The organism is uncultured Tenacibaculum sp. (assembly GCF_947499065.1).
Lineage (GTDB): Bacteria > Bacteroidota > Bacteroidia > Flavobacteriales > Flavobacteriaceae > Polaribacter.
Genome location: NZ_CANMMT010000011.1, coordinates 1 through 57671 on the forward strand (window position 1 = coordinate 1; position 57671 = coordinate 57671).

50 protein-coding genes (1 of these 50 running past the window's edge) are annotated in these 57671 nt (G+C 30.5%); 20 read left to right on the forward strand and 30 right to left on the reverse strand.

Annotation, left to right across the window (positions count from 1 at the left end; all coding sequences use genetic code 11):
- From Q0958_RS16635 to Q0958_RS16650, 4 genes are all read left to right on the forward strand, one after another.
- Positions 1-2148, forward strand: a 2148-nt coding sequence (locus Q0958_RS16635; RefSeq protein WP_299125098.1) for a hypothetical protein, incomplete at its 5' end; no start/stop codon positions are given.
- 7 nt (positions 2149-2155) lie between these two features.
- Positions 2156-4993 carry an FG-GAP-like repeat-containing protein gene (locus Q0958_RS16640; protein WP_299125101.1) on the forward strand — a complete coding sequence of 946 codons (2838 nt, stop codon included), beginning with the start codon at positions 2156-2158 and terminating at the stop codon, positions 4991-4993.
- 214 nt (positions 4994-5207) lie between these two features.
- A complete protein-coding gene (locus Q0958_RS16645; RefSeq protein ID WP_235273523.1) occupies positions 5208-5654 on the forward strand; it encodes a protein-disulfide reductase DsbD domain-containing protein in 447 nt (148 codons plus the stop codon).
- A 26-nt stretch (positions 5655-5680) separates the two neighbouring features.
- On the forward strand, positions 5681-7660 hold the full coding sequence (locus Q0958_RS16650) for a cytochrome c biogenesis protein CcdA (RefSeq protein ID WP_299125104.1): 1980 nt from the start codon (positions 5681-5683) through the stop codon (positions 7658-7660).
- Between the two features lie 67 nt (positions 7661-7727).
- Here Q0958_RS16650 and Q0958_RS16655 read toward each other — a convergent pair whose 3' ends face one another.
- The gene (locus tag Q0958_RS16655; protein ID WP_299125107.1) at positions 7728-9035 is read right to left on the reverse strand and encodes a S28 family serine protease; all 1308 of its coding nucleotides are present in this window, start codon (positions 9033-9035) and stop codon (positions 7728-7730) included.
- 120 nt (positions 9036-9155) lie between these two features.
- Between Q0958_RS16655 and Q0958_RS16660 the strand changes: the two genes are divergently transcribed.
- Together Q0958_RS16660 and Q0958_RS16665 are read left to right on the forward strand one after the other, a co-directional pair.
- Positions 9156-10130: an ornithine cyclodeaminase family protein gene (locus tag Q0958_RS16660; protein WP_299125109.1), complete on the forward strand. Its 975-nt coding sequence runs from the start codon at positions 9156-9158 to the stop codon at positions 10128-10130.
- On the forward strand, positions 10123-11190 hold the full coding sequence (locus tag Q0958_RS16665; protein WP_299125112.1) for a proline racemase family protein: 1068 nt from the start codon (positions 10123-10125) through the stop codon (positions 11188-11190). The genes Q0958_RS16660 and Q0958_RS16665 overlap by 8 nt, the downstream gene beginning before the upstream one ends.
- Here the strand turns inward: Q0958_RS16665 and Q0958_RS16670 are convergent.
- From Q0958_RS16670 to Q0958_RS16690, 5 genes are all read right to left on the reverse strand, one after another.
- Complete coding sequence (locus tag Q0958_RS16670) at positions 11182-12975, reverse strand: aminopeptidase P family protein (protein ID WP_299125114.1); 1794 nt, start codon at positions 12973-12975, stop codon at positions 11182-11184. The two genes, Q0958_RS16665 and Q0958_RS16670, sit on opposite strands and share 9 nt — an antisense overlap.
- A 30-nt stretch (positions 12976-13005) precedes the next feature.
- Positions 13006-14253, reverse strand: a complete 1248-nt coding sequence (locus Q0958_RS16675; RefSeq protein WP_299125116.1) for an FAD-dependent oxidoreductase — start codon at positions 14251-14253, stop codon at positions 13006-13008.
- 1 nt (position 14254) lies between these two features.
- Positions 14255-15262 (reverse strand): 4-hydroxyproline epimerase, encoded by a 1008-nt coding sequence (locus Q0958_RS16680; protein ID WP_299125118.1) that lies wholly within the window; start codon positions 15260-15262, stop codon positions 14255-14257.
- Between the two features lie 153 nt (positions 15263-15415).
- Positions 15416-17002, reverse strand: coding sequence for an aldehyde dehydrogenase (NADP(+)) (locus Q0958_RS16685; protein ID WP_299125120.1), 1587 nt, complete (start codon positions 17000-17002; stop codon positions 15416-15418).
- Position 17003: 1 nt separating this feature from the next.
- The gene (locus Q0958_RS16690; protein ID WP_299125264.1) at positions 17004-17918 is read right to left on the reverse strand and encodes a dihydrodipicolinate synthase family protein; all 915 of its coding nucleotides are present in this window, start codon (positions 17916-17918) and stop codon (positions 17004-17006) included.
- Positions 17919-18060: 142 nt separating this feature from the next.
- Here Q0958_RS16690 and Q0958_RS16695 point away from each other — a divergent pair, with 142 nt between their 5' ends.
- Positions 18061-18900, forward strand: a complete 840-nt coding sequence (locus Q0958_RS16695) for an AraC family transcriptional regulator (protein WP_299125122.1) — start codon at positions 18061-18063, stop codon at positions 18898-18900.
- A 99-nt stretch (positions 18901-18999) separates the two neighbouring features.
- The gene (locus Q0958_RS16700; protein ID WP_299125125.1) at positions 19000-19965 is read left to right on the forward strand and encodes a type IX secretion system membrane protein PorP/SprF; all 966 of its coding nucleotides are present in this window, start codon (positions 19000-19002) and stop codon (positions 19963-19965) included.
- On the opposite strand, the gene murI is transcribed toward Q0958_RS16700, so the two are convergent.
- The 8 genes from murI to Q0958_RS16740 all read right to left on the reverse strand — a co-directional run bounded on the left by murI (position 19962) and on the right by Q0958_RS16740 (position 27929).
- Positions 19962-20759, reverse strand: a complete 798-nt coding sequence (gene murI, locus Q0958_RS16705; RefSeq protein ID WP_299125127.1) for a glutamate racemase — start codon at positions 20757-20759, stop codon at positions 19962-19964. The genes Q0958_RS16700 and murI overlap by 4 nt on opposite strands.
- Positions 20760-20824: 65 nt before the next feature.
- Complete coding sequence (locus tag Q0958_RS16710; protein WP_299125129.1) at positions 20825-21334, reverse strand: OmpH family outer membrane protein; 510 nt, start codon at positions 21332-21334, stop codon at positions 20825-20827.
- Between the two features lie 40 nt (positions 21335-21374).
- A complete protein-coding gene (locus tag Q0958_RS16715) occupies positions 21375-22199 on the reverse strand; it encodes an OmpH family outer membrane protein (RefSeq protein ID WP_299125132.1) in 825 nt (274 codons plus the stop codon).
- A 61-nt stretch (positions 22200-22260) separates the two neighbouring features.
- Positions 22261-24837 carry an outer membrane protein assembly factor BamA gene (gene bamA, locus Q0958_RS16720; protein WP_299125134.1) on the reverse strand — a complete coding sequence of 859 codons (2577 nt, stop codon included), beginning with the start codon at positions 24835-24837 and terminating at the stop codon, positions 22261-22263.
- Positions 24800-25552, reverse strand: a complete 753-nt coding sequence (locus tag Q0958_RS16725) for an isoprenyl transferase (protein ID WP_299125137.1) — start codon at positions 25550-25552, stop codon at positions 24800-24802. The genes bamA and Q0958_RS16725 overlap by 38 nt, the downstream gene beginning before the upstream one ends.
- 2 nt (positions 25553-25554) lie before the next feature.
- Complete coding sequence (locus Q0958_RS16730) at positions 25555-26247, reverse strand: DUF6089 family protein (RefSeq protein ID WP_299125139.1); 693 nt, start codon at positions 26245-26247, stop codon at positions 25555-25557.
- Positions 26248-26353: 106 nt separating this feature from the next.
- Complete coding sequence (locus tag Q0958_RS16735; protein ID WP_299125141.1) at positions 26354-27250, reverse strand: NAD kinase; 897 nt, start codon at positions 27248-27250, stop codon at positions 26354-26356.
- A gap of 19 nt (positions 27251-27269) precedes the next feature.
- A complete protein-coding gene (locus Q0958_RS16740; protein ID WP_272151704.1) occupies positions 27270-27929 on the reverse strand; it encodes a CBS domain-containing protein in 660 nt (219 codons plus the stop codon).
- A 59-nt stretch (positions 27930-27988) separates the two neighbouring features.
- On the opposite strand from Q0958_RS16740, the gene Q0958_RS16745 reads away from it, so the two are divergent.
- Both Q0958_RS16745 and Q0958_RS16750 read left to right on the forward strand, forming a co-directional pair.
- Positions 27989-28702 carry a pyridoxine 5'-phosphate synthase gene (locus Q0958_RS16745; RefSeq protein ID WP_299125146.1) on the forward strand — a complete coding sequence of 238 codons (714 nt, stop codon included), beginning with the start codon at positions 27989-27991 and terminating at the stop codon, positions 28700-28702.
- 1 nt (position 28703) lies between these two features.
- A complete protein-coding gene (locus tag Q0958_RS16750) occupies positions 28704-29468 on the forward strand; it encodes an alpha/beta fold hydrolase (protein ID WP_299125149.1) in 765 nt (254 codons plus the stop codon).
- Between the two features lie 424 nt (positions 29469-29892).
- Here Q0958_RS16750 and Q0958_RS16755 read toward each other — a convergent pair whose 3' ends face one another.
- Both Q0958_RS16755 and Q0958_RS16760 read right to left on the reverse strand, forming a co-directional pair.
- The gene (locus tag Q0958_RS16755) at positions 29893-30513 is read right to left on the reverse strand and encodes a hypothetical protein (protein ID WP_299125152.1); all 621 of its coding nucleotides are present in this window, start codon (positions 30511-30513) and stop codon (positions 29893-29895) included.
- A gap of 291 nt (positions 30514-30804) precedes the next feature.
- A complete protein-coding gene (locus Q0958_RS16760) occupies positions 30805-31056 on the reverse strand; it encodes a hypothetical protein (RefSeq protein WP_299125155.1) in 252 nt (83 codons plus the stop codon).
- Positions 31057-31200: 144 nt separating this feature from the next.
- Between Q0958_RS16760 and Q0958_RS16765 the strand changes: the two genes are divergently transcribed.
- Positions 31201-31587 (forward strand): hypothetical protein, encoded by a 387-nt coding sequence (locus tag Q0958_RS16765; RefSeq protein ID WP_299125158.1) that lies wholly within the window; start codon positions 31201-31203, stop codon positions 31585-31587.
- A gap of 60 nt (positions 31588-31647) precedes the next feature.
- Here the strand turns inward: Q0958_RS16765 and Q0958_RS16770 are convergent, their stop codons facing one another.
- Both Q0958_RS16770 and Q0958_RS16775 read right to left on the reverse strand, forming a co-directional pair.
- Entirely contained in the window at positions 31648-32355 is a 708-nt protein-coding gene (locus tag Q0958_RS16770; protein WP_299125161.1) for a hypothetical protein, read from the reverse strand.
- Positions 32356-32418: 63 nt separating this feature from the next.
- Positions 32419-32952 (reverse strand): hypothetical protein, encoded by a 534-nt coding sequence (locus Q0958_RS16775; RefSeq protein WP_299125164.1) that lies wholly within the window; start codon positions 32950-32952, stop codon positions 32419-32421.
- A 125-nt stretch (positions 32953-33077) separates the two neighbouring features.
- Here Q0958_RS16775 and Q0958_RS16780 point away from each other — a divergent pair, with 125 nt between their 5' ends.
- The 4 genes from Q0958_RS16780 to clpX all read left to right on the forward strand — a co-directional run bounded on the left by Q0958_RS16780 (position 33078) and on the right by clpX (position 36956).
- The gene (locus Q0958_RS16780; RefSeq protein ID WP_299125166.1) at positions 33078-33425 is read left to right on the forward strand and encodes a phage holin family protein; all 348 of its coding nucleotides are present in this window, start codon (positions 33078-33080) and stop codon (positions 33423-33425) included.
- Between the two features lie 140 nt (positions 33426-33565).
- Complete coding sequence (gene tig / locus Q0958_RS16785) at positions 33566-34888, forward strand: trigger factor (RefSeq protein WP_299125169.1); 1323 nt, start codon at positions 33566-33568, stop codon at positions 34886-34888.
- Positions 34889-35015: 127 nt separating this feature from the next.
- A complete protein-coding gene (gene clpP, locus Q0958_RS16790) occupies positions 35016-35675 on the forward strand; it encodes an ATP-dependent Clp endopeptidase proteolytic subunit ClpP (RefSeq protein WP_150900004.1) in 660 nt (219 codons plus the stop codon).
- Between the two features lie 42 nt (positions 35676-35717).
- Positions 35718-36956 carry an ATP-dependent Clp protease ATP-binding subunit ClpX gene (gene clpX / locus Q0958_RS16795; RefSeq protein WP_299125172.1) on the forward strand — a complete coding sequence of 413 codons (1239 nt, stop codon included), beginning with the start codon at positions 35718-35720 and terminating at the stop codon, positions 36954-36956.
- 76 nt (positions 36957-37032) lie between these two features.
- Here clpX and Q0958_RS16800 read toward each other — a convergent pair whose 3' ends face one another.
- Together Q0958_RS16800 and Q0958_RS16805 are read right to left on the reverse strand one after the other, a co-directional pair.
- Positions 37033-38367, reverse strand: coding sequence for a hypothetical protein (locus Q0958_RS16800; protein WP_299125175.1), 1335 nt, complete (start codon positions 38365-38367; stop codon positions 37033-37035).
- Positions 38368-38488: 121 nt separating this feature from the next.
- Positions 38489-40006, reverse strand: a complete 1518-nt coding sequence (locus tag Q0958_RS16805) for a M43 family zinc metalloprotease (RefSeq protein WP_299125178.1) — start codon at positions 40004-40006, stop codon at positions 38489-38491.
- Between the two features lie 106 nt (positions 40007-40112).
- Between Q0958_RS16805 and dnaG the strand changes: the two genes are divergently transcribed.
- Positions 40113-42113, forward strand: coding sequence for a DNA primase (gene dnaG / locus Q0958_RS16810; RefSeq protein WP_299125180.1), 2001 nt, complete (start codon positions 40113-40115; stop codon positions 42111-42113).
- A gap of 216 nt (positions 42114-42329) precedes the next feature.
- On the opposite strand, the gene nadE is transcribed toward dnaG, so the two are convergent.
- Positions 42330-43118, reverse strand: coding sequence for an NAD(+) synthase (gene nadE, locus Q0958_RS16815; RefSeq protein ID WP_299125182.1), 789 nt, complete (start codon positions 43116-43118; stop codon positions 42330-42332).
- A gap of 96 nt (positions 43119-43214) precedes the next feature.
- On the opposite strand from nadE, the gene gldB reads away from it, so the two are divergent.
- Together gldB and gldC are read left to right on the forward strand one after the other, a co-directional pair.
- Positions 43215-44180, forward strand: coding sequence for a gliding motility lipoprotein GldB (gene gldB / locus Q0958_RS16820; RefSeq protein ID WP_299125183.1), 966 nt, complete (start codon positions 43215-43217; stop codon positions 44178-44180).
- Positions 44180-44518: a gliding motility protein GldC gene (gene gldC, locus Q0958_RS16825; protein ID WP_299125186.1), complete on the forward strand. Its 339-nt coding sequence runs from the start codon at positions 44180-44182 to the stop codon at positions 44516-44518. The genes gldB and gldC overlap by 1 nt, the downstream gene beginning before the upstream one ends.
- 25 nt (positions 44519-44543) lie before the next feature.
- Here the strand turns inward: gldC and folK are convergent, their stop codons facing one another.
- The 6 genes from folK to Q0958_RS16855 all read right to left on the reverse strand — a co-directional run bounded on the left by folK (position 44544) and on the right by Q0958_RS16855 (position 53392).
- Positions 44544-45674: a 2-amino-4-hydroxy-6-hydroxymethyldihydropteridine diphosphokinase gene (gene folK, locus Q0958_RS16830; RefSeq protein WP_299125189.1), complete on the reverse strand. Its 1131-nt coding sequence runs from the start codon at positions 45672-45674 to the stop codon at positions 44544-44546.
- A 274-nt stretch (positions 45675-45948) separates the two neighbouring features.
- Entirely contained in the window at positions 45949-48177 is a 2229-nt protein-coding gene (locus Q0958_RS16835; RefSeq protein ID WP_299125191.1) for a polyribonucleotide nucleotidyltransferase, read from the reverse strand.
- A gap of 181 nt (positions 48178-48358) precedes the next feature.
- Positions 48359-48628, reverse strand: a complete 270-nt coding sequence (gene rpsO, locus Q0958_RS16840) for a 30S ribosomal protein S15 (protein WP_272151684.1) — start codon at positions 48626-48628, stop codon at positions 48359-48361.
- 128 nt (positions 48629-48756) lie between these two features.
- Positions 48757-49614, reverse strand: coding sequence for an acetyl-CoA carboxylase, carboxyltransferase subunit beta (accD, locus tag Q0958_RS16845; protein ID WP_272151683.1), 858 nt, complete (start codon positions 49612-49614; stop codon positions 48757-48759).
- Between the two features lie 158 nt (positions 49615-49772).
- On the reverse strand, positions 49773-50840 hold the full coding sequence (gene fbaA / locus Q0958_RS16850) for a class II fructose-bisphosphate aldolase (RefSeq protein WP_299125198.1): 1068 nt from the start codon (positions 50838-50840) through the stop codon (positions 49773-49775).
- 98 nt (positions 50841-50938) lie between these two features.
- Positions 50939-53392, reverse strand: coding sequence for a BamA/TamA family outer membrane protein (locus Q0958_RS16855; RefSeq protein WP_299125200.1), 2454 nt, complete (start codon positions 53390-53392; stop codon positions 50939-50941).
- 72 nt (positions 53393-53464) lie between these two features.
- On the opposite strand from Q0958_RS16855, the gene Q0958_RS16860 reads away from it, so the two are divergent.
- Positions 53465-54202: an RNA methyltransferase gene (locus tag Q0958_RS16860; protein WP_299125202.1), complete on the forward strand. Its 738-nt coding sequence runs from the start codon at positions 53465-53467 to the stop codon at positions 54200-54202.
- On the opposite strand, the gene Q0958_RS16865 is transcribed toward Q0958_RS16860, so the two are convergent.
- The 3 genes from Q0958_RS16865 to Q0958_RS16875 are packed head-to-tail and all read right to left on the reverse strand — an operon-like array spanning position 54199 to position 57137.
- Positions 54199-54813 carry a deoxynucleoside kinase gene (locus Q0958_RS16865; RefSeq protein ID WP_150900022.1) on the reverse strand — a complete coding sequence of 205 codons (615 nt, stop codon included), beginning with the start codon at positions 54811-54813 and terminating at the stop codon, positions 54199-54201. The two genes, Q0958_RS16860 and Q0958_RS16865, sit on opposite strands and share 4 nt — an antisense overlap.
- A gap of 55 nt (positions 54814-54868) precedes the next feature.
- A complete protein-coding gene (locus Q0958_RS16870; protein ID WP_299125206.1) occupies positions 54869-55549 on the reverse strand; it encodes a response regulator transcription factor in 681 nt (226 codons plus the stop codon).
- Positions 55542-57137, reverse strand: a complete 1596-nt coding sequence (locus tag Q0958_RS16875; protein WP_299125208.1) for a HAMP domain-containing sensor histidine kinase — start codon at positions 57135-57137, stop codon at positions 55542-55544. Before Q0958_RS16875 ends, Q0958_RS16870 begins: the two co-directional genes overlap by 8 nt.
- A 122-nt stretch (positions 57138-57259) precedes the next feature.
- Here Q0958_RS16875 and Q0958_RS16880 point away from each other — a divergent pair, with 122 nt between their 5' ends.
- A protein-coding gene (locus tag Q0958_RS16880) for a GLPGLI family protein (protein WP_299125210.1) crosses the window boundary here: on the forward strand, positions 57260-57671 show its 5' end (the start). Its footprint extends 422 nt past the window's final position; 412 of the gene's 834 nt are visible here — the first part of the coding sequence; it begins with the start codon at positions 57260-57262; its stop codon lies beyond the right edge, outside the window.

Genomic DNA, 57671 nt, shown 5'->3' on the forward strand with positions numbered 1-57671 from the left:
GATATTAATACGAATACAACTAACGTAAGTTTAGTAAAAGACGGAACGAACTTAAAATTAACAGATTCAGCAGGAAACGCAGTAACAGTTGCTTTATCAGATATTGATACTAATACAACCAATACAAGTTTAACCAAGGATGGAAATAATTTAAAGTTAACAGATTCAGCGGGTAATTCGGTAACTGTTGCAATTGCGGATATCAATACAACTAACGTAAGTTTAGTAAAAGATGGTACGAACTTAAAGTTAACAGATTCAGCAGGAAATGCAGTAACAGTTGCTTTATCAGATATTGATACTAATACAACCAATACAAGTTTAACCAAGGATGGAAATAATTTAAAGTTAACAGATTCAGCGGGTAATTCGGTAACTGTTCCAATTGCAGATATTAATACGAATACAACTAACGTAAGTTTAGTAAAAGATGGAACGAACTTAAAGCTAACAGATTCAGCGGGTAATGCAGTAACAGTTGCTTTATCAGATATTGATACCAATACAACGAATACAAGTTTAACCAAGGATGGAACAAACTTAAAATTAACAGATTCAGCGGGTAATTCGGTAACTGTTCCAATTGCAGATATTAATACGAATACAACTAACGTAAGTTTAGTAAAAGATGGAACGAACTTAAAGCTAACAGATTCAGCGGGTAATGCAGTAACAGTTGCTTTATCAGATATTGATACCAATACAACGAATACAAGTTTAACCAAGGATGGAACAAACTTAAAATTAACAGATTCAGCGGGTAATTCGGTAACAGTTCCAATTGCAGATATTAATACGAATACAACAAATGTAAGTTTAGTAAAAGACGGAACGAACTTAAAGTTAACAGATTCAGCGGGTAATGCAGTAACTGTTGCTATAGCTGATATTGATACCAATACAACTAATGCAAGTTTAACGAAAGATGGAACTAATTTAAAGTTAACAGATTCAGCGGGTAATTCGGTAACTGTAGCTATAGCTGATATTGATACCAATACAACCAATGCAAGTTTAACAAAAGACGGAACTAATCTAAAGTTAACGGATTCAGCTGGGAATAGTGTAAGTATCCCTTTAACAGATATTACAGGAGGAGTTGTAGATACTAATACGACGAATGTGAGTTTAGCAAAAGATGGAACGAATTTAAAGCTAACAGATTCAGCAGGTAATTCGGTAAGTGTTCCAATTGCAGATATTAATACGAATACAACAAATGTAAGTTTAGTAAAAGACGGAACGAACTTAAAATTAACAGATTCAGCGGGTAATGCAGTAACAGTTGCTTTATCAGATATTGATACCAATACAACCAATACAAGTTTAACGAAGGACGGAACTAATTTAAAGTTAACAGATTCAGCAGGTAATAGCGTAACAATTCCATTGTCGGAATTAGATAACATAACAGGAAAAGCATTAACTTCTACAGATTTAGTTGTGTCAACAGATGGAGCGACTGCTTTATTAAAGGATGTAACGATTGATATAAAAGCAAATGCAGTTACTTCTAATAAGATTTTGAATGAAACGATTTTGTCTGAGGATATTAAAAATGGAGAAGTAAAAACTGATGATATAGCAGATAAAAATGTAACAGTTGCTAAAATTGCTAACGGAACAGCAAATCAAGTATTAATGACAAATGCTGCAGGAACTGATGTAGAATGGAGAACTGTTAATAATACTGTAAAAGAAGTGTTAAGCGCTGAATACGCTGGAGCTACATTGTATGCAGATGGAACAAATAATTTAGGAGTAATGACTTCTGATAATACTGGAGCTACAGGTAATTATATGAACTTCTATGAATGGTCAAGTGGTGAAGCAACAGCTCAAGATTATGATGTAGTGGTTAGATTTACATTACCAAATGATTTTACTTCATGGGACACAAACCCTATTGTAATTGATTATCAAGCTGAAGGTGCTGCAACATTTAGTGCAACAATGTTTTTAGAAAACGGAACAGCTTTAGGTACCATCGCAGCGGCTTCTTCTGCAACATGGACTACAGCAAACTTAAATCCAGGAGCAATGACAGCAGGAAATACAGCCGTTATTTTACTAAAACTAACTAGTGCTGCTGGTGATGCTACTAAAAAAGTAAGAGTAGGTGATATTACACTTAACTATAAAAAATAATAGGATTATGAAGCATATAAAATATATAATTCTATTAGGTATACTGCTCTTTATGGGCGGTATACACAATAGTTATTCGCAAGATACGGACGGGGATGGTGTTATAGATAGTCAAGATATAGATGATGACAATGATGGTATTTTAGATGTGGTAGAAAGTCCTCTTGATGTAGTTTGGATTTCTGATCAATTTGATCAAACTATTTTTTACAGAGGAGATAACTCCAACGGAACCTTTGAAACAGGAGTAATACAAAATATAACTGTGCCAAATATTGGGCTTAACAATTTTGAAGATACATTTATAGGAGATGTAAATAATGACCATTTATTGGATATAATATTTATTTCAGAGCTTGAAAATAGAACTATTTGTTTTAAAGGAAAAGGAGATGGAACTTTTGAAAATGCTTTAATAACTAATATGAATGTTCCTAACATGGGAAGTGCAGGAGGTGAAATAGCATTTTTAAAAGATGCAGACGGCGATGGTTTTTTAGATATATTTTGGATGATAGATTTTAATTGGAGTGTATTTTATAAAGGAAATGGCGATGGAACTTTTCAAAATGCAATAACAACAACGCTTAATGTACCAGAAGTAGGATATGATAATACAAAAGCTTCATTCGCTGGCGATTTAGATAATGATGGTAAAGTGGATATATACACAGTATCGGAAAGTAATCGAAGTATTTTTTATAAAGGGAATGGTAATGGATCTTTTCAAGCTGGAGTTATATCGCTTATAACTATGCCTAATGTAGGTGGGATGAATGATATAGCTGATGCTACATTATCAGGTGATTTAGATAATGATGGTAATCTAGATTTAGTTTGGATATCAGAAACTAATCAAAGTATTTTTTACAAAGGAAACGGAAATGGAACCTTTCAAGGAGGAGTAGCAACATTTGTTAATGTTCATGATGTAGGGCATAGTAATGCTCAAAATACATTTATAGGCGATGTAGATGCTGATGGTAATTTAGATATAGCTTTTTTAACAGAAGCCTTTAATCAAACAATATTTTATAAAGGGAATGGAAATGGGACTTTTCAAGATGGTGTAATAACAAGTCAAGTTATACAAAATATTGGTACAAGTGATAAAGAAATTGCTTTTATGGGAAGTTTTAATTTGGATCCAGATGGTGATAATATTCCAAACCATTTAGATTTAGATTCAGATAATGATGGTATTCCTGACAACGTAGAAGCACAGACTACAGCAGGTTATGTAGCTCCAAATGCTGATACACCAGCTATGTATATTGCTAATAGAGGATTAAATTCTGCATATTTAACGGGAGGTTTAAGGCCTGTAAATACTGATGGAACAGATACTCCAGATTTTACTGATACAGATTCCGATAATCAAGAAGAAGGTGATAGTGTAGAAGGAGGGGTAACTGCAAATCCAACTTATGCAGATGTAAACGGTAGTATCGACAATCCTACAACATTACCTAATTCTGACGGTATCGATGATGTGGATTATAGAGATATTGTTGCACCTGGAGGTGTAAAAATAGGTTTAGGATTTTGGTTGAAAGCAAATGTAGGTACAGTAGGTAGTCCAACTCTTACAGAATGGAAAGATCAATCAACTTTTAAAAGAGATGCTAGTGTAGTTACAGGAGATCCTTCATTTTTTCAATTTAATCTAAGTTATAATCCTGCAATTAGATTTGATGGGAACGATTATTTTACTTTGAATACTGAGCATAAGTTTTTCCCAACTAATTATACAGCTGCTGAAGCTTTTAGTGTAGCGAAAAGTAATTCTTCAGGGACGGATAATGGTCATCCGTATGATTTTGGAGGGGCAAACTCTGCTAGAGGATATTATTATCCAGACCAACAAGGTGTACTTTATCAAGGGTCTTTTACAACAGATCGTTTAGCTTTTAATACAACAACTAATGCGATAATTGATTCAAAAGCAGGTGCACTTGTAACTGGAGATCCTTTAAATTTAGCTAATTGGAATATTTATGGTACGCATAGTGCAGCTAATAATTGGGGAATTCAGTTTAACGGACAGGCTAAAACATCAACAACAGTAAATATTACTGATTTTTCTTTTCCAACAACTAATGGAGTTTATATAGGGGCTGCACAGAATACAAATTTTACAGGAGATATTAGTGAGATAATATTGTATAGTAGAGTGCTTTCTAATGCGGAAAGGCATCGAGTAAATAGTTATAATGCAGTAAAATATGGGATAACTTTAAATCAAACAACTCCAACAAATTATGTTGCAAGTGATGGAACAGTTATATGGGATACATCTGTAAATTCATCATATGCTCATGATATCGCGGGTATTGGTAGAGATGAGGCTTCAGCTTTACATCAAAAACAATCCAAATCAGTAAATGTAGATGCTTTGGTTTCTATAGGTTTAGGAAATGTTGTTGCATCCAATGCTGCGAACACAAATACTTTTACAAATAATAAAAATTTCTTGGTATGGGCAAATAATAATGCAAGTACAACCATGGTTAATTCGGGAATAGCTGTTGCTTTTGCACAAAAAATTAACCGTAATTGGCTGGTAAAAGAAACAGGAACAGTTGAAGAGGTTTTATTACAAATTCCAGATGCTTTAGGAACTGCATTATTTGGTAGTACAGATAATTTAACATTATTCGTAGCAGATGATGAGAATTTTACCACCAATTTGGTAACTGTACCTTTTGTGAAAAATGGTGTTTTTCAGGAGGCAAAAATAAATTTTAACGGAACTAAATATTTTTCTTTTGGAATTCCTAGAACTAGCTTTATGCGTCATGGAAAAACGTTTAAAAATCTTAAAGAAACTAGAATGGAATGGTAAGGATGTGTAAAATATAACGTCTTTAGTAAAGTGAAAGTTAGTAGTTTTTTAAGGTGAAAAGACTAACAAAGTCTATTAAATACTAACAATTAAGAGTAACCAGAAATGGTTGCTCTTTTTTACTATAAACAAACTTTATTTGCTGAAATCGTGTTATTAAAAATAAAGATGCTATTTTTACCGAAATTTTTATAAACCTACTAACTGTATAAAAATGAGGAAATTAATAGTAGTATTGTTATTCTTAACAAGTATCGTGTCGTACGGACAAATCCACAATCCTGTAAAATGGACTACATCTGTAAAGAAAATTTCAGAAAAAGAAGCTGAATTAGTAGCTACGGCAAGTTTAGAAAACGATTGGCATATTTACTCGCAAAATATACCAAAAGGAGGTCCAATCCCTACATTATTTTCTTTTGTTGGTGACCAACGTTACTTAAAAAAGGGAAATACAAAAGAAGGAGAAGGACATGAAGTTGATGATAAGTTGTTTGACATGCGTGTTAAATACTTTGATAAGAAAGCTGTTTTTACACAACGAGTAAGATTAAAAACTACAGAGAAGTTTGTAATTAAAGGAACAGTAGAATACATGGTATGTTCTGGTACAAATTGTTTACCTCCTAAAGAAGTAGATTTATCTTTTTCAGTAAATTAAAAAATTATCCCCTTAATAAAGTTTAAATGAAGAACCTTTTTGCATTCTTGCTCCTTTTTACGATTAGTTTTGGCGTAAAAGGGCAAATTTTCAATCCTATAAAATGGAAAACTAAAGTAGAAAAAACGTCAGAATCAAAGTACAAATTAAAAGCCGAAGCCATAATTGAGCAAGGTTGGACTTTGTATTCTCAGGAAGTTCCACAAGGTGGTCCAATCCCTACTACTTTTACGTATGATGATGAAGGAGGTAAAATTAAATTACTAGGAAATACATCAGAACCTAAAGGAAAATTAAAGTTTACAAAGCTTTTTAATGAAGAAGGAATGAGTATTAAATCCTTCGCTATTAAAGCAGTTTTTGAGCAAGATATAAAATTAGTAGATAGCCAAATAAAAAAGGTAAATGCTTTTGTAGAATTTATTGCTTGTACTGATGAGCAATGTTTACCTCCTAAAGAAGTAGACTTAGTTTTCGATTTAGAGAAAGCTACTGTGGCTACAAAAAAAGGAGAAGCAAATAAAGCAGCTACTAAAGACGGAAAAGCTAAAGAAAAGAAAGGTTTAGTAAGTATTTTTATTATTGCCTTTTTATCTGGTTTTGCAGCATTGTTAACACCATGTGTATTTCCAATGATTCCAATGACGGTTAGCTTTTTTACAAAACAAAGTAAGAGTAAATCGAAAGGAATTAGAAATGCTATTATCTATGGATTATCTATTATAGCAATTTATGTATTGTTAGGATATGTAGTAACTGGAATTTTTGGAGCCGATGCATTAAATGCATTGTCAACTAATGTATGGTTTAACATAGCGTTCTTTTTAATATTAATCATTTTTGCTGTATCATTCCTTGGAGCATTTGAAATTACATTGCCAAGTTCATGGGCAACAAAAGTAGATTCACAAGCAGATAGAGGAGGATTGATAGGAATCTTTTTCATGGCATTAGCCTTAGCAATTGTATCGTTTTCATGTACAGGACCAATTGTTGGAACTTTATTAGTAGAAGCTGCTACTAAAGGAGGAATAGCACCTGTGGTAGGAATGTTAGGATTCTCATCGGCAATTGCTTTACCATTTGCTTTATTTGCAGCATTCCCAGGTTGGTTAAATTCATTACCAAAATCGGGAGGTTGGTTAAATACAGTAAAAGTTGTTTTAGGATTCTTAGAATTAGCATTAGCATTTAAATTCTTATCAAATGCAGATTTAGTATTACAACTGCACTTATTAGAAAGAGAAGTGTTTATTGCTATTTGGATTGCAATTTTTGGAGCATTAGCATTTTATTTATTCGGAAAAATACAATTACCTCACGATAGTCCACAAAGTCATATTTCTGTAGGAAGATTAAGCCTAGGTTTAATAGCTTTATCATTTACTATATATATGATACCAGGTTTATGGGGAGCACCTTTAAATTTAATTAGTGCTTTTCCACCACCACAACATTATAGTGAATCGCCATATGGAGTTGGATTTACAAAACAAGCAACAGTGAGTGTTGCTAACCAACAAAATGATGATCATGGAGGATTGCCAGAAGGAGCACACTTAATGCCTCCTCATGATATTGTGGCTTTTCACGATTATGATAAAGGATTAGCGTATGCTAAAAAAGTTGGAAAACCAGTTATGATCGATTTTACAGGACATGCTTGTGTTAACTGTCGTAAAATGGAACAAAACGTATGGGTAAAACCTAAAGTTTTAGATGTTTTAAAGAATAAAGTAGTATTAATTTCTCTTTATGTAGATGACAAACGACCTTTAGAAGAGAATGAAGTTGTAGATTCTAAGTTAAATCCAGGAAAGAAATTAAAGTATATTGGTCAAAAGTGGAGTGAATTACAGACTATTAAGTATAAGGCTAATTCACAACCATTTTATGTATTAATGGCACATGATGAATCTAACTTAATAGATCCAGTGGCATATACACCTGATGCAGATGAATATTTTAATTGGCTAGAAAAAGGAATAGCGAATTATAAAAAATAAGTAAATAAAAAAAACACTTTAGAATTTTCTAAAGTGTTTTTTTTGAACTAAAAATAAGAGTACCAAACTATTTTACAGGATATAGTTTCACATCTTTTCCTAGCCAAGCCTGTAGTTTGTTGTAAATTTTTTCTTGATCTTCTTTAGAAAAGTGTTTGATTCTTGTACCATGATCAGCATCAGCCAATACCATTTTTAAAGCATCTACATTAGGCTTTGGATTTGGAGCACAAGCACCCCAAGGGTCGTATGCACCATAAATATACAATATGTTGTTTCCTTTGTTTTCAACAAAATCTCTTACCTCTTTGATATAGTTTTCATTGTATGATAAGTCAACATTTTTAGGAGCAAACCTCATGTTAGATGGAGAGCTAACAACTTTTAATAAGTCTTTTACAGGTTCTAAATCAAAACCGTAATATCCTAATTCTTTAATGTGTTGGTAAAAAGAAGGAAGGTAATAATCAAATCCCCAATCGCTATATAAAGAAAAGCCAGATACTTTTACCAAATAGTCAAATAGTTCTTTAGAATTAGCTTTGTCAGAAGGGATTTCATTGCATTTTCCACCCCACTGCCAAAATGAAAAAGGAAATTCTAAAACAGAGTATTCTAAAGCTTCCTCTTGAGAAAGTTCAGTAAAATTCATTTTCTTTTCTTCAGCATAAGAAGTTAAATGATTAAGTATTTCGACTCTGTTTTTTAGAACAGCTCTTTGAAAGTTTTTAATAGCGTTTCTACATTCTTCACTGCCTACTGAATTAATTAAGTTTGTAGTTCTTTCATCTTCCAAACCATTAATTAATGGAGCTACATACGGAACAGCTACATCAACATCATTAGGATATTTAGATTTATAAATTAATGTAGTTTCACCTCCCTTACTAATTCCTGAAGACAACCATTTTCCTTTGTATAAGGTTTTTAATTTGCTTACAATAGCATGATAATCTTCAATAGCATTATCGTTGGTTAAATATTTCCAAGGAATAGAGTCGGGTCTAGATTTTCCATACATTCTATATTCAACAATAACTTGATTTCCTTTTAAAAGCTTACTTAATTCAGTAGTTCTATTTCTTGAAGCATAACCATCAGTAATAATTACTGTTGGGTTTTTATAATCGGCATGAGAAACATACATATAATGTTTAAAAGTTCCTTCTGATGGATTTTTAGGATTTAAATTTTGTTCCAAAACAACTTGATAGGCATCAGTAAAGTGATCGTTAACTTTAATAGAGTCTATTTGAGCTTTAGGAAATAAGTTTTGTAGTTGGGTTTTAAATGTGATTTCCTTTTTCTCTTTTGTTTCTTTACAAGAAATAAGAGTTATTAGAAAAAGAAAAGGTAAAAATTTAAATAGTTTCATAATCAAATATTTATTGGTTAAAATTAAAGGCTTTAGAAAACTCGATATGATACTATTTTATCTATATTAATGTAAATATTGATGTGTATTAGGGTAAGATATTCTTAAAAACTAAAAAACATGTACTTTTATCCTATGAACCCTATTATTCAAATAAGTAGCGATTTTATTGAAGGAAATACGAGTTTTCCTAAGCTAATAGCTGAATTAAAAAAAAGCTTTTCAAAAAAAGATGTGATTGTTCCTATGAGGCATCATCACGATTTTCCTAATCCAGAGGTTGAATCAGATTCTACATTATTGTTAATGCCAGCTTGGGAACCCAATAAAAATGCAGGAGTAAAAATAGTAACAGTAAGTCCGGAGAATGGTCAATTTAATTTACCTTCTATAAATGGGACATACATATACTTAGATGCTTTAAAAGGTACTATTAAAGCTATTTTAGAAGCAAAAAGTTTAACAGTAAAAAGAACGGCTGCTGCTTCAGCTTTGGCATCCACATTTTTATCAAAAGAAAATTCGAGTTCTTTATTAATGATTGGTACAGGAGCTTTATCAGTTAATCTTATTAAAGCGCATGCTTCAGTTAGACCTATAAAAGAAGTGTTTGTTTGGGGAAGGAACTTTAAAAAAGCTGTTAATATAGTTAATAGTTTACAAGTAGAAAACTTCTCTATAACGGCCATTCAAACTATTGAAGAGAAAATAGGAGAGGTAGATATTATTTCCTGCGCAACATTATCAGCAACACCTTTAGTTTTAGGTAAGTTGATAAGAGAAGGACAACATATAGACTTAGTAGGAGCGTATAAAAAGAATATGCGAGAAGCTGACGATGATGTGATAACGAAAGCAACGGTATTTGTAGATACTTTTCAAGGAGGTTTAAAAGAAAGCGGAGATATAGTAATACCATTGGAAAATGGAACGCTTAAAGAGGAGGAAATCAAAGCAGATTTATTTGAATTAAGTTCAGATCAGAAAAAAGGAAGAATTTCAGAAACAGAAATAACAGTTTTTAAATCGGTAGGGCATGCTCTTGAAGATTTAGCAGCTGCAAATTATTATTACAATCAATATACCAATGAGTAAAACATACCAAAATATACTTTCAAAAACAGAGTTCAATCCGTCTGAAGATTGGTTGCAAATCAAAACTATTGATATGCATACTGGGGGAGAACCTTTACGTGTTATTGTAGACGGGTTTCCAGAATTAAAAGGAAATTCGGTATTAGAATATCGTAGATATTGTAAAGAAAATTATGATCATTTAAGAACAGCATTAATGTTTGAACCACGTGGTCATGCAGATATGTATGGTTGTATTTTATTACCACCTAATGATGATGAAGGTGATTTTGGAATTCTGTTTTTACATAACGAAGGGTATTCTACAATGTGCGGGCATGCCATTATAGCTATTTCTACGTTGGCAATAGAAATGAATTGGGTAAATGTAAAAGAGGGTGATAATATTTTAAAAATTGATGCGCCTTGTGGTAGAATTACATCATATGCAAATGTAAAAGATGGAAAAGTAACAGGAGTTCGTTTTCATTGTGTACCTAGCTTTGTTGTAGGTTTAGACAGAAAGGTAAATGTAGATGGAGTAGGAGAGGTAGTGTATGATTTAGCTTATGGAGGTGCTTTTTATGCATATGTTGATATGGCTAAAAATAATTTAGATTTTGATTTAACTCCTAATTCTTACCGAAAATTAATAAGCAAGGGAATGGATATTAAACATGCGGTAATGAATGAAGATAAAGAAGTGAAACATCCATATGAAGAAGATTTAAGCTTTTTATATGGAACTATTTTTATCGATAATACAAAACAAGAGTCAGGTAATGATAGTAGAAATGTATGCATTTTTGCTGAAGGTGAAGTAGATCGTTGTCCTACCGGATCAGGAGTGTCAGGAAGAATGGCAATACATAAGGCTAGAAAAGAAATAGACCTTGGAGAAACTATGACTATAGAAAGTATAACAGGTTCTGTATTTAAAGGGTCCGTAGTTTCAGAAGACCAATATGGTTCGTTTACATCAGTAATACCACAAGTAGAAGGAACTGCTTATATTACAGGAAAACAAACTTTTATAATAGATCCTGATGACCCAATGAAAGACGGATTTATACTAAGATAATTTTATAGGTTTACATTTGTTTTGTAACCAACTCACTTCATTATTATTTAATAAAGGAGTGAGTTTTTTTATGACTTCTTGATGATAAGAATTTAACCATTCAATTTCTTTATTGGTTAACATAGTAACATTGATTAGTAGTGTGTCTATGTAACAAAGAGTTAAAGGTCTAAAGCCTAAAAATATACCAAATTCAGTTTCTTGGACTACTTCAGAAAGAACAATGTTTTCAATACGAATTCCAAATTCATTGGTAACATAACAACCAGGTTCTATGGTTGTAAATTGATTGGCTAAGTGAGGAGTTGTACCTCTAGCAGTTGTGGGTCCAGTAGCAAAGCCTTGAGCAGGCTCATGTACCATACCAAAACTTCCAATACCATGTCCAGTTCCATGAGGGTAGTTTAAACCGTTTTGCCATAAATGCATACGAGCAAAAGCATCAATTTGAGTTCCTGTAGTTCCTAAAGGAAATTGTTGTTGTTCTAAAGAAATATATCCTTTTAAAACTGATGTGTATGCTGTTTTAATTTTTTCAGAAGGAGTACCTCCTAACCATATAGTTCGTGTAATATCTGTAGTACCGTCTTTATATTGAGCGCCACTATCTAATAATAAAACACCTTCATTTTTTATGATAGAAGAACCTTGTTCTGGTGCTGTATAGTGAATAATAGCGCCATTTTTTTTATACCCAACAATGGCAGCAAAAGATTCACCAACATAATACTCTTGTTGTTGTCTAAAACTTTCTAGTTTTTTTCCTAATTCGTATTCAGAAATTGATTTTTTTTCTAATTCTTTTTCCAGCCAAATAAAGAATTTTGTTAATGCTACACCGTCTTTTAGCATACAGTTTTCTTCACCTTGTATTTCAACAGTGTTTTTTATGGCTTTTAACTCTTTAACTATTGAGTTTTGATACTGGAATTTACCATTTACGGCATCAAATACAGCATAATTTAAAGAAGAAGAATCAGTAATAATATTTTTATCATTGGTTAATGAAGGTAAAATAGTTGCAATTGAATCGTAAGAAACTATTTCAATATGTAGTTTTTCAAAAGCAGTAATAGCAGATTGAGAAAATCTATTTTTATTACAGAATAAAAGAGTTTTTTCTTTTCCTACTAAAGCATATGCAGTAACCAGGGGGGTAAAATCAACATCACGAGAACGAATGTTAAACAACCAAGCTATTTCATCTAATGAAGAAAAGAAATAAAAATCGGCGTTTTGTTTTTGAATTTCTTCTTGAACTTTTGAAAGTTTTGAAGCAGTAGTTTCTCCGCTAAATTCAAAAGGATGTATATCTATTTCAAAATTTGGAAGACTTGGTCTGTCTGTCCAAATATGTTTCGCAAAATGAGGCTCGTTTTGTAGTTGAATTTGCTTTTCATTGGTAAAACTCAATATATAATCTACTTGCGATTTAGAGAATTGACGGTAATCTATTCCTATAACCGAATTGTTTTTTAGCAAATTACAAAGCCATTTTACATGTTCTGGTGCGTGAGGTATAGATTGTTTGTGAAGTTTAACTTCAGTATTTCCACATTCGTCATCAAACTGTAAAAAGTAACGAGAATCTGTCCATAGTGCAGTTGTATCTTGTGTAACAACTAATGTTCCAGCTGAACCAGTAAACCCAGAAAAGTATTCACGTAATTTCCAATAATCAGCTACATATTCTGATTGATGTAAATCTGTTGAAGGAATAATAAATGCATCTATTTTTTTTAGAAGCATTTCTTTTCTTAAGGCTGCTAGTTTTTCTGAAATCATTCGATAAAATTAATAAATTTAAAAATGCTTTTAAGCAAATCGTTCTACATTAAAAGGAGCTAAGTTTAAACTAGGTTTTTCATCAGAAATAATTTCTGAAACTAGTTTTCCAGTTGCAGGTCCTAAACTCCATCCCATCATTGCATGACCAGTTGCTACGGTAACATTTTTAACTTTAGATAAGCGCCCAATATATGGTAAGCCGTCAGGAGAACAAGGTCGTAAACCACAATCGGCATTATCAATGTCTTCTTGTTTTATTTTTAAACCAGAATAATATTGTTCGCCAGCATTGGCTATTGTTTTAACACGTGCTGGGTTTATTTTATGATTAATACCTCCAATTTCCATGGTTCCTGCAAATCGAGTAAAACCATTCATTGGAGTAACGGCAACTTTTGCTTCCATAAGGATTGCTGGAATTGAAATGCCAGTTTCTTCTTTTACATTAATTCGATAACCTTTACCCGCTTGTACAGGAATATTTATTTGTAATTTCTTAGCTAAATCTTGTGTCCAAGAGCCTGTTGCTAAAACATATTCATCTGCCAATATGTTTTGTTTATTGGTATCGATTGAGGTTACTTCATTCTTAGAAATATTAATTTTTAAGACTTCTTCATTTGATAAAAAAGTAACGCCGTTTTTTTCTAAATGTAATTTTAATTGTGGAATAAATTCATTTGGAGTCATATGTGCATCTGAATGATAGTACACAGCTCCTTTAATATCTAAGTTGCTATTAGGTTCTAGTTTTTGAACTTCTTCCTTGGTTAAGTTTTCAACTTTTAACCCTTCTTTAATAGCTTGTTTTCCCACATTCCATTCTTCTTCACCTGCTTTATCCGTTTTATAGTACATTAGTAAGCCTTTGTCTTGATAAAAGAAGTCAAAGTCATTAGAAGCTTTTATATTTTCATATAATTCTTTGCTAAACAAATTAATGTCTTTGATAACAGGAATTGATTGCTGTACTTTTTTATGAGTAGAAGCTTTTTTAAAAAGTAAAGACCATTTAAAAAAGTCAAGATCTAATCGAGGTTTAATAGATAAAGGACTTGTAGAACTAAACATCCATTTTATTCCTTTGTTAATCATACCAGGAGCAGCCAAAGAAATAATATGACTAGGTGTAATAATACCTGCATTTACATGAGAAGCTCCAGATGAAAAGTCTGATTTATCAATAATTGTTACTTCATGCCCAGCTTTTTGTAAATAATAAGCTGAAGATAAACCTATAATTCCACCACCAATAATTACTACTTTTTTACTCATTTTATATTACTTGGAATCCATGTGCATATGGATCATCTTGATCGTCAATAATAATGTTGTTATATCCGTATACTTTAGCCCAACCTTGTATACTTGGAATAATGGCTGGTTTCCCTGCTAAAGTTGTTTCTTTTTCTACTCTTCCAATAAATTTACTTCCAATAAAACTTTCGTGAATAAACTCTTCTCCAGTTTTAAGTTTTCCTTTAGCATGTAATTGAGCTAAACGAGCTGATGTACCGGTTCCACAAGGACTTCTGTCAATAGCTTTGTCGCCATAAAAAACAGCATTACGTCCTGAAGAAGTCGGATCTAAAGGATTACCCGTCCAAAGCATATGGGTTACATCTCTTATGGTATCATTTTCTGGATGAATAAATAAGTTTGGATATTTCTCATTAATTCTATCTCTTACTACCTGAGAATATTGAATAATTTTTGAAGCGGTAAAATCATGAACTCCACTAAAGTTTTTTTGTGGATCAACAATAGCGTAGTAGTTTCCTCCATAAGAAACATCAAAAGTGATTTCTCCTAATTCAGGGCAATCAACCGTTAAATTTTCAGCTGCTAAATAACTTTTAACATTGGTTAGTCTAACCCAATCTACTTTTTTACCTGTTTGTTGATATGCTATTTCAACCAAACCAGCTGGAGCTTCCATTTTAATTTTGCCAGGCATTTTAGGAGTAACTAAGCCTTCTTCTATAGCAATAGTAATAGTTCCTATAGTACCATGTCCACACATAGGTAAGCAACCAGATGTTTCAATAAATAATATGGCAAAATCATTTTCTGGATTATGAGGAGGGAATAGGATAGAACCACTCATCATATCATGTCCTCTAGGTTCAAACATTAAACCTTTACGAATCCAATCGTATTCTTTTAAAAAATGTTGGCGTTTTTCACTCATGTTTGCGCCAATTAGATTAGGCCCTCCACCAGCAACAACTCTTACTGGATTACCACAAGTATGCGCATCGACGCAAAAAAAAGTCTTTCTCATCTTTAATTGAAGCGCCAGCTTGTATTCTCTCTTAGAAAAAACCCTTCAAAAATTCCTCTATTATAAAAATAAAGCTGGCATTGTTTCAATCTCTAGACAGGACAAAAGTAAGGTTTGATTTTTTGTACTATCTAAAGAAATTCTTAAAATTTACTATTTGACAACGTTTTTTGTTAACATACCGTTAACCGAACGTGAAATTTGCAATGGGTTCTCATTTTTCAGTTCATCTGGCAATAATTCATTTGGCCAATCTTGATAACTAAAAGGACGTACCCAACGTTTTATTGATCCAATTCCAACTGCTGTAAATCGACTATCAGTAGATGCTGGATATGGACCTCCATGTACCATAGATGGACAAACTTCTACACCTGTAGGAACTCCATTGAATATAATACGTCCAACTCTGTTTTGTAAGGCTGAAACAATAGATCCATATTGAGCTACTTCATTTTCATCAGAAATAACAGTTCCTGTTAATTGTCCTTCCAATTGAGAAATAATTTCTTCTAATTGAGCTGCATTTTCACATTGTACTACCATCGAGAAAGGACCAAACACCTCTTGATGTAATGTTGTGTTTTCTAAAAATGTAGCTCCTTCTACAGTAGTAATAATCTGTGTTGCATAATTAGATTGTACTTCGTTTTCATATTTACCAACGACAACTAATCCACTTTGTGCTAATGCTTTTTCCTTATTACTTTCATAAGCAGCAACAATATTTGGATGTAACATTAATGAAGGAGATATTTCTACAATTTTAGAAGCTAAATCATTTGTGAAATTTGTTAGTTCTTCACCTTTAATTCCTAAAATTAATCCCGGATTTGTACAGAATTGCCCAGTACCTAAAGTAATTGAACCAGCATAAGTACTTGCTAAGGATTCACCTCTGTTTTGTAATGCTTTTGGTAATATAACTACAGGATTAATACTTCCCATTTCTGCAAATACAGGAATAGGCTCCTCTCTTTTAGCTGCTAAATCTAATAAAGCTCTTCCACCTCGTATACTTCCTGTAAAACCAACTGCTTTTACTTCTGGGTGTGATACTAATTGTTGTCCAACTTCAATTCCGCTTGAATTTAGGTTTGAAAATACACCTTTTGGCATATTAGTTTTTTCAGCTGCTTTTATTATAGCAGAGGCAACTAGTTCACCAGTACCAGCATGCATAGGATGCGATTTAACAATAACTGGACAACCTGCTGCTAATGCAGCTGCTGTATCACCACCAGCCGTTGAATAAGCAAGTGGGAAATTACTAGCTCCAAAAACAACCACAGGTCCTAAAGGGATATTTATTTTTCTTATGTCTGATTTAGGTAAAGGTTCTCTTGTTGGAATAGCAGTATCTATAGTAGCTTCTACCCACGAAGCTTCTGCTACTAAGTCAGCAAAAGAACGTAATTGAAATACGGTTCTTCCTCTTTCTCCTTTTGCACGACCTTCTGGTAATCCAGTTTCTGAACAATAAGTTTTGACTAACTCATCATCTAAAGCTAATATTTCATCAGCAATGGCGTTTAAAAAAGCTGCTTTTTGTTTTCCAGAAACATTTCTATACTCTTTAAAAGCTTTTGATGCTAAAGAAACAGCTTCGTTAATTTCTTCTTGAGTTGCTTCAGTGTAAACAACTTCATTTTCTTTGTTTAACTCTGGGTTAAACGTTGTATATGTTTTGTTTCCTGTTGCTGATATTGTATCTCCTATATAATTTTTTCCTGTTATCATTCTATAAGTTTTTGTAATCAGGCAAAGTAGGTCTGTTCTTTAATCCAGTTTCTATAACATTTAATACATGTTTACGTTCTTCTCCAATTAAAGGTAAACGTGGCGCACGAACATTCTCTGTTCCTATACCTGTTGCTACTTCTGCTAATTTGATATTTTGTACTAATTTAGAATTTATATCTAATTCTAACAAAGGTAAAAACCAACGGTATATTTCTAATGCCTCCTGTATTCTTCCTGCTTTTTGTAATTCGTAAATAGCTACTGTTTCTTTTGGAAAAGCACATACTAAACCAGCAATCCAACCATCAGCACCCATTAATAAACTTTCAAGAGCTAAAGTATCAACACCAGTCATTATTTTTAAACGATCACCAAAACGGTTTTTAATCCTCGTAACGTTAGAAATATCTCTAGTTGATTCTTTTACTGCTTCTATATTTTTACATTCCAATAAATCTTCAAACATATCTAATGTAACTTCCACTTTATAATCTACAGGGTTATTGTAAACCATAATAGGTAACGAAGTATTGTTTGCTACAGCTTTGAAGTATTCAACTGTTTCTCTATCTCCTGATTTATAACGCATAGGAGGTAACATCATAAGCCCTTTAGCACCATCTTCTTCAGCTCGTTGTGCAGCTTCAATAGCTCCTTTTGTAGTTTGTTCAGCTACATTCATTAATACAGGAACTTTACCAGCTACAATATCAACTGTAGTTTTGGTTAATTCTCTTTTTTCTTCAGTAGATAATGTACTAGCCTCTCCTAATGTACCACCTAAAACAATTCCATGAACTTGAGCATCTAATTGTGCTTTAATATTCACTTCAAACATATTTAAATCTAAGGTGTCCTCGTTTGTAAACTTTGTTGTTACAGCAGGCATCACGCCTTTCCAATTTATACTCATTTTGTTTTTTATTGCAAATCTATATATGATTGCTAAAGGCATGTGTTTGTTTTTTAGCTATTACATATACTATATTACCTATCTATTGTTAATTTAGTATTATATTGGTTAATATGTTATAGATTAGCGTAAAATATTAGTCATGAAAGTTCTACCGTTTGAAATACCAAAAACAAAAAACTTAGGTTTAATATACCAAGAAGATAAAGGCAATGCTTTTTATGATAAGCTTCATCAGCATAAAGAAATACAAATATGTTATATAGTGAAAGGTGAAGGGACGTTGATTATTGGAGATACGGTTAATGATTATGAATCTGAAGATATTTTTGTTATTGGTGGTAATCAACCTCATGTTTTTAAAAGTGATACTTCTAGGATAAAAAAATCATTCATGATATCGCTTTTTTTTACAAAAGAATCTTTTGGTAAAGATTTTTTTGAATTAGATGATTTTAAAGAGTTAACTAGCTTTTTTGTCAATTCTCAAAACAGTTTCAGAGTAAAAACAAACAAAGAAAAATTAAAAAAATATTTTTTAAAGCTACAAAAAAGTAGGGATTTAGTAAAGTTCATTGTTTTTATAAAGATGATTAATGTTATCATAAAATCTGAAATAGAACCTCTCTCGTCTTTTTTTTATAAAAAGAAGTATTCGGATAATGAAGGTAAACGAATGGGAGACGTTATGGATTATACACTAAATAACTTTAATAAAAAGATAGAATTAGAGGATATATCTGAGGTAGCCAATATGACTACTAATGCCTTTTGTAGATATTTTAAGCAACGAACAAATAAAACGTATTTTACTTTTTTAAATGAGCTTAGAATAGAAAAGGCATGTAAATTATTGCAAAATAAAGATTATTCAATAATTGAAGTGTCTGAAAAATCAGGTTTTAAAAACATATCTAATTTTAATAGAAAGTTCAAAGAACTTAAAGGAAGAACACCATCGGCCTACAGATTAGGTCATTAATATGTTAAAAACATGAGCTATATTTATACTTTTTTAAAAAATAAGCAATTTTCTTATTTCTCTTGGCTATATTTGACGGCTATTTATCAATTAAAGTATATGAAAAAAATTGTTGTTTTGTTATTAATCGTTTTTGTGTCAAAAATATCGGCACAAGAAACATTACCTATTTATTCAGATTATTTATCTGATAATGTCTACTTATTACATCCAGCTGCAGCTGGAGTTGGAGACTGTGGTAAGTTAAGATTAACTGCTCGACAACAATGGATAGGTGTTAAAGATGCTCCTGCTTTACAAACTGCAAGTTTTCACGCAAAATTTAATGAAAATTCTAATGCAGGATATGGATTAATTTTATTTAATGATAAAAATGGTTACCATTCTCAGAAAGGTCTTCAGGGTACTTATGCTTACCATTTAGATATGGGGAATGAGAATTTATTTAATCAATTATCATTTGGTCTTTCAATGTCTATAGTACAAAATGAAGTAGATCAGAGAAGGTTTGTTAATGATCCAGTAGTAAGCCAAGTTATTGAAAGTAATTTCTATTTTAATGCAGATTTTGGTATGGCTTATCACTACAAAGGTTTTGCTTCATATTTTACAGTAAAAAATATATTATTATCTGCTAAGAATAATTTAAATTCAAATTTTGAATCACTGAATTTAAGAAATTATATCTTAGGAGGAAGTTACTTTTTTGGTGATAAAGAAAAATTGCAATTTGAACCATCTGTAATGATTCAATATAAAGAGCAAACAGGTGAAAAAATAGCGGATTTAAACTTTAAAGTTTACAAGAGCTTTACTAACACTCAATTATGGGCAGCTCTATCTTATAGAAGAAGTTTTGATAGTAGTGTTTTTGGTGATGCTCATTACGTAACTCCAATTTTAGGATTGAATTATAAAAACATGATGTTTGCTTATACGTACACTCAGCAAACGGGTGATGTTGTTTTTGCTAATGGAGGTTTTCACCAACTTTCTTTTGGTATAGATGTTTTATGTAGAAAGAGAAGAGCTTCTGCTTGTCCAAATATTAATGGAAGTTTCTAAAAATCAGAATATTTTATTGTAATATTTTTATATTCTTTCAAAATATCTTGTAGGACAATTTCTTCTTTATTTGAAAAAAATATGTTTGAAGGTTTATTCTTCATAGTATAAAGAATATTGTTTTTCTGTAAGATGTTTTTTGTTTGCATAGCTACCGCTTCCCCTGAATCGATAATGTTTACATTTGGGCCAACAATAGCTCTAATTTGAGGTATTAAAAATGGGTAATGAGTACAACCTAATACTATAGAATCACATTTTTCTTTGAGCATTGGATTTATGTATGCTTTTAAGAGTTCTGTCATTTCTGTAGAATGCATTTTACCATTTTCAATAAGTTCAACTAAGCCTTCACCAATTTGTTCTATAATTGTAATATTATCATCAATTTTAGATGAGGTTTTTTCAAATAAACTACTATTCAGCGTTCCTTTAGTTGCTAAAATACCTATAACACCTGTTTTTGTTTGAATTGAGGCAGGTTTAATAGCTGGTTCTATTCCTATAAAAGGAATGTTGTAATTAGCTCTTAAATGCTTAATTGCATTCGTTGTAGCAGTGTTGCAAGCAACTACTATAATCTTACAACCTTTGTTTATTAAATATTCTGTATTTTTTATTGATAGCTGAATGATTTCTTCCCTTGTTTTTTGACCATAAGGAGCATTTTTATTGTCAGATAAATATATAGTATTTTCATATGGAAGTAATTTGTTTATTTCTTTCCAAATTGAGACCCCTCCTATACCAGAATCAAAAATACCTATGGGATGTTTAAAATTAGTAGTTATCATATGTAACAAAATTAAAAATCCTGCTGTATACAGCAGGATTTTTATAAAATATTTTTAAGGTTTTATTAGAAACCTAATTTAGCTTTTACAGCTCCGTAAATATCTTCACCTTTATCGTAAACGATTAATCCTTTTCCAGGAGTAGCATCGAATACATAGATAATTCCTTTTTCAGCAGCTACAGCTTTAATTGCATCTTCAGCTTTCTTTAAAATAGGAAGTGTTTTTTCTTGATATTTCTTTTGCATTTCTTGACCTGCAGATTGTTCAGCTTGAGCAATTCTTTGTCTATCTTGTTGAACTTCTACAGCTCTTTTTTGGTTAACTTCTTGAGTTTGGCTTTTTCCCTCTGCTTCATATTTCTTAATCTTAGCCTCTAACTTTTTATACATAGCTTCAATATCATCACGGTAAGTTTTGTTTAACTTTTCTAATTCCGTTTTCATAGCCTTAGTAGCAGGCATTTCAGCTAATAATTTATCAGTGTTAATATGTGCAGTTTTCTGTGCATTTGCCACCCCACCTAATCCAATCGTAAAAATTGCAACTAATAATAACGTTTTTAAATGTTTCATCTCTGTTGTTTTAATTTAATTTTTGTTCTTTATTCTTGATTTATTTGTTTTCGTCGGTTTGTTGACTTTCTTTATTTTTCTTTTCTTCTTCTTGTTTTTTTGCTTCTTCTTGTGCTTTTCTTAAAGCTTTTTTCTTTTCTAATAACAATCTTCTTTTTTCATCCCTAGCTTTCAGTTTAGCTTGTCTCTTTTCTTCGATTAATTTAATTCTAGCTAACCTGTCTGCTTGTTTTTTCTTTTTTAATTCTTCTTTTTTAGCAGCTCTTTGTTTTTGCGCTTCACTTAAACCTTCTCCTTTAAGTAATTCTTTTTTAGCAGCTATTTTATCTCTTTTTTCTTGTTTTCTTTGATCAATGTTAATCATTTTTACAACAAGATCGCTAATATCGTGTTTTTTGTTTGAATACAGCATAACTAACTCGCTAGATTTATCAAAAACAAAATCGTATTTTTTTCTAGATGCAATAGTTTGAACTGAATTGTATACTTGATCTTGTATTGGTTTAATCAATTGCCTTCTTAAATTATACATATCACCTTTAGGACCAAAGTATAACGATTCTAATCTGCGTAAAGATTCATGCTTTATTTTGATATCCTCTTCACGTTCTTCAATCAAATCCTTAGTTAAGATAGCTTTTTCGTTAGCTAAGTCTGTTTTTAACACTTCAATGGCACGAGCTTCTTTATCTAATCGAGTCTTCCATTTTTCAACTTTTGCATCTAAAGAATTCTGAGCTTCTAAATATTCAGGAATATTTTGAAGTATGTATTCCATATCAATGTATGCAATACGTTGATTTTTTTGAGCAAAAGAAATGCTTGCAATAAATAAAAGAACGATTGATAAAATGTTTTTTTTCATTTGTTATAATGTGTTTAGAAAAAACCGTGCCAAAAACCAGACACATTACAAATGTAAGGTTTTAGAACTGTCTTCCAATAATAAAATGTGTTTGCCAGCCAGATTTTTGAGTGAAACCAGGTAATGGATCGAACCCATGGGCGAAATCGATACCTAATAAACCAAAAGCAGGCATAAATATACGAACACCTAATCCTGCTGAACGTTTTAAATTAAACGGATTAAAGGTACTAAAATTGTCATAAGAATTACCAGCTTCTAAAAAACCTAAAGTATAAATAGAAGCAGAAGGTTTATCTGTTATAGAATAACGTAATTCTAATTGGAATTTGTTGTATATAGAACCTCCATCAATTGACGAAATTCTGTTGTTTTCATAACCTCTTAGTCCAATAACTTCTCTACCATCTAATTGGCCTTGTGCTATTCCATCTCCTCCAACAAAGTATCTTTCTACTGGTGTTAATCCTAATTTATCATTATATGTTCCTAAGTATCCCATTTCAAAATTAGACATTAATACTAATTTGTTTGCTAATGCGGTATACCATTTTCCTTTAGCAGAAATTTTATAATACTCTAACCATTTATATTTATCTGATAAAAAAGCTTGTCTTTGAGCATTTGTTGGGTTGCTAGGTTCTGTATAATCCTTACCATTAACTAATGAGTATGGGAAGGTAGCTTTTGCTCTTATTGAGAATTCAGAACCATAAGTTGGGAATATCAAACTAGGTCCAGCAGAATTTCTAGTTAAAGCAACATTATAAGCTAAATTATTTAAGTTTCCTTGACTTATTATATCATTTGACGAACCTACACGATAACCATAGTTTTGAAGCTCAATTCTTTGATAGCTAATGCTTTGAGATAATGAAAAGTAATCATCAGGCCAACTCAATCGCTTACCTAAACCAACAGTAGCTCCAATGATACTTAAACTTTGATTTTTATCTACTTTATTTGTTTGGAAATCAAAACGATATTGATTTGAAAGATATATAGAAAAAGATAAAGATTGAGGGGTTTTACCTCCTAACCATGGCTCTGTAAATGAGAAACTATAGGTGTTGAATGTTCTACTAGCTTGTAATCTAAGAGCAAGTTTTTGACCATCTCCCATAGGTAATGGTTTGTATGCTTCTTTATTAAAAAGATTCTTAATAGAGAAGTTGTTAAAAGATAAACCTAATGTACCAATAAATGATCCACCACCGTAACCACCTTGTAATTCAATTTGACTACCTCCTTTTTCTACAACAGAAAAATCAATATCAGCAGTTTTGTTTTGATAATCAGGTTTTACATCTGGAGTTACATTTGCGTCGAAGAAACCTAACTGTCCAATTTCACGTATAGAACGAATAATATTTTGACGGCTAAATAAATCTCCTGGTTTAACACGTAATTCTCTAAAAATTACATGATCATTTGTTTTATCATTCCCACTAACAGTAACTTTCTTAATCGTAGCAGGTTCATCTTCACGAATACGAACTTCAACGGTAATTGAGTCATTTTTTACCTTTGTTTCTATAGCATTTATTTGAGAGAATAAATAACCATTATTATGGTACAACGTTTGGATATCTGTTGAATTTGGAGTTCCATCTCCAGAGATACGTTCTTTTAAAACTTTACCGTTATAAATATCACCTTTTTCAATTCTTAATATATTATGTAAGAATTCATCTGAATATCTTTTATTACCTATAAATTTAATGTCATCAAAACGGTACTGGCGACCTTCATCTAATTCGATTTCTAAATTTATAGTGTTGTCGTCATTCCAAGTTAATTTATCAGATAAAATACGAGCATCACGATATCCATTTTCACTATATTTTTCAAGAATACTTTCTAAATCTTTTTTATAATCGTCTTTAATATATTTAGATGATTTCCAAAAACGACCTAAAAACTTACGTTTTGTATTTTTCATTGCACCACGTAAGGCACCACTAGACATAGCCTTGTTACCTATAAAATTAATTTCTTTAATTTTAATACGCTTCCCTTTGTCAATGAAAATATTCATGCTAACAGTGTTAACATCAGAAGTATCTTTTCTTGTGTCTAAAGAAACCTTAGTCTTTAAAAAACCTTTATCAGTATATTTTTTCTTAATGTAGTTTCTAGTGGTTACAATTAGATTGTCTGTAACCATAACTCCTTTTTTAAGATCAGTCTCTTTTTTAATTTCTTTTCTTTTAGATTTACTAACCCCAGAAATACTAACGTTTAATAATTGAGGTAATTCAGTTACATCAAATTGAAGATAAACAGTGTTTCCATCTCTTTTAGATAAGTATACATCTACCTCGCTAAATTGTTTACTCTCGTATAATTTTTTTATAGCACTAGAAAGTTTATCACCAGGAAGTTTAATAGGTTGTCCTTGAACTAAACCTGTATAAACACGTACAGTTTGTTCGCTAAATTTTTGTAAGCCAGTTACAGTAATTCCCCCTAAAATATATGGTTTACCCCTTTCGTAAGAAATAACACCATTAGTTGCTGTACTGTCTTTAGAAATTGTGTTTTGTGCTTGTGTACTTGCCGTAATAAAGGCAATAAAAAATACTACTAAATACGAATATTTATTCATTGGTTTCAATCTGTTCGCTAGTTTTTCCAAATCTTCTCTCTCTATTTTGATAATCAATTATTGCGTCGAAAAGATGTTCTCTTCTAAAATCTGGCCATAATATATCTGTAAAATATAATTCAGCATATGCCATTTGCCAAAGTAAGAAGTTACTAATTCTTTGTTCCCCACTTGTACGTATCATAAAATCAACGTCGGGCAAATTAAATGTATATAAATGATTATTTATAATTTTTTCGTCTATTTTTTCAATATCTAATTGGTTATTAACAACTTTTTTAGATATGTTTTTGATAGCATTAACAATTTCTTCCCTAGAACCATAGCTTAGAGCAAAACTTAAAGTGATCTTGGTATTGTTCTTTGTTTCTTCAATAACCTTGGCTAAAATTTTCTGAGCACTTTTGGGTAAACTAGCAATATTACCAACAGCATTTACTTTAACATTTTTTCGCTGAAATTCTGGTAATTCTTTTTTAAGAGTACTAACTAGTAAGCTCATTAAAGCATCTACTTCAAGTTTAGGTCTATTCCAGTTTTCGGTTGAGAAAGCATAAAGAGTTAAAAATTTCACTCCCACATCTGAAGCTGCATCAGCAGTTTCTCTTATGGCAGTTAATGCATTTCTATGACCAAAAACACGTTGCATTCCTTTTCCTTTAGCCCATCTACCATTTCCATCCATAATTACGGCAATGTGATTTGGGACTTTTTGTAAGTCAATGCTTTGTAGTTTTTTTTCCATATTTAATTTGCTAATCCACTATAACACGGTGGTCTTCCAAAGGTATAAACAATTGAGAATCCTGTAAACATATACCAATCATTTCCTGTACCTCCAAAATTTAAAGAATTTATTTTGTTTGTAGTAAAATCAATATCATCTACAAAGGTTACACGAGCACCTGCTTCAAAAGCAATTGCTAAATTGTCTGCTAACCTTCCTTTTATACCAATACCAACTGGTATTGAATAAGAAAACTTATTTGTTAGCGTAGTTGTATTGTTTGCAGTATTAACAGAAGTAGGACTTTTGTAGTTAAAAGCTGCTATTTCAGCCAATATATATGGTGTAAAAGTTGTTTTATAATCGCTTATGTTATAGTCGAAGAAGTTAAATTCAATACCTACAGCAAATTCGTTAATTGTATTGTTAAATCTATATGCTCCTCGAGGTCTATTTTTTCTAAAAGGATTTTCAGCATCATTATCATCACCTGAAACAGGAATGTAGGTATATGTTCCTCTTAAAGCTATCCTTGGGTTTAAATTATATTTATATATAAGCCCACCTCCAAACTTATTTGGGTAAATATAATTAGTTCTACCGATGTCACCTACATAGTTAGAGCCTCCAAGAAATACCCCAATTTCATGAGTTTGCGATAAAACTGTTATTGCTGTGAAAGCAAATGATATGAATAGAAAAAATTTTCTCATCGTTAAAATAGCGTGCAAATATAGGAAAATGAATTTGCTTTAAAAAGTTAATAATCTGTCTTTTTGATTAACTTTTTTTTTAATGTTTTATTGTAATCAAAGGAGATTATAATGATTCGTTTCTTGTATCTTCTCCCCACAAAAGTTTACTTCTTAGAGTTTTTAGATAAGATTGATTTTTTAATAAGATGCTTTTAATAGTAAAAGGTGCTTTCGAAATTTTAATTTTTGTCTCTTGAGAAACAGTTGTAATACGTGAATCGAGGGATATTAAAAAATCTTTTTCTCTAGCGCTAACTTCAAGTTGTATTGAGGTTTCGTCTGGTATTACCATTGGTCTTGCATTCAAGTTATGAGGAGCAATAGGAGTAATAATAAAACTCTTTGAATTTGGTAAAACTACTGGTCCATCACAACTTAAAGAATATCCTGTAGAACCTGTTGGCGTAGATATAATTAAGCCATCTGCCCAATAGTTAGTTAAATATTCTTCATTTAAATAAGTTTTAACACCTATCATCGAAGTTGTATTTCTTCTTGCAATGGTAACTTCATTTAATGCAAAATCTAATTCAGAAAAATCTTCTGCTATTGGATTTGTTTTAATTTGAAGCAAAGTTCTTTCTTGAATTGTGTATTCTTTTTTTAATAATAAATCTACGGCTTCGTTTATTTGGTCTTTTTGAATTGTAGCTAAAAAACCTAATCTTCCTGTGTTAATTCCTAAAATAGGGATGTTAAGGTTACGAACATAAGTAACAGCTCTTAAAATAGTACCATCACCACCAATGCTAAACATCATATCAAATGAATTTGATAAATCTCTAAAATGAGAAAAGGTAGGGTACTTTTTATTTAATGAATTGTTTTGAATTAATAAATCGTAAAATTCTTTTTCAAAAAAAACAACAATGTTTTTACATTCTAAAGCAGATAATAAAATTTTAATCTCTTTTTCTGCTGTAATGGTGTAGGATTGACCATATATAGCTACTTTCTTCACGCTTGATTAGTATTTTAGGTTACATGTTTAGATATTTTCTTAGGTAAGCAGCTCTGTCTTTAAGCTCTTCTAAATAAAAATCATCTTCATGCTGTGTAATAACATTATAGTCGTATCTTCTAAAAGTTTGAATGATTTCATTTATTTCTTCAGAAATTATTTTTAAAGTAATTTGTACATTGTCTTGGCTTTCAGAAGAGATATAAAAACCTAGTAGTTTACCACCATTTGTTTCTACGATTTGAGCAATTTGACTCATCAAATAATCATTTTTGTTTTTTGTAATGATTAGAGTGTCGCTTTCATTGTGTAAAAATGGGCTATCAGCAAAAGCGTCTAAAATATCGTTTAGCTCATAGTACCCTATGTAATTCATTTCCTTGTTTAAAACTGGAATTAAATTAGAGTCATTATCAGCAAATAAAACTATTAAATCTAATAATGTGGCTTTTTCGTTTGTGTAAAAAAGGTCTAATAAATATGAATACTCACTAAGTAAACCACTTTTGTCTTCTATAATTTGTACGTCAGCTTCAGGTAAGCACCCAATTAGTTTACCACTTTCTACTATAGGTATGTGAGTTATAGGTAAATTTTCACATAACTTTTGTGCATCCTTCACAGTACTCTTTAAAGTAAGAGCCTTAATATCTGTAAGTATAAAATCGTTTATATTCATTACTACGAATATAGTTTAAAAAGTTTTAATGATTTACCTTTGTGGTTTAATTTTATAAGATGACAAAGTTAAGTGTAAATATTAATAAGATTGCAACTTTACGTAATTCAAGAGGGGGAAACGTTCCTAATTTATTAAAGGTTGCAACAGATATTCAAGATTTTGGAGCAGAAGGAATAACTATTCATCCAAGACCAGATGAACGTCATATTCGTTATCAAGATGCTTATGATCTTAAATCAATAGTTTCTACAGAATATAATATTGAAGGAAATCCAATAGATAAATTTATGAATATGGTGTTGGAAATTAAACCAACACAAGTAACCTTAGTGCCAGATAGCATTGATGCGCTAACTTCTAATGCTGGATGGGATACTATTAAGCATCAAACTTATTTACAAGATGTAATTGCTGAATTTAAAAGGAATGGAATTAGAACATCAATTTTTATTGATACTGATTTAAAACTAATAGAAGCGGCAGCTAAAACAGGAACAGATAGAATTGAGTTGTATACAGAAGAGTTTGCTACTCAGTATGAAGTTGGTAATAAGGAGGCTGTGAAACCTTATGCCGAAGCTGCTATTTTAGCACATGAATTAGGTTTAGGAATTAATGCTGGACATGATTTGAATTTAGATAATATCAAATTCTTTAAAGAAAACATTCCTAATTTAGCAGAGGTATCAATAGGGCATGCGCTTATATCAGAATCATTGTATTTAGGATTGGAGAATGTTGTAAACATGTATTTAGATAGGTTGAAATAAAATGGAGATTCTACATTCAAGAATTTTAGGAGAAGGAGAACCACTTTTGATATTACATGGTTATTTTGGAATGGGAGATAACTGGAAATCTCATGCAAATAAATTTGTAGAAGATGGGTTTGAAGTTCACTTAATAGATCAACGTAATCATGGTCGTAGTTTTCATTCTGATGAGTTTGATTATGAGTTAATGGTAGAGGATTTATACAATTATATAGAGCATTACAATTTAGAACAAATAAACCTGTTAGGGCATTCGATGGGTGGGAAAACTGTAATGTTATTTGCTACTGAATACCCTGAGTTTGTTAAAAAATTAATTGTAGCTGATATTTCTCCAAGAATGTATCCACCACATCATCATGATATTTTACAAGCATTGAATTCAGTGGATTTTGAAGTTGATAATTCACGAAAGCTAGTAGAAGAAAAACTAATGGAATTAATTCCAGAGCCTGGGATACGTCAATTTTTATTAAAGAGCACTTATTGGAAAGAGAAAGGTAAGCTGGCTTTTAGGTTTAATTTAAAATCATTAACAGAAAATAACAATGAAGTGGGAGAAGCTTTACCTTCTTTTACAGTTTTTGAAGGAGAAACATTGTTTTTGAAAGGAGAAAATTCTGGTTATATTTCTGAAAATGAAGAGCCACTTATACAAGCACATTTTCCAAATTCAAGAATAAAAGCAGTAGCCAACGCGGGTCATTGGCTACATGCAGAAAATCCAAAAGAGTTTTATAATACCGTAATTGATTTTTTATAGGTTTTAAACCATCAAAGAAGTTATAAAACCAAAGATGAAATTTAAAAGAAGAAACTGATTGAATTTCATGTAATAGTATATTATCAATCCAAAGTTTAAAAAACTTATGGTGTATATGATGTATTTAAAAGAAAGACTATTAGGAATGTAGAGGTTTAATATTGAAAAAATTAATAATACGGAAAATATTAAACCTGTAGCAATTAGATTTATTTTGTTTTCCTGTGTTACATCTTTCTTTAGGTTTATTATTAATCTTATTGGGAAAAAATAAAATGAAATAATAATGGCAAAAAATGCATACAGATATATTGGAAAAGCATTTTTTGTAGCTACAAATAGTAATATAGCGTTGGTGATAACCAAAATGTAATCTGTTTTTGTTTCAATTTTATTTATTTTGTTCATAAAGATTAAAGTTTAATTAAAAAATACAATCATAACCACAAGTTGAAGCCCATTCAGTAACTTTAATAGGGGCTTTGACTATAAACCATATTTTAGAAACTATGTTAGAATCCTCAAGTTTTTGTGCTTTTCTGTACATGCAACAATTCATACAGCCGCGATAAGCACAATCTTCCCAATCCTTAGCTTCATAGGTATTGTTACTTAAATTAACATAATTGATTAGTTTCTGATAAAAATCTATGGCATTAATACAAAATAGCTTGTCAGATTCGCTAATATTTTTGTTTTGAATTTGTCCAATATATGTGTCAGTAAACTGAGTTAAGTCGCCTTTTGTATTTAAATCAGAGAAATACTGTTTTAATATTTCGTTTTGAACTTCGTTTAAAGCTTCAGTTTTTGATTTTAAATCAGTTTGGTTGTCATAATAATCATTTAGGATAGTTTCTATTTTAGTATTTATCTCTTTTTTGTTTTTGGTAGCTGATAACTCTTCAAGACGATTAAAAAAGTTTTCGTTTTTTTGAAGTATTTGATCAACGGCATTAAGTTGGATTACTGAATCTGTTTGCTTTTCATTTTGACAACTCAAAAACAACACAATAAGTAATGTTGATATTTTTAAATATTTCATAGTTTTTAAATTTAAATATTATGTGTTTAATATCTAGAGCAAACATGTTTGTGTAGCTGCTCTTATAAAATTAAGTAAGGAAAGCTTAAGTTGTTGTTAAGGAAATAATGGTTACTAATTATAATTTAAGTAGAGTAAGGATATGATGCTCTTTGTCTCTTGAAGGAACTAAGACTAAATGGAGTTGTTGTTTAAAGAGCTTAATAATTAGTGGATAGAGAAGAGATGTGTTTGTTGGTTTTCTCTCATACTTTTGTTTTAGTTTTATATTTACTGTTTTTCAATTATTGCTTAATCATTTTTTATTTGTTTAATGAGGTTTTTAAGTTCTGAATCAATCGATTTTTGTTCTTTGAGATGGTTGTTAAAAACGGTAATAATAGCTCTAGCAATAATCAAGTTTTTTCTTTTTCCAGAGTAAACTTTTTGAATAGTTTCTAAGGAGAATTTATGTCCATTTTGAATTAAAAACTCTCGAACCTTTTCTCTGTATTTAGGAGGTTTAATTTTTTCTAATTCATTGCGTTGTGTTATTGATATCATAAAAACTGTAATTAATTTTTATAAAACACATAACAAATAATTTTATATTTGTACGTGTTTTGTACTTATATCACTACAAATATACAAACAAAATTCCTTAACGCAAACAAAAATCAAAATAAATTAGAAAAAAGTTGTTTTTGAATGGAAGATTTTATAGATGAAACGTATAAAAGAGTAGAGCAAATAATTAATTATAAAAGGTTTAATATCAGGTCTTTTGAGGAGGAGATTAACGTTTCGAACAATTCGATAGGAACAGCAATTAGAAGAAAGTCGTCATTTAAGAGTAATGTATTAAACAAAATTCTCCATTCGTTTCCAGAAATAGATCCAACATGGTTATTAACGGGAAGAGGAGAGATGCTTTTAAATAACAAAGGAGAATATATAGCAAGTGAGCCTAGTTCTTTGTATGAACCAGAAATAATTGCTAATCAAGTGAAAGAAAGTTTGTTGAAGTTGCTTTTAGAGGACGGAGAGGTTAAGAAAGCATTAATAACTCAAATAGAACAAGGTTTAAAAAAATAAAGCCCCGATTAGTGTTACTAACCAGGACTTTGTCGCATTTAAATAAAAAATAGAATTTTGTTATATTCTTCTGTCTTCTCTACGTTCCCTTCTATCTTCTCTAACTTCTTTGTAGTCTTCTTTTAATTCTGCTTTAGTAGCATTAATGTCAGCTAACATAGTTTTAGCAAATTCACGTAATAATTTAGTGTTAGTTGTAAGCTTATGCTTGCCAGATTTATTTTTAGAAATAACTAAATTGTAAGCTTTAATAGAACGATAAATCTCTTTTTGTCTGTTTGTTCTCGAAATTTGAGAAGCTAAATCTCTTTGGTCGTCTCTAAGGTCACGCTTATCATCTCTTTTGTCACGAACATCATCGGCGTATTCACGACGTTGTTTTTTATTGTTTCTATAAACAACATCTCTTCTTGATAATTTTGCTTCTCGTTTAGAGGCTCTTAATTCCGATTTACTTCTCTTTACCTCTTTTTGGTCTTGTATAATTTTTCGTTCACTTTGAGCAATTTCTCTTTTCATATCGGAAAGAAGATCGGCTTTTATTCTCTTAAGTTTAACGTTGTTGTGATTAATAAAAGCATTTTCAAAAGCATTAATTTTTGATTTAAAACTATGAAGTTGTTTAAAGTCTTTTTCTAGCTGAGCTTTATTAGTTTTAATCTCTTTTTTATTATCTATAGCTTCTTTAGTGTTTCTAACAAATTGTGCATTAGCAGTGCTAATGAAAAAGCAAAAAACTATACAGTAAGTAAAATTAAATCTTTTCATAATTCAAAAGGTTTTGTTTGCTATTTAGACCTAGAGAAATAAAAAAAGTTTAAATTAAGAGTGTTAAGGAGTTTTTAAAATAAATGTATCAAGTTCATTTATATCATGAGCTTTTACATAATCTTTTTCACCAATACTGTTATTTTCATTCGAATCATAATCCATGAAAATTTTCCAAACATTATTTTCTTTGATAAGAATTACGTGGAATTTACCATAAAAGATTTGCTCCTTTTGGTCAGGTTGTTTTCTTGTTAATTTATAGATACCTCTTTCACTAGCAATAGAATCGTTATTAATTCTTTCAAAAAAACGAAGTGAAATATTATTGGTAATATTCTTTTCTTTAGTTTTAGAAAAACTAGTTTTATAATTATTTATATATGTTTTGTAATCAGAAATTCTTTTACCGCCAGAGATTCTAATTAGTTTTTTTGAATGGATTTTCTCCATTATTTGATACTCTAAAGAATCAAATGCTTGATAAAACTTAAACCAAACTTTATTAATGTCTTCAAGGTTTTTTCTCGATTGAGAATAATTATAGTTTGAAATTATAAATAATAATAAAAAGAAGAAGGTGGTTTTTTTAAACATGACTTTTTTGTAGTTAAAAAATAAAAAGTGGTATTAAAAATAGTTAAAATAATTTACTAAACTGCCAAAACAGCAGTCTTTTAGCTTTGGTACGGTTATGGATTTATAGAAGAAAAAACGAAGAGATGAAAGTATTTTTAAAATTATTATTAACGGCTTTAGCAGTTATCATATTAGCAAATATATTACCAGGAATAGCGGTAAATAATTATGTTACGGCTGTAATAGTTGCAGCAGTAATTTCACTGCTAAATATGTTTGTGCGTCCGTTATTAATATTTTTTACACTACCAGCTACTATAGTTACTTTAGGGTTGTTCCTTTTTGTAATAAATGCAATTATCATATTGTTAGCAGGTAAGTTAGTAGGGGGATTTGTAGTAAGTGGATTTTTTGCGGCACTATTATTTAGTGTGTTATTATCCATATTTAGGTCGTTCCTATTCTCACTTTTAAAAGAAGAAAAGAGTTAAAAAACACAAGATGTTTAGAATCAAGAAGTAAGACGGTAAAATAAAAGAAAAGAAAGTCGATATTCTTGTGTCTAATTGTCTTGTTTCTAAATAAATAAAGTAGTAATTTTGCACCCGATTTTAAAGAAACAGATTTTAAGATGAATATTACAAAAGAAAACGTAGATGCGCTAAACGCAGTTGTAAAAGTTGATATAGTTGCAGAAGATTATCAAGATAAAGTAACAAAAGTATTAAACGATTACCGTAAGACAGCGAACATCCCAGGGTTTAGAAAAGGTCAAGTACCAATGGGGATGGTAAAGAAGCAATACGGAAAATCAGTAATGATAGATGAAGTAAACAAGCTTTTACAAGAATCATTAAATAAATTCTTAGTTGAAGAGAAGTTAGATATTTTAGGTAACCCATTACCAAAAGTACAAGATGATTTTAATTGGGATGCTGATAAATTTTCTTTTGAGTTCGAATTAGGATTAGCTCCTGAATTTGACGTAAACTTAAAGCCAAAGAAAAAAGTAACTCAATATAATATTGTTGCAACTGACGAATTAATCGAGAAAGAATTAGAAAACATTCAAACTCGTTATGGTAAAATGTCAGCTAAAGAAGAAGGTACAGAAGTAGCTAACATTACTGGTACATTTGTAAACGAAGAAAAAGAGATTAACAAAAAATCTACAATCTCTGTAAAAGATATTAAAGGAAAAACTAACTTAAAGAAGTTTGTTGGAGCTAAAGTTGGAGATGTTTTAGAATTAAAAACTAAAAATTTATTCGAAGAAGAGCACAAATTACAACAAGCTTTAGGTGTTTCTCATGATGATGCTAAAGAATTAGAGATTCCAGTTACTTTAACAATCGAAGAAATTACAGAAATTGAACCAGCTGAGTTAGATAAGGAATTATTTGACAAGTTATTTGCTGATGGAAGTGTAAATACTGTAACTGAATTAAAAGAAAAAATTAAAGAAGACGCAGAAAAGCAATTCCAACAACAAGCAGATCAGCAATTATTAAATGCAGTTACTGAAAACTTAGTTGAAAACACAAAGTTTGACTTACCTGTTGAGTTTTTACAAAAGTGGTTACAAACTGCAGGAGAGAAGCAATTAACAACTGAAGAAGCTGCTGCAGAGTACGAAAAGTCTGAAAAAGGATTACGTTACCAATTAATCGAAGGAAAGATTATGAAAGATAACGATATCAAATTAGACTATGCAGAGTTAGTAGACTATGCAAAAGGATTTATCCGTGCTCAAATGGCTCAGTTTGGTAACATGAACCCAGAAGAAAAAGAGTTAGATGATATCGCTGGAAGAATCTTACAAAATCAAGATGAGGCTCAAAAATTACAAGGACAGTTAATAAGCCAAAAATTATTAGCTTTCTATAAAGAAAATATGAGTTTTGATACAAAAGAACTTTCTTACGAAGATTTCATTAAAGAAGTATATAAGTAACAGTTTAAGACTGATATGATTGAAAAACCTGAATGAAAATTCAGGTTTTTTTAGCCATAAACAGTAACAAAATACTAACGAAATAGTTCTTATATTTACATCATATAACCAAAAAAACATTTTAAGAATGGATTACGGAAAAGAATTCGAGAAATACGCAACAAAGCACCACGGAATAAATAGCACATACTTAGGAAAAGTAACAAGCAGTTTAACTCCATACATTATGGAAGAACGTCAAATGAATATTACTCAAATGGACGTTTTCTCTCGTTTAATGATGGATAGAATTATCTTTTTAGGAACAGGTATTAACGACCAAGTAGCTAATGTAATTCAAGCGCAATTATTATTCTTAGAAAGTGTAGATGCAAGTAAAGATATTTCAATCTATATCAATTCACCAGGAGGAGGAGTTTATGCAGGTTTAGGTATTTACGATACTATGCAGTTTATTAAGCCAGATGTAGCAACAATTTGTACTGGTATGGCAGCTTCAATGGGAGCAGTTTTAATGTGTGCAGGGGAAAAGGGAAAGCGTTCAGCGTTACCACACTCGCGTATCATGATTCACCAACCATTAGGAGGAGCACAAGGACAAGCTTCTGACATGGAAATTACTGTAAAAGAAATAGGGAAGTTAAAAACTGAATTATATAATATTATTTCACACCATTCAGGGCAACCTTTTGACAAAGTTCATGCCGATTCTGATAGAGATTATTGGATGAAAGCTGATGAAGCAAAAGCTTACGGAATGGTTGATGAGATTTTAACAAGAAAATAAGAATAACAATAGCTAAGTAATAATTAGCTCAAAGTTGATAAGATGTCGAAAGAAGAAAATTTACAATGTTCCTTTTGTGGGCGTAAAAAACCAGAAACCGATTTATTAATCGCTGGATTAGATGCACATATTTGTGATAAATGTATCGAACAAGCTCATGGAATAGTTGAGGAAGAAATTGCTGAAGCTAAAACAGGAGGTTTGTCTCAAGATTTAACATTAAAGAAGCCAAAAGAAATTAAAGCTTTTTTAGATGAATATATTATTGGGCAAACAGAAACCAAAAGAGCAATGTCTGTAGCTGTGTATAATCACTATAAACGATTATTACAAGTTAAAGATGATGAAGATGAAGTTGAGATTGAAAAGTCAAACATTGTTTTAGTTGGAGAAACAGGAACAGGAAAAACATTAGTAGCTCGTACCATTGCAAAAATGTTAAATGTACCATTTTCAATTGTTGATGCAACAGTTTTAACTCAAGCAGGGTATGTAGGAGAGGATGTAGAAAGTATTTTGAGTCGTTTATTACAAGCTGCTGATTATGATGTTGAAAAAGCAGAAAAAGGGATTGTTTTTATTGATGAGATTGATAAAATAGCACGTAAAGGTGATAATCCTTCAATTACTCGAGATGTTTCTGGAGAAGGTGTTCAGCAGGCTTTATTAAAGCTTTTAGAAGGAGCTGTAGTAAATGTGGCACCAAAAGGAGGTAGAAAACATCCTGAACAAAAGTTTATTGAAGTAAATACTAAAGATATTTTATTTATAGCCGGAGGAGCATTTTCTGGAATAGATAGAATTATTAGTAATCGTTTAAATATGCAAGCGGTAGGTTATAGTGCGTCAATAGATGAAGACAAGATTGATGAGAGTAATTTATTACAGTATATTATTCCTTCAGATTTAAAATCTTTTGGATTGATACCTGAAATCATTGGACGTTTACCTGTGTTAAGTTACATGAATCCTTTAGATGCAAAAACTTTAAGAGCTATTTTAACAGAGCCTAAAAATTCAATCATTAAGCAGTATACTAAATTGTTCGCTATGGATGATGTAGAGTTCTCGTTAACAGAAGAAGCTTTACAGTATATTGTAGATAAAGCAATTGAGTATAAGCTAGGAGCACGTGGATTACGTTCGTTATGTGAAGCTATTTTAACTGACGCAATGTTTGATATGCCTAGTTCTGATGACAAAGAGTTTACAGTAACTAAAGAATACGCAGAGGCGAAATTAACGAAGTCGGCCTTAAAGAAATTGAGAGCAGCTTCTTAAGCTTAGTTAATTCATAAATAAAAAAGACCACATTTTAAAATGTGGTCTTTTTTTATAATACTATTTGAAACTAAGATTAATTTTTAATTTTACTGTGCTTTTTAATCCATTCATTTAGTTGAACAGGAGTTAATTTATATTTCTGTTGTACTTCTTTTTTCTTACTTAGTATGTAAGTTGGATTTAAAACAGCAGCATCATATTCGCTTACTACAGCTTTTTTGAATTTTGTATAATGACTATCAGTAGTTTCTTGTGGTTGTTCTGTTTTAGCTTTTAAAGAAGGAGTACCAAATGATTTTATCCATTCTGTAAATTGCTCAGGATTTAATTTGTATTTTTTTTGAATTTCCTCTTTTTTACTTTGTAAGTAAGTTGGGCTTAATACTAATTTTTCATATTCTTCTACTGCAGCTCTTTTAAATTTTGAATAATGAGCAATAGTACTTTTTTTCTGAGAACTTGCATTAGAAGGGGTATTTGAGCTTAAATTAGAGTATTTTGTTATCCATTGAGCAAATTGTTCTGGGTTTAACTGGTATTTTTGTTGAAGTTCAGCTTTTTTATTCTCTAAGTGGGCTTCGGCTAATACTAATTTATCATATTCAGTAATAACTGAAAGTTGAAACTTCTCATAATAATTAGCAGCTGAATCACTGGATTGGTTACTTGTACTAACCTTAGGTGTTTCTACTTTTTTCTGAGGAGTCGAGTTTTGAGGTGTATTTTTTTTCTCAGTATTTTTTGCAACAGTATTCGTGTTAAGTACTTCTGAAGCTTTATTAGCATAAGAAGTGGTTCCGTCTTTATACCAACCAGAAGGAATGTTATTAAGTTGAGAATCATTAGCTACAATAACATCTATTTTATTATTAGTAGCATCTAAGTTTTCAAGATTGTGACAGCCTTTAACATCAAGTTCAGTTAGGTTGTTAAAGCTACAGTATAGAGTTTCTAAACGATCATTGTTTCCTAAAATTAAACTACTTAATTTATTATTATCACAACTTACATACACTAGTTCGGTATTATTGCTAAGATTTAAACTTTCTATTTGGTTTTCACTACAGTTTAAGAAAGTAATCGATTTACTTTTTGATAAATCAATCTTAGTAATATTATTACCAAAACAATCTAAACGCTTTAAATTAGGAAAGCTTTCTAAACCAGTTAAGTCTTTAATTTTAGAATGTACGTTTGGTAACAGTTTATTTGTTATAGGGTTATTAATATTTAAATTAACAACATACGCCGCATCGCTAACTAAAATAGTACCATTCAAACCATTAGTATCAATGTCTAAGTCAATTAAACATTCTTCAAGGCCAATATCAGGTATACGGATAGTTTCTTGAGAAAATAAATTAGCACATAGAAATAAAGATAACCAAAGGCTTATATATGTTTTCATAAAAAGGGAATTTGGGGTCAAAAGTATAAAATTTCGATAAAATTACCTTTAAAAGAGAACTTATTTTTGAGTTAAAGCCTATTATTGGTTTTCTTTATTAATAGAATAAAAAGGTAAAAAATTAAATATCAATTTTATAGATTGTTCTTTTTATTTGCATACCATTCTCTAATACTTTCTTTATAAAGTAATATTTGTTAGGAGGTAATTCTCGTTGATAATAAGGGTTTGTTCTAATATCATTAAATTCTAATGTTTGTGTTTTAGAATAACTATCGCCTAGTGATTCTTTAGAGGTAATAGTAACTGAGGTAATTGGTACAGAATCAGCATTTCTAGCTTTAAGTCCTCCTAGGCAAGTGTATACAATAATATTATTTCCTAGTTGTTTGATTTTTACAGCTCTAATATACCCTTTGTCTTCTGGGTTTTCATCTTTACTTACAGTATGTTCTAATCTTAGTTTTCCAGGTATGTCACAAGGAGCTTGAGTATGATAAAATTCATAATCAAATCCTTTTTGAAACTTATGAACAATTTTACTAGGAGTTCTATAAACTATTTCATTACCAAAATTATTAGGGTCAGGTTCGGTATGTGTAACTTCTCCTAGTGTAATTTTTGAAGCGTAAGGTTCGTATAAACTTTCTAGAGAGTTCATAACATTAGCAAATTTAGTAGCTGAATTTTCTCTAATAGCTGCTCTCATTTTATCTCCTTGCCCTTTTGTAAAAACTGCATTGTCTAAAGATCTACAAGGTAATGTGCTAGAGCTCATAAAATTGTTAGCAGGTATTTTGGAAAACTCAATATTGCATTTAGAATTATTATTAGCACCAGTGTATGTAGAGCAATCAGAGCTAACTTCGTTACTTTCATAAGCTGTAGATGGAGGAGTGTCATCAATATGGTCATTAGCATAAACTAATTCACAATTAGAGCTATTCCAGTTATGATAAGTATGTAGTAAAGATAAGTTGTGTCCAATTTCATGTGGCAAAGTTGAGGTTAGTAAATACTCATCGTCAATAACAGTATTAACACCATTTCTATTAGCCATACCAGAATATTTAATAAACTGAATATTATTGTTGAAAATTTTATCAACTATAAAAATATTGAAACTATCATCCTGATATTTATTAATGTCTTTAGAATATTGAACTAACTCATTAAAAGTACCAAATGGAGTTTGGCCTTGAAGCCCATGAAAAATAGTAAGCTTATTTGAATTATTTATATAATTAAAACCTTTAAACTTAAAGAATATATCAAATTGATTAAACTTATCATTAAGTATTGTAATGGCTTCAATAATGTTGCTTTCTGTTAAAGGTATTTCTCTGGTTCCATCATCCTTGTTTACAATGTGGAAAAATACATTGATAACATATTTAGAATCATCATAAGAAGATGGCGAAGTGTTTTTAAAAAGATTTAGTTCTTTGTTATTTAGATCTATGTCATAAATGGAACCACACTGAGGAGGTATAATTTTTTTCTCTAAAACGTATTCTTCAACTTTATTGAGTTCAAGAATTTTGTTTTTTAAAAGTTTACTAATTCTTTTTTGAGATATACCATTTGCTATACATAGAATGGTAAATAGGAGTACGAGGGATATCCTTTTTCTATTCATAAGTAATTGTTGTTTAGCTACTTAAAGCCTAATAAATATACTTCTATTTTTTTGAAAAAGAAAATTTTTAAAAGCATTATCTTTGAAAATTCAATATTTATAGCCAATGATAACTCAACAAACGATAGAAAAAGTATTTGAATCTGCTAGAGTAGAAGAAGTAATAGGGGAGTTTGTACAGTTAAAAAAATCAGGAAGTAGTTTTAAAGGGTTAAGTCCATTTACAGATGAAAGAACTCCTTCATTCATGGTATCTCCAGTAAAACAAATATGGAAAGATTTTAGTACGGGAAAAGGAGGGAATGCAGTGTCGTTTTTAATGGAACATGAGCATTACACATACCCAGAGGCTATTAGATGGTTGGCAAAAAAATATAATATTGAAATAGAAGAAACTGAGCAGTCTGACGAGCAAAAACAGCAAATGAATGAGCGTGAAAGTATGTTTTTGGTTTCAAAGTTTGCTAAAGATTACTTTCATGATGTATTAATGAACAGCCAAAAAGGTAGAGCTATAGGGTTGTCTTATTTCAAAGAAAGAGGTTTTAGAGAAGATATAATTGAAAAATTTGATTTAGGATATTGTAAAGATGAATGGGATAATTTTACAAATGCGGCTTTAAGTAAAGGATACGATCTAAAATATCTTAAGTCAACAGGTTTAACTATTGTAAAAGAGGGTGGGGCTCAAGATAGAAAATTTGACCGTTTTAAAGGACGGGTAATGTTTCCAATCCATAGTATGTCTGGACGTATTTTAGGTTTTGGAGGAAGAATCCTAACAAATGATAAAAAGGCAGCTAAATATTTAAATTCACCAGAAAGTGAGATTTACCATAAGAGTAAAATTTTATACGGTATTTATCATGCAAAGAAAGAAATTGCTAAACAAGATAACTGTTTTCTAGTAGAAGGATATACAGATGTAATTTCGTTTTATCAATCTGGAGTAGAAAATGTAGTAGCTTCATCAGGTACTGCTTTAACCCCAGATCAAATACGTTTAATAAATCGTTTAACAAAGAATATAACTGTTTTATTTGACGGAGATGCAGCTGGAATTAGAGCTTCGATAAGAGGTATAGATTTAATTCTAGAGCAAGGAATGAATGTAAAAGTGGTTTCATTTCCAGAAGGAGAAGACCCTGATAGCTTTGCGAAAGCTCATTCAAGTAAAGAATTAAAGGATTACTTAGAAAATACAGCACAAGATTTTATAGAGTTCAAAGTATCTTTATTAATGAAGGAAGCTGCAAATGATCCAGTAAAGAAAGCTGGATTAATCCGTGATATTGTAACAAGTATTTCTAAAATTCCGGATGGAATTCAAAGAGAAGTATACGTACAAGAGTGTGCTAACATAATGGATATATCTGAAAGAGTATTGTTTAGTGAGTTGGCTCAATTGTTAAGTAGAAGTGCGGGAAATAGTGGAAGTCAATCGCAAAGTTCTTATTCAGAGCCCCAACGCATGCAAGAGAGAGAGCAGCCTAGAATGGGGGTTGTTAAAGGAAAAGGAGCTAAGGCAAACCAGAAAATAGATCAATTAAATATTTTAGAGAAAGAGGTAATAAGAATATTATTATTATATGGAAATGAAGTAATAGATTTTGTAAACTGGGTAGATGGGGTAGATGAAAAAGGAAGGCCTATTTTAGAAAAAGAAGAGTATCAAAACTCAGTATGTAATGAGTTGTATCTTAATTTACAAGAAGACGAAATTGAATTTACCAATGAAGTATTTAGGTTAACTTATTATGAGTTAATTCATCAATTGAATCAAGATGAGAAAATATCTATAGATCAACTGATTATGCATGAAGATACTAATATATCAAACCTAGTTACTAATGTTTTAATGGATGAAGAAAAATATTCATTAAGTGACTGGGAAAGAAAAGAAGTGTTTGTAACAGATACTGTAAAAGTGCTTCCTAAATTAGTGTCAGATGCAGTGTTAAATTTGAGAAGAGTTTTGATAGAAGAAAAAATTAAAGAGATATTGGAGCAAGTACAAACGGAAAATACAATGCCTGACTTAGAGGAAATTTCGAATTATACTGACTTAAAAAAACGTCTTTTTGAAAAGTTAAACCGAGTAGTTTAACATTAACTTATTTTAAACGTTAACAGAAATTAACAATTGTATATGATTTTTTTGTAACTTTATCCCGAGGAAAGAACAAGAAAGAATAAAATTATGAGAAAATTGCTGCAGTTTTTTGAACTGCTTAGACTGCTGGTTTTATTGCCGTTTAAAATATCTAACGGTGAAAAGAAACGTACTTATCAAAAGATTAAACGGCAAATGATGCTGGTTAATTTACTTTAATTCTAAAGGAATTTCACAAACAGGTATAGGGATCATTTTATGTTGATTAATTCGGTTAAGACGCGTATATATTTTATATACTTCTAGTTCTCTACCAGAAAAATCATCATTAGTTTTCCCTATATTTTGCATTTCCATAGCCCATTCTAATTCATCATATGAAGCACCAATTTGGTCTTCGTCTGTTCTGCTATCACCAAATAAACCATCGGTAGGTTGTGCGGTTTGAATAGAATTAGGAACGCCTAAGTATTCTCCTAAGGCATATACCTCAGATTTTACTAAATCAGCAATAGGGCTTAAATCAACCCCACCGTCTCCATATTTTGTGTAAAAACCAACTCCAAAATCTTCAACTTTGTTACCTGTTCCAGCAACTAATAAACCGTGTAAACCAGCAAAATAATATAAAGTTGTCATACGTAAACGCGCACGAGTATTTGCTAATGCTAAATCTGTTTTAGCAGAAGATTCAACTTCAGGTACTACAGTTTTAAAGTCTTCAAATGTAGAAGTTAAATTAACTTCAACCTCACTTACATTGTCAAAGCGCTCTTTAAGTTGTTTAATGTGTTCATTGGCTCTATTAACTTGGCTTTCTGCTTGGTGTATAGGTAATTCAACACATAAAGTAGGTAGTCCAGTTTTGGCACATAAAGTAGAAGTAACAGCACTATCAATACCTCCAGAAACACCTACAACAAAGCCATTTACCTTAGCATTGTTAGCATAATTTTTTAACCATTGAATTATATGTTCAGCTACTTTAGGTGTATTCATAATGAAAGATATTTTAGTAAGAGTTTATATAAAGATCATATAAACTATTTTAGTAATTTCGACGTTGTAATTTTGAATGTAAATATACTAAAGTTCATGAGAAAATTTTTGACACTTTGTGTTTTAGTTTTAGGAATGGTTTCTTGTAAAAAAGAAGAAAAATCGAAGTTAGATGTTGATGTTTCTAACATAAAAGTTAATGTAGAAATTGATCGTTTTGATATAGATTTTTACAACACGTCAGAAAAGAGTTTGAAACAAGTAAAAAACCAATACCCAATATTATTTCCTTTAAATGTTCAAGACAGTGTATGGATAAATAAACGTAATGATAAAGATGAACAAGAGTTGTTTATAGAAACTCAACGTGTATATGGTGATATCAATGAATTAGATTTAGAGTTAGTTTCATTATTTAAGCATGTAAAGTATTACAATCCAAAATTTATAAGCCCGAAAGTAATTACAATGCTTACTAATATTGATTATGATAACCGTATCGTTTTTTCAGACAGTTTGCTGTTAATTTCATTAGATTCTTATTTAGGAAAAGAACATAAGTTTTATAATGATTATCCTGCATATGTTAAAGAGAATAATAAAAAAGAAAATATAATTGTTGATGTTGCTAAAGCAATAATAAGTAAGCAAATGTATCCTAGTAGGTCAAGACGTTTTATTGATAAAATGATTTACAAAGGGAAGAAAATGTATTTGTTAGATGCTTATTTGCCAAATGTACCAGATGAATATAAAATTGGATATTCAAAAGTAAAATTTGATTGGGCAGTTAATAATGAAGAACAGATATGGAAATACTTTATAGGAAAGGATATATTATATAGCACCAGTAAGGAAAATGATAAAAGGTTTTTAAATTTAGCTCCATTTTCTAAATTTTATATGGAAGGTGATAGTGAATCACCAGGAAGAATAGGAGAGTGGATAGGTTGGCAAATAGTACGCTCATATATGCAAAAGAATGATGTATCTTTGCGAGAATTATTACAAACGGACGAAGAAACAATATTCAATAAATCAAAATATAAACCGAAGAGATAATGGCAATAGAACATACTTCAAAGATTACTTTTAAAGTAGGGTTAGATGAGAATAGAATACCAGAAGAGATTTCATGGAATGCTGAAGATGGAGGAATAACAAACGAAGCATCAAAAGCAATCATGTTGTCTGTTTGGGATCATAAAAAAAAGGATACCTTACGTATGGATTTGTGGACGAAAGATATGCCTGTAGATGAAATGAAACAATTTTTTCATCAAACATTAGTATCGATGGCTAATTCATTTGAAAGAGCTACTAATGATGATAAAATGAGTGCAACAATGCGCGATTTTTGTGATTATTTTGCAGAAAAACTAGAATTGGTAAAAAAATAAAAAAAGCAGCTTTTAGCTGCTTTTTTTATGCTGTATGATTTTTGATTTTATTAATTATAAAATGATAATCTTCTGGGTTGTTTACAAAATCTAAATCAGAAACATCAATGATTAAAATATTTAAATCTGATTGCGTTTTTATAAAGTTGCTATAACCATCGTGTATTTTCTGTAAATAACTGGCTTCAATATTTTGTTCGTATTCTCTTCCTCTTTTTTTAATGTTTTGTAAAAGACGCTCAGTATTTTGATATAAATAAACGTATAAATCAGGTTTAGTTATTTCTTTATACATTAAATCAAACATTTTTCTATATAATTTATATTCATCCTCTTGCAGAGTGATTTGAGCAAAAATTAAAGATTTAAATATATAGTAGTCAGAAACAATAAAATTTTTGAAAAGATCAAATTGAGCTAAGTCATCAGATAATTGTTGATACCTATCAGCAAGAAAGCTCATTTCAAGAGGAAAAGCATATCGTTCATTATCATTATAAAACTTAGGAAGGAAAGGATTGTCAGCAAAACGTTCTAATACAATTTTGGCATTAAATTCATCAGACATCATATTGGCCAATGAAGTTTTTCCTGCACCAATATTTCCTTCAATAGCTATATAATTATACTTTTCGGTAATAGGAATAGGTCTTTTTAACGATTCGTTAATAGGTGTTATTTCTGAATTATCTGAACAATTTTCAAGACAAATATATAAATGCTTTTTTTCTATTGGGTGAATTGTGTTTCTTGCTATTTCAACCAAAGGAACCAAAGCAAACTTACGTTCTAACATTCTTGGATGTGGAACAATTAAGTTTTTTGAAAAAATTATTTCATCGTCAAATAATAAAATATCAATATCAATAATTCTATCGGTATAACCTTCAGAAGTATTTCTAATTCGACCTAATTCTTTTTCAATGAAAAGTAATTTTTTTATCAAGGTTTCAGGAGGTAAATAAGTAGAAACTTTAATACATGTGTTGTAAAAGTTAGCTCCATCAAAGCCTAAGGAAGGAGTTTCATATACAGTTGCAATTTTTTGAACAGCACCAATTTGATCGGCAATTAAATTAACTGCACTTTGAATATTTTGTAACTTATTCCCTTGGTTTGTACCTATAGATAAATATGTAATTCTTTGTATTTTCATGAGTAGAGTGCAAAGAAAAATAAAACTTAAATAAGAACGAGCAAAAAATAAAATTTTTATTTAACAAATTTCTTCATAAAAGGATAGGGTAAACTGCTTTTTACTTGTTTTAATACTGAATTTCTTTAAGAGTAAATTTTTTAATAGATTATTGGGGAATAATCAAAACGAACTCTACTAAGGCTACTATTAACAGTGGCCTTTTTTATTAAGATTAATAAGGTTATAAAAAAAAAGCAACCATAATCGGTTGCTTTTTTTTATAAGAAGAATTTTAAGCTTCTTTTTTATTTTCTCTAGGCTTTCTATCTTTTCTATCGTCACGACGATTATTACGATTGTCTTTACCTTTATTATTGTCTCTTGGAGGTCTTGCTACATAACCTTCTGGTTTTGGTAACAATGCTTTACGAGATACTTTTTCCTTACGTGTTCTAGGGTCTAAACCAAAGTACTTAACATCTATGATGTCACCTAATTTAACTACGTCAGAAACATTATCAGTACGTTCCCATGCTAATTCGCTTACGTGTAATAAAACTTCGTTTCCTGGAGCTTCTGTATATTCTACAACAGCACCAAAATCTAACATCTTAATAACTTTTACTTCATAAACAGAACCTTTTTCAGGTTTAAACATCATAGAGTCTAAGCGAGCTATAACTTTTTCTATACCTTCTGGGCTTGTTCCTAAAATCTCAACAATTCCTTCTTCAGTAGCTGGATCTTCTGTAAGAACTATAGTTGTTTCAGTTTCTTTTTGTAATTCTTGGATGTGTTTACCACCTGGACCAATAAATGCACCAATCAATTCGTTAGGAATTCGTTTGGTAATCATCTTAGGAGCGTGTGCTTTTACATCTTCATTAGGTTGCGCAATAGTATCTGTTAATTTCTCTAAGATATGTAAACGACCATCACGAGCTTGTTTTAATGCATTAACTAAAATCTCGTAAGAAAGACCTTTCACCTTAATATCCATTTGACAAGCAGTAATACCATCGGCAGTACCAGTTACTTTAAAGTCCATGTCACCTAAGTGGTCTTCATCACCTAATATATCAGATAAAACAGCATAACGATCACCATCAGAAATTAATCCCATTGCGATACCAGAAACTGGCTTTTTTAATTTTACCCCAGCGTCCATTAATGCCATAGTACCAGAACAAACAGTAGCCATAGAAGAAGAACCATTAGATTCTAATACTTCAGATACTACACGTACTGTATAAGGGCAATCTGAAGGAATCATTCCTTTTAAAGCTCTTTGTGCTAAGTTTCCATGACCAATTTCTCTACGTGAAGTTCCTCTTAAAGGACGAGCTTCACCAGTACAGAATGGAGGGAAGTTATAGTGTAAATAGAATGTTTCTTCACCTTCGTAAGATGGCATATCTATTTGATTTGCCTCTCTTGATGTTCCTAATGTTACTGTAGCTAAGGCTTGTGTTTCTCCACGGGTAAAAATAGAAGAACCATGCGTAGACGGTAAATAATCTACTTCACACCAAATAGGTCTAATATCTGTTGTTTTACGTCCGTCTAAACGTAAACCTTCAGCTAAAGTTAATTCTCTAACAGCATTTTTCTGTGCTTTGTTAAAGTATTTATCAATTAAGTTTCCGTAATCTTCAATTTCTTCTTCTGTAAAAGATGCGATAATTTCTTCTTTTACTTCAGAAAAAGCTAAACCTCTTTCAGCTTTAGATGTTCCTTTTTTAGCAATATCATAACATTTTTGGTATGCAGCGTCATGAATTCTTTTTGCTAATTCTTCATCTTCTCTTTCTGGATCATATTCACGAGTTTCTTTTTTACCGAAAGCTTCAGCTAAACGAACTTGAGCAGCACATTGTACTTTAATAGCCTCGTGAGCAAATTTAATAGCATCTGCCATTTCCTCTTCGCTAATTTCATCCATTTCACCTTCTACCATCATTACTGAATCTGCAGAAGCACCAATCATCATATCAATATCAGATTCAGCTAATTGAGTTCTTGTAGGGTTAATTACAAACTCGCCATTCACTCTTGCTACTCTTACCTCTGAAATAGGAGTCTCGAAAGGAATGTCACTTAATTGAATCACTGTTGAAGCTGCTAAACCAGCTAAAGCATCTGGCATTACATTTTCATCATGAGACATTAATTGAATCATTACTTGCGTTTCTGCATGGTAATCTTTTGGAAATAATGGACGTAATACACGATCCACTAAACGCATAGTTAATATTTCTCCATCACTAGGTCTTGCTTCTCTTTTAAAGAAACCTCCAGGGTAACGACCAGCAGCTGCAAATTTTTCTCTATAATCTACAGTTAATGGTAAAAAATCTACATCAGATTGCTTGTAATTAGATACTACTGTACATAATAACATCGCTTTTCCCATCTGAACAACAACTGAACCGTGGGCTTGTTTTGCTAACTTACCCGTTTCTAATGAGATGGTTCTTCCATCTCCAAGGTCTATGACCTCTCTAAATACTTTTGGAATCATAAATTTTCAATTCTAAATTTTTAATTTGTTTGTTGTTGTTGTGTTGTTGTATCTCCAATGGAAAACCAAAATTGTTGTTAGGAATTTTGGACTTTTTATATAAATTTCTGTTTGTTAGTCAGAAATGAACTTTTGTAAAATAAAAAAGAGGCACGTTTATAGAGCCTCTTTTTGGTAGAAATTATTTTCTAATTCCTAATTCTTTAATAATCGCACGGTATCTGTTGATGTCCTTTTTCTTTAAGTAATCTAACAAGCTTCTACGCTTACCTACCATCTTTACTAATGAACGCTCTGTGTTGAAATCTTTACGATTTTGCTTTAAGTGCTCAGTTAAGTGATTAATTCTGTGTGTGAATAATGCGATTTGTCCTTCTGCAGAACCAGTATCGTTTGCTCCTTTACCGTGTTTAGTAAAGATGCTTTCCTTTACTTCTTTAGTTAAATACATACCAATATTGTTTAAATGATTTTAATGTACTCAATGCTTTTACATTGAAGCTGCAAATGTACAATTATTTTTTAGATTGTTAATAAAGAACGATAAATAAAAAAGCTAGCGTTAGCTAGCTTTTTTATTTATGCCCTTATTGGTTGATTTTGAATTAAATCAATATATAAGTTTACTTGTGTTTTTAAATCTTTTCTTTCGTAAATACCATCTAAGAATCCATGCTCTAGTACAAATTCTGAACGTTGGAATCCTTCAGGTAATTCTTTACCTGTTGTGTCTTTTACAACACGTGGTCCAGCAAATGCAATTAAAGCGTTAGGTTCCGCTATGTTAATGTCTCCTAGCATTGCAAAAGAAGCTGTTGTTCCTCCAGTTGTTGGATCTGTACATAATGATATGTATGGTAATTTAGCTTCTGCTAATTGAGCTAATTTCGCTGATGTTTTTACTAACTGCATTAATGATAATGAAGCTTCCATCATACGAGCACCTCCTGATTTTGATACCATTAAAAATGGTAGCTCGTGTTGGATTGCATAATCAATAGCTCTTGCTATTTTTTCTCCTACAACACTTCCCATTGATCCTCCGATAAAAGCAAAGTCCATAGAAGCAATAACAATATCTTTTCCTAAAGATTTACCAACAGCAGTACGTACAGCATCTTTTAATCCTGTTTTCTTCTGTGCTGCCTTTAAACGATCTGGATATTTTTTAGTATCCACAAATTTTAAAGGATCTTTAGCTGTTAACTCTGAATTTAATTCTTCAAACTTATTGTCGTCAAAAAATAACTCAAAATATTCATTACTTCCTATACGTACATGGTATCCATCTTCTGGACTTACATATAGGTTTTTCTTTAATTCGTCTGTATCAATAATTTTCCCGCTTGGAGTTTTATACCACAAGCCTTTAGGAGTATCTTTTTTTTCTTCGGTAGGGGTTTGGATTCCCTTGTCTTTACGTTTAAACCAAGCCATAGTGTTTAGTTTATATTTTGTTGTTTGTGTGTAATTAACTCTTTTTATGAAAAGAGTAGGCTACAAATGTAAAAGATTTTTACGAACTTTACTTTTATGAGCAATAAAAAAAGCATCTAACCTCGATTAGATGCTTTTTTTTATTGGTTTTTTGCTGGTTATAAGGTGTTTACGTTGTTTAAATCTTCAAAAGCTTTTTTAAGACGAGCTTTAAAAGTTTGTTCACCTTCTCTTAACCATTTACGTGGGTCATAGTACTTTTTGTTAGGTAAATCTTCTCCTTCTGGATTACCAATCTGACTTGATAAATATTCTTTTTTACCTATAATATAGTCACGGATACCTTCAGTAAATGCATATTGTAAATCTGTATCAATATTCATTTTGATAACACCATAACCTATAGATTCTCTAATTTCTTCTAAAGTAGAACCAGATCCTCCATGGAATACAAAATCAATAGTATTATGAGGTACATTGTATTTTTCTGAGATATACTCTTGAGAATTCTTTAAGATTTTAGGAGTTAATTTTACATTTCCTGGTTTGTATACTCCATGAACATTACCAAAAGCAGCAGCAATTGTAAATTGATCGCTTACTTTCATTAATTCTTCATATGCAAAAGCAACTTCTTCCGGTTGTGTATATAATTTAGAAACATCTACATCGGTGTTATCTACACCATCTTCTTCTCCTCCTGTAATACCTAACTCAATTTCTAATGTCATACCCATTTTACTCATACGGGCTAGGTATTCTTTACAAATCTCTATGTTTTCTTCTAATGGTTCTTCACTCAAATCAATCATGTGTGAGCTGTAAAGAGACTTTCCTGTTTCTTTATAAAATTGCTCACTAGCATCTAATAAACCATCAATCCAAGGTAGTAATTTTTTAGCTGCATGATCTGTGTGTAAAATTACAGGTATACCATAAGCTTCAGCTAATAAATGGATATGTTTTGCTCCAGCTACAGCTCCAGCTATTGCAGCTTTTTGATCTTCATTAGAAAGTCCTTTCCCTGCATTGAATTGAGCTCCACCATTTGAAAACTGAATAATTACTGGAGAGTTTAGTTCTTTTGCAGTTTCTAATACAGTATTAATAGTGTTTGAACCTACTACATTTACTGCAGGTAAAGCAAACCCTTTTTCTTTTGCTAGTTGAAATATTGCTTGAACTTCTTTTCCAGTAGCAACACCTGGTTTGATATTATGAGACATTAAAATTGATTTTTAGTTGTATTATAATGCTCCAAAAATAAGAAAATTAAAACTTATCTGAATTAAAAATAACGATAACGTTATAGCTAAATATGAAGTTAAAAAGGATAGTTTATACCAATGTTTAATACAGAACTTGAAAAGTTCATGTTTCTAAACCATCTATTTCCAGTTAAATAAGGTTCATGAACTTTGAAACCTAAATCTAATCGAGCAATTAAGAATTTAAAATCATATCTCATTCCAAAACCAGTCCCTACTGCCATATCTCCTAATGATTTTATATTTTTAAATTTTGCATCATCATCTATGAATTCAGATTTAGTAATATCCCAAATGTTACCAGCGTCTACAAATAAAGCCCCTTTTAATGATCCTAGTACATCAAAACGATATTCAAAACTTGTAAGAAACTTTAAGCTACCTATATTATATTCTAAACCTGTTGATCGAGTTCCAGGCCCTAAATTATAAGTTCTCCAAGCTCTAATGTCGTTAGATCCTCCAGCAAAATAACTTCTAGAAAAAGGAATATTTGATTTATCATAAGTTACTATGGCTCCTAAAAAGGTTCTATGTGCTAATACTGTATTATTTCCTAAGTCCCAGTACTTTTTATATTCTAAATCAGCTTTAAAATATTGGGCTATTGGAATCTTAAATACAGTAGTTTTTCCATTGTCATTTTTTTGTTTTGACAAAAGCCCCATTACATTTCCTGAGTTAGCAATTCGAACTTTAAAAAATGAAAAGCTTTGGTCCTTTACATTTTCTTGATTATTGTAAGTAAAGCTATATGCAATTTCTGGAATTAAGAAGTCAGAAGTAATAATTCGATATCGATCAATTATATTTAAAATAACACCTAAATCATCAGGGTTGTTTTGAAAATAAGTTGTGTTACTAGCTATTTGTGCTGCATAATTACCTATCTGATTAAAATTTCCAGGAGTATTATCAGGAACAGGTAAACCTGGATTTGAAACTTGCCCTATGGCTATTAATTTTAAATACTCTGAAGAATATACATTAAAATAATTACTAACATTTAAGTTTCTTATATATTGAGCATTCAATAATTCTAGTTGAATTGATTTACGCTTTGTGTAGTTCCACTTATAATCAATTCCTACCGTAATATTTTGTCTATCTAAACCAATGTTTTTTTGAATTCCCACTCCAGTAAAAAACTTAGTTCTAGGGAACATCCTTTTTGGTACAAATTTATGTAAACCAAAAGGAGCCATTAAACGTGGTACTTCTAAAGAAATATCACCTCCAACTTCCCAACCAGGACCATTATTAGAATTAAAATAGGAACCAAAAGTTGAAAATTTAAAAATTTCTGCACCTTTAAATGTATTTCTATTAGTTAAAGAGAATTTTAATGAAATATCAAAATTTCGAATATTTGATCTTGAAAGCTCTGTGTCAAATCCTAAAGTATATTTTTCTATAGGTGTTAAAAAAATGGAAGCTTCTAATTCATCATCGTTAAGTTCATTATATCGAATAGAAGTCGATTTGAAATTTCTCAAGCCTTTTAAATGCCTACGTGTTATGTCTCTTAATGAATCACTATAAACCGAATTAGGTTTAATAAATATTGATTGTGATAAATATTTAGGATTATATTTTAGCTTGTCATTAGCATAAAAGTTAATGCCTTCGTAAGATGTAGAATCTTGATGTGGTAGATTTCTTTTATTATAAGTATAGTCTGTATAGATATTAACCTTTTTTATCTTTTGAATTTTAAAAGGAATAACTCTGTCAGAAATATTAACATCAACATTTGTTTTTTTATAATTTTTTAGAGTGTCGATGTCAAATAAAATGTAATTTTCATTAAAGTGATAAATACCTTTATTTCTAAACAATTTTACTAATCGGTCTGCTTCTTTTATAAAATTATCAACATCGTATTGTTCATCAGTTTTTAAAAAACTATTCTCTTTTGATTCTTTATATAAAAAATCAAGAACAGGAGATGAGATTTTGGTTTTAATAGAATCTAAAAAAGATGGTTTACCTCTTAAAACATTATAGGTAATAGCCCCTTTTTTTCTTCCTATTGTATCTTTTTTTGAAGTTACCTTTGACCTAAAATACCCTTTTGTTTGAAAATATGCGTTTAAGTTAGCTACAGTTCTTCTGGTTTTTCTATCGTTAATAATAATAGGTGCTTGTCCACTTTTTAAAAACCAATTATTAAAACCGATAAAAGTCCTAGCGACTGCAATACTTTGTTTTTCAGAAAAATTCTTTTTGAAAAAGTTATATGTATTTGGGTTGTTTTTGGCCCACTCACTTGGTGTTTTAGAACCATCAGGGTTTCCTAAGTTGTAAAAATATAGAGAAAGAGGCATTCCTAAAGCTTTAGCGTTAGGCTTTTGCATTAATAATTCAGAAATATTATTACTGGAGTTTTTTGAGCTGTCTATGTAAACAGTATTTTTAGCTAATAACAATTCATTTTCCTTAACGTACTTTATGGTACTACAAGAATAGAATAAGACTACTAATAAAAAGAAGAAAGAAAGTTTTTTCATTAACTTTACGCCTCGTATTTTTTTATCAAAAATACTATTTTTTAGTGGTTTAAAAGTGTTAAAAAAGATTTAATGAGTTTATCTAATAACAACCTGAAATTAATAACTAGTTTACAGCAAAAAAAGTATAGACAACGACATAAATTATTCGTAGCTGAAGGAATAAAGGTTGTAAATGAATTGTTGAATTCGTCTTTAGAGGTATATCAAGTGTTTACTACTGATAATTCTTTGGAATTTATAGACGCAGTTGATTCTATTCTGATATCAGAAAACGAATTAAAAAAGATAAGTACTTTAAAGAAACCCAACAAAGTTCTAGCTTTATTTAAAATTCCAGAAGATAAACTTATAAGTGATGAGAGTAGTTTTATATTAGCTCTAGATAATGTAAATGATCCAGGGAATTTAGGAACTATTATTCGTTTGTGTGATTGGTTTGGAATTACAGAGTTAGTTTGTTCAAAAAGTACAGTTGATTGTTATAATCAAAAAGTAGTACAGTCTACCATGGGGTCATTAACTAGGGTTAATATTTCCTATGTAGATTTGGCTAGTTTTTTATCTAAAGCTAGCTTACCTGTTTACACAGCAGATATGGATGGTAATAATGTTTATACATCAGAATTATCCCAAAAAGCTATACTGGTAATGGGTAATGAGGCTAACGGAATTTCAAAAGAAATTTCTGAAATAGTAAAGCATAAATTAACCATCCCACGATTTGGGAAAATTCAGCAAACTGAAAGTTTGAATGTTGCTACTGCAACAGCTATTTTATTAAGTGAATTTAAAAGAGCGCAGGTTTAAAATAAACCATTTATTTGCGCATCTATTCTATCAATGATATATCCTAAATCTTCTTGATTAGCAACGAAGTCTAAATTGTCAACATCAATAATTAATAATTTTCCTTTGTTGTATTTACTAATCCAAGCTTCATAACGTTCATTTAATCTGCTTAAGTAATCAATGCTAATAGAGTTTTCGTAATCTCTTCCTCTTTTGTGTATTTGTCCTACTAAAGTAGAAATATCAGCACGTAAGTATATTAATAAATCAGGAGGTGTAACTAAATTCTCCATTAATTCAAATAAAGAACTGTAATTGCTAAAATCTCTATTTGTCATAAGTCCCATAGCATGCAGGTTAGGTGCAAAAATATGAGCATCTTCATAGATAGTTCTGTCTTGAATAATTTTCTTTCCAGATTTTCTTAATTCTAAAACTTGGCGGAATCGACTGTTTAAAAAATAAACTTGTAGGTTAAAAGACCAACGCTCCATTTCTCCATAAAAATCATCTAAATATGGATTTTCGTCTACAGACTCGAAATGAGGCTCCCAATTAAAATGTTTTGCTAATAATTTGGTTAACGTGGTTTTACCTGCGCCAATATTTCCGGCAATTGCTACATGCATAGTTTTCGAATTTCAAGGTGGTAAAATTACATAAAAAAAGGGATTTCAAAAGTTTTTAACACATCAATTTATAACCATAACCACGAATGTTTATAATTTGAATAGATTCGTCTTTTTTTAATTTTTTACGCAACTTAGAAATAAACACATCCATACTTCTTGCGTTGAAAAAGTCATCATTTCCCCAAAGTTTATTTAAAATAAACCCACGGTCTAAAACTTCGTTTTTCTTTTGAGATAAGTGATAAAGTAGTTCCGATTCTTTATGTGTTAATAGTTCTGAATGGTTTTGAAGTGTAAGAGTTTGCTTAGTGTAATTAAAAATAAAATTTCCAATATTAATTTTTGAACTATCTTTTTTTAAGTTAACTCTATTTAATAAAGCATGAACTCTAACAATTAATTCTTCCATTGAAAAAGGCTTTTTCAAATAATCATTACCACCATGTTGAAATCCTTCTAATACATCTTTGGTTTGCGATTTTGCTGTTAAAAAAATAATAGGAACAGAATTGTTTTCTTCTCTTATTTCTTTAGCTAGTGTAAAGCCATCCTTTTTAGGCATCATAACGTCTAATACCAAAACTTCAGGTTTTTCTTTTTGATATAGGGTATATGCTTTTTCTCCATCTTCAGCATGAAAAACTTCAAAATCTCTTGTTTCTAAGCTTTCTTTTATGATTTGACCCAAACTAGGTTCATCTTCTGCTAATAATAATTTTATTTTTTTAGTCATTTGGTAAAGAAATTTTAAAAACAGTTTGTTTAAAGTTGGTAGTTAATGATATAATTCCGTTGTGTTTTTCAATAATTTTTTTTGTATAGTATAAACCAATTCCAAATCCTTTAACATCGTGAGTATTTCCTTTAGGAACTCTATAAAACTTTTCAAATATTTTGTCTTGTTGGTTTTTATCAATACCTACACCATTATCGGCTACAGAAATTTCTAGATTATTTAGAAGAGAGTTTATATTAATTTCAATTTTGTTACCACCATATTTAATTGCATTATCTATTAAGTTTGAAACAGCATTTTCAAAGTGGAATGGGTCTATTTCTTTTTCTAAGCTAGAAACATTGCTTGAAAAATGTATGCTCTTTTCAGGAGCAATTAATTGATGTTTTTTTGTAAGCTTTTCAATTAAATCAATAATATTAACAGGCTCTTTTTTTAATAATAATTTCTCACTATCTAAAGTAGCAGTTTCTAAAAGTTTTTCAACCATTTGGTGTAGCTTTTTTAACTGTATAGATGATATGGATAAGTATTTTTTCGTTTTTTCTTTATCATCAATAATATTGAAGTTGTTTATGGCTTCAATAGCTGTTGAAACTGTTGTAATTGGAGTTTTAAATTCGTGAGTAATATTGCTAATTAAATCATTTTTAATTTCTGCGAGTTCTTTTTGCTGATTGATGATTTTTAGCAAATAAATTAAACTAGAAATAACAGCTAATGATAAAAGAAAAGATAATAATATACCTGTAAAACTTCTTTTTAATGCTTCATATGTAGGATTGCTATAATATAAATTAATGTCTTCATGAGACTTTAAAAAAGTAGATTTTGCATTAACTTTTAATGGATATTTAATATTGTCAGTTTTACTGGTATAAAAAAGAGAATCGTTTTTAAAATGTTTAAAATAAAAATCTGTTTGAATTTTTTTATTGCTTAATTCTTGAGCCATTATAGAATCAAGTTTTTTGTAATCAATAGTGTCGTTTTGTATAGCTATAAAAATACTTTGTATTCCTTTTATTAGTTTTAGACTATCTACAGTTTTTTTTCCTAGAAATAATTGAACTTTTTCTCTATTATTATAGGACTTTACTGTTTCCTTATCTTTTTTAGATTGAATAGAAATATCAAAATTTAAAGAGTCATTTTTCTTTGGTGTACCTATGTTTTCTTTTCCTATAAAAGATTTTATAAAAGCTGAATCCATTTTAGTAAAATCTTCTTTTCCATCATTTATTTCAATTGTAGTAATTTCAAAAGACGGTTTTTTTTTCTCTGGGAATTTTTTTACACTTTTTTTGATTCCTGATCTTCTAAAGATACTTTTCCAAGCAGCATCTTTTTCTTTTCTATTAAAAGGTGTTGGATGTTGTGGTTCAACAATTGCAAAATGACTTTGCTTAGAAAAATCAACATAATATGCTTCGATAGAATTGTCTAAACTAATTTGAATTTCGTTTAAAACACGTTGTCTATTCTGTTCGTAATTTTTATAATTCCAATAAAACTGAACTATCAAGGTAGTTAGTATTGTAATTATAATTAAATATAAAATCCAATGTTTTTTTGGGTTCTTCATGCTTCAAAGATAAGTGGTTAAATCCAATAAAAACAATCGCTTAACACTAGTTAACACTCATTAACTCAAAAGGAGTATTTAAGTGTTCATATTTGTGAAATTAAAAATATAAAAACAAAAAAATGATACGATTTACTTTATTATTACTATTAATTTCAGTCTCAGTTTTGGGACAAAATTTTCAAGGAAAAGCTACTTATAAAACATTTAGAAAAGTTGATGTAAAATTAGAGGAAGCACATGGAGTGAACTCTAAGTTGCAAAAGCAATTACAAGAACAACTTAAAAAACAGTTTCAAAAAACATATACTTTAAATTTCAATAAATCAGAATCTGTATATACGCAGAATAAAGAATTATCAGCTCCTCAGGCAATTGGAGGTAATTCTATTAGTGTTATATCTATTGGTGGAGGTGGAGGTAGCGATATTTTATATAAAAATATTGCAGATAAAAGGTACGTAAATAAAACTGAAATAAGTGGAAAACGATTTCTTATTAAAGATAAATTAGAAGATTATGGTTGGGAAATGA

Bases quoted from the DNA above. Each gene is read 5' to 3' on its own strand.
- Q0958_RS16670 (WP_299125114.1), bottom strand. From the start codon at position 12,975: ATGATTTCAGAAAAACTAGCAGCCTTAAGAAAAGAAATGCTTCTAAAA.
- clpP (WP_150900004.1), top strand. From the start codon at position 35,016: ATGGATTACGGAAAAGAATTCGAGAAATACGCAACAAAGCACCACGGA.
- Q0958_RS16875 (WP_299125208.1), bottom strand. From the start codon at position 57,137: ATGAAGAACCCAAAAAAACATTGGATTTTATATTTAATTATAATTACA.
- Q0958_RS16780 (WP_299125166.1), top strand. From the start codon at position 33,078: ATGAAAGTATTTTTAAAATTATTATTAACGGCTTTAGCAGTTATCATA.
- Q0958_RS16655 (WP_299125107.1), bottom strand. From the start codon at position 9,035: ATGAAACTATTTAAATTTTTACCTTTTCTTTTTCTAATAACTCTTATT.
- gldC (WP_299125186.1), top strand. From the start codon at position 44,180: ATGGCAATAGAACATACTTCAAAGATTACTTTTAAAGTAGGGTTAGAT.
- Q0958_RS16870 (WP_299125206.1), bottom strand. From the start codon at position 55,549: ATGACTAAAAAAATAAAATTATTATTAGCAGAAGATGAACCTAGTTTG.
- Q0958_RS16710 (WP_299125129.1), bottom strand. From the start codon at position 21,334: ATGAAACATTTAAAAACGTTATTATTAGTTGCAATTTTTACGATTGGA.
- Q0958_RS16855 (WP_299125200.1), bottom strand. From the start codon at position 53,392: ATGAAAAAACTTTCTTTCTTCTTTTTATTAGTAGTCTTATTCTATTCT.
- fbaA (WP_299125198.1), bottom strand. From the start codon at position 50,840: ATGTCTCATAATATCAAACCAGGTGTTGCTACTGGAAAAGAAGTTCAA.
- Q0958_RS16775 (WP_299125164.1), bottom strand. From the start codon at position 32,952: ATGTTTAAAAAAACCACCTTCTTCTTTTTATTATTATTTATAATTTCA.
- Q0958_RS16675 (WP_299125116.1), bottom strand. From the start codon at position 14,253: ATGAGTAAAAAAGTAGTAATTATTGGTGGTGGAATTATAGGTTTATCT.
- Q0958_RS16740 (WP_272151704.1), bottom strand. From the start codon at position 27,929: ATGAATATAAACGATTTTATACTTACAGATATTAAGGCTCTTACTTTA.
- Q0958_RS16665 (WP_299125112.1), top strand. From the start codon at position 10,123: ATGAGTAAAACATACCAAAATATACTTTCAAAAACAGAGTTCAATCCG.
- Q0958_RS16760 (WP_299125155.1), bottom strand. From the start codon at position 31,056: ATGATATCAATAACACAACGCAATGAATTAGAAAAAATTAAACCTCCT.
- rpsO (WP_272151684.1), bottom strand. From the start codon at position 48,628: ATGTATTTAACTAAAGAAGTAAAGGAAAGCATCTTTACTAAACACGGT.
- folK (WP_299125189.1), bottom strand. From the start codon at position 45,674: ATGAAAATACAAAGAATTACATATTTATCTATAGGTACAAACCAAGGG.
- Q0958_RS16730 (WP_299125139.1), bottom strand. From the start codon at position 26,247: ATGAGAAAATTTTTTCTATTCATATCATTTGCTTTCACAGCAATAACA.
- nadE (WP_299125182.1), bottom strand. From the start codon at position 43,118: ATGAATACACCTAAAGTAGCTGAACATATAATTCAATGGTTAAAAAAT.
- gldB (WP_299125183.1), top strand. From the start codon at position 43,215: ATGAGAAAATTTTTGACACTTTGTGTTTTAGTTTTAGGAATGGTTTCT.
- Q0958_RS16770 (WP_299125161.1), bottom strand. From the start codon at position 32,355: ATGAAAAGATTTAATTTTACTTACTGTATAGTTTTTTGCTTTTTCATT.
- Q0958_RS16860 (WP_299125202.1), top strand. From the start codon at position 53,465: ATGAGTTTATCTAATAACAACCTGAAATTAATAACTAGTTTACAGCAA.
- Q0958_RS16745 (WP_299125146.1), top strand. From the start codon at position 27,989: ATGACAAAGTTAAGTGTAAATATTAATAAGATTGCAACTTTACGTAAT.
- Q0958_RS16750 (WP_299125149.1), top strand. From the start codon at position 28,704: ATGGAGATTCTACATTCAAGAATTTTAGGAGAAGGAGAACCACTTTTG.
- Q0958_RS16690 (WP_299125264.1), bottom strand. From the start codon at position 17,918: ATGAGTATAAATTGGAAAGGCGTGATGCCTGCTGTAACAACAAAGTTT.
- Q0958_RS16865 (WP_150900022.1), bottom strand. From the start codon at position 54,813: ATGCATGTAGCAATTGCCGGAAATATTGGCGCAGGTAAAACCACGTTA.
- clpX (WP_299125172.1), top strand. From the start codon at position 35,718: ATGTCGAAAGAAGAAAATTTACAATGTTCCTTTTGTGGGCGTAAAAAA.
- Q0958_RS16650 (WP_299125104.1), top strand. From the start codon at position 5,681: ATGAAGAACCTTTTTGCATTCTTGCTCCTTTTTACGATTAGTTTTGGC.
- Q0958_RS16680 (WP_299125118.1), bottom strand. From the start codon at position 15,262: ATGAGAAAGACTTTTTTTTGCGTCGATGCGCATACTTGTGGTAATCCA.
- Q0958_RS16660 (WP_299125109.1), top strand. From the start codon at position 9,156: ATGTACTTTTATCCTATGAACCCTATTATTCAAATAAGTAGCGATTTT.
- Q0958_RS16685 (WP_299125120.1), bottom strand. From the start codon at position 17,002: ATGATAACAGGAAAAAATTATATAGGAGATACAATATCAGCAACAGGA.
- accD (WP_272151683.1), bottom strand. From the start codon at position 49,614: ATGGCTTGGTTTAAACGTAAAGACAAGGGAATCCAAACCCCTACCGAA.
- Q0958_RS16640 (WP_299125101.1), top strand. From the start codon at position 2,156: ATGAAGCATATAAAATATATAATTCTATTAGGTATACTGCTCTTTATG.
- Q0958_RS16755 (WP_299125152.1), bottom strand. From the start codon at position 30,513: ATGAAATATTTAAAAATATCAACATTACTTATTGTGTTGTTTTTGAGT.
- Q0958_RS16765 (WP_299125158.1), top strand. From the start codon at position 31,201: ATGGAAGATTTTATAGATGAAACGTATAAAAGAGTAGAGCAAATAATT.
- Q0958_RS16700 (WP_299125125.1), top strand. From the start codon at position 19,000: ATGAAAAAAATTGTTGTTTTGTTATTAATCGTTTTTGTGTCAAAAATA.
- Q0958_RS16715 (WP_299125132.1), bottom strand. From the start codon at position 22,199: ATGAAAAAAAACATTTTATCAATCGTTCTTTTATTTATTGCAAGCATT.
- Q0958_RS16645 (WP_235273523.1), top strand. From the start codon at position 5,208: ATGAGGAAATTAATAGTAGTATTGTTATTCTTAACAAGTATCGTGTCG.
- Q0958_RS16725 (WP_299125137.1), bottom strand. From the start codon at position 25,552: ATGGAAAAAAAACTACAAAGCATTGACTTACAAAAAGTCCCAAATCAC.
- Q0958_RS16695 (WP_299125122.1), top strand. From the start codon at position 18,061: ATGAAAGTTCTACCGTTTGAAATACCAAAAACAAAAAACTTAGGTTTA.
- Q0958_RS16805 (WP_299125178.1), bottom strand. From the start codon at position 40,006: ATGAATAGAAAAAGGATATCCCTCGTACTCCTATTTACCATTCTATGT.
- dnaG (WP_299125180.1), top strand. From the start codon at position 40,113: ATGATAACTCAACAAACGATAGAAAAAGTATTTGAATCTGCTAGAGTA.
- Q0958_RS16800 (WP_299125175.1), bottom strand. From the start codon at position 38,367: ATGAAAACATATATAAGCCTTTGGTTATCTTTATTTCTATGTGCTAAT.
- Q0958_RS16835 (WP_299125191.1), bottom strand. From the start codon at position 48,177: ATGATTCCAAAAGTATTTAGAGAGGTCATAGACCTTGGAGATGGAAGA.
- murI (WP_299125127.1), bottom strand. From the start codon at position 20,759: ATGATAACTACTAATTTTAAACATCCCATAGGTATTTTTGATTCTGGT.
- tig (WP_299125169.1), top strand. From the start codon at position 33,566: ATGAATATTACAAAAGAAAACGTAGATGCGCTAAACGCAGTTGTAAAA.